The following is a 57,671-nucleotide window of genomic DNA, read 5'->3' on the forward strand; positions in this document are numbered from 1 at the left end:
AGCCTCGGGTCAACTACCGCGTAGAGAAGGTCGACGACCAGATTTATGGTGAGATACAGGCCAGCCAGAAACAGCGTCGTTCCGATAGCCGCGGGGAAGTCGTTCTCGATCAAGGAGAAAACCAGGAAGCCACCCAATCCAGGCCAGTCGAAGATGAATTCGACGACGATCGCCCCACTCAGCAGATTGCCGTAGGTCAATCCGATCACGGTCAATATGGGGATAAGCGTGGCCTTCAGCGCGTGACGATAGTAAATCGATGACCGAGGTAGCCCATAGGCAAAGGCGGTTCTTATGTATCCTTCCTTCAGCACCTCGACCATCATGTTCCTGGTAATTCTGACGACAGTCGCCAGGAGCAATATCGTCAAGGTCGCGAGCGGCAGAGCAAGATGGGCAAGCGCGCTCATAAACCCCGCCCAGTTGCCTGTCAGCAGAGCGTCGAGGAGATAGAAGCGCGTTATCGGCTCGATTGGCGCATCGATTGCTACGACAGGGTCGATCCGCCCCTGGAGGGGCAGCCATTTCAGAACGCCGAAAAACACAAGCTGAAGCACGATTGCGAGCATGAACGAGGGGATTGCCACGCCCGCGACGGCAACCGCTCTTGCAACATTGTCTATGGCGGAGTTCTGCCGCACCGCTGAAAGTACGCCCAACGGTATTCCGAGGAGCATCACGAGAAGGATCGCAAGGGTGGTCAATTCGAGAGTTGCGCCAACCCTATTGGCGATCTCTGTTATTACCGGCTGCCCCGTGCGAAGACTGTTGCCGAAATCACCGCGGGCGATCTGGGCAACGTAGTCAACGTATTGAACAAGAAGGGGCTTATTCAAGCCCAACTCTTCCTCGGCCTTGGCGAGTTGCGCCGCGGTCGGGTGTCCGCCAAGCATCAACTCGGCTGGAGAGCCGGGAAGAACCCGGCTCAAAATGAACATGATGGTCACCACACCGAGGATGATGATCGCCATCAGCATGAGGCGCTGAACCACGGTCTTCACCAGACTATACTCCACTTAAAAGTTGTGGCCTCTGATGCGCAGCTATTGCTTCAGCGACAGATCATAGACGAACAGCGTTTCGTATGCTGGATTGAGGCTGCTCTCCATTCCCTGGATGTTGGAGGAATAGGCATAGGCGCGCTCACCATCCGCGGCGAAGATCGCTGGAGCGTCTTTCATAAGAAGATCTTGAGCCTTGACGTAGTCCTGTGCCGAAGCCTTCAGATCGACTCCCTCTGCGGCCATAGCCTCGTCGACGAGAGAGTCGAACGTAGCGTTTGCGTAATAGGAGTAGTTGAAAGACACGTTCTTCTGCGTCCGGTAGCAGGAGTAGAGCCAGTCGGACGGCGTCGCATAAGCCGGCCACCACAGATTGTGGGTCATGTTGAACGAAGTTTCGAGCTTTCTAAGCTTCTCGTTGAGGGTGCCTTGCGATTGAAAGGGCACGAGCTCGACTTCCACGCCCACTTCGGCTGCAGCTTGCTGGAACAGTTCCATTGCATCTGCATATTCCTGCCGGCCAGTCTGATAGGCGGCCGTGATCTTCCAATCCTTCTTTGGAACGCCGGATTCTTCCAGAAGTCTAAGAGCTTCAGCTGGGTCGTACGTTGGCATTTCGTACGTGCCATGTCCCCACATCGTAACGGGCAACGGGCCAACGGGACGGCTCGCGCGACCGTTCCAGACGTTCTCGATGATGATATCGGAGTTCCACAGGCGCGTGAGCGCCTGGCGGAACTTCAAGTTATCGGTCGGGTATTTCTGGGTATTGAGCGGGAAGAAGAAATTGCGCCAACTGGTGCCTGCTGCGATGGCAACGTTTTCCGATTCCTCGAGCGATGTCATCTGGCTCGTCGAAACGACGGTGACGACGTTTTCCTGCGACTTCACCATCTGGACACGCGTCGACGGTTCGAAGACGGTCGTCTGGATGACGCGATCAATCTGACCGGGTTTCCAGCCGCCCCAATAATCGTCGAACTTTTCCAGCACCGCCAATTTGCCAGGGTCGAACTTCGACAGCTTGTAGGGGCCGGTACCAATCGCGTTTCCGGCTTGCATCCAATCATGGCCTTTGTCGATGGCGGCTGGCGCAATGATGTACGACCCGTACTGTGCACTCGCCACGAGGTCGAAGGCGATCGGTGCGGAGAACTGAAACACGGCCGTCAACTCGTCGGGTGTTTCAACGTCCGTGAGGTTGGACCAGAGAAAGGCTGCGCCTTTCCCGAGATCTCGGGTGTAAAGCATCGACTTCTTGACTGCGGCGGAATCGAACGAAGAGCCATCCTGGAACTTCACGCCGCTCCGCAGTTTGACGGTCCAGGTTTTCCCACCGTTCGCCTTCTCCCAGGCAACAGCGAGGCGCGGCTGTACCTTTCCGTCCTTATAGAAAGTCAACGTCTCGTAGACGTTCCCAAGCATCAACGTCTCCAGGTCATATCCGGAGGCGGGATCGATGTCTTTGTACACGTCCGCGTTGGCCCAGGTCAGCGTGTTCGCCGCCATGGCTTGTTGCGTCATCAGCATAGCCGCGCCCGCAAGCGCAGCAGTGAAAATTGGTCTCGCGTAGTTTCGCATGTCGTTCCCCTGTTCGGTCCACGTTGTAATTATCCAAAACCAGAACAATGTTTCATTAATAGAGTGTGCCGGCAGAGTCAATGGGCATCTCCAGGCGTGCGGTCGGTCCGCTGCCTTGTCCCGATCTGACCCTGAAATCTCCCGCGAGCTAGGAGGCCGGATCGACCTTAGCCGCCGGCAAGTTGAAGGCTCGGGCCATTGAGTGAGGTCAACAATCGGTGGCAGTGATGCTGCACACACCAACCCTTGATGCTGCCAGCCGATAAGCCGTGCCACTTGTGGGGCATTCGACACAGCATTCGGGGAGATAGTGATCTTTTGCGAAGCCTGAGGCATCATTACGATTGTGCCGCTCGATGCCTTTGAGCGCCGGGTTGAGTATGCTGACGATTGGCCGATCACATGCACCCGGCTCAGTCATGTTCGGCGATGGCGTCGATCGGGTCCGCAATCGCTCTTTCCGCCATTCGACCGATTTCCATCGGTGATGATGTGGAACGGCTTCTTTCTCCGGGGCATTGTCGCAGACGCCCGTGAGAAGGTTGCCGGCCGCCAACGCCCTAGCCAGAAACGTTCCTCAGGCCTGCTGCAAAAAAGGCGTAGAGGCGGCTCGAAAAGTGCGAAAAATTAAATTCAGTGATGGGGACAATTCCTCGCTTCGCTTGGCAGGCAGGGCCCCGTTGACTCGGGAGTTGTCGAGTTCGCGACACAACATTGTTTCCCGTCGTCCTGGCACACTCGCATCTATGCCATTGATTAGAAGCAGAACAGCTCTTCGGGCAGTTGATCCAAATTGGCACAAAATTTGACTCTCCTGTTGCGAGGCAGCGAACAGCCGGCAAGTTTCCACGTCGTAAAATTTCTCGCATCGACTGAGTCTGGCAGGACTGGTGCAGACGGCTTCTGTTCGGCTGCCACAGGGCCAATTTGGAGTTAACCGTTGATGGTAAGGAAAGCAGCACTCATCTTGGTTGAAGGAAATAGAACGGGGACTAGTGAGCTCTACGTCCGAGCGGCCCAGCGCCTTGGCCTTCATCCAATCACACTGTCGGCTGATCCGGCTCAGTACGGCTATCTTGCGGCAGAAGGAATTGAGGCAATCCGTGTGGACACCAACAACCTAGACGAGCTAATCGGCGAGTGTTCCAGGTTAAGCGCAACCTATGACATTGCTGGTATTACGTGCGCTAGGGAAAAATTCTATGCGACAGTTGGCAAGCTCTGCCGGTATTTCGATCTACCGGGACCGAACCCCGCATCCATTGAACAGTGCTGCGACAAATTTGCTCAACGTCAGCTCCTCGCAAACGCTCGAGTTCCAGTACCTGCTTATCGCGTGGCAGAGAATGCGGCGGACGTAGAACGCTTTGCTGCTGAAATTGGGCTGCCGGTTATTCTCAAGCCAACGGCAGGTAGCGGCAGCATCGGTGTTCGATTGTGCCGCAACGTCAACGAGTTAGCCGAACATACCAAATATCTGTTAGAGGGGAGGGACATATGGCGAACGTCGCCGCGGGTATTGGTCGAAGAATTTGCACAAGGGCCTTATTATAGCGTTGACATAATGGGAAATGAAATCGTGGGGGTTGCCGCTGCCGACTTCGGGCCTCCACCACATTTCATCTTTCATGAGTTCACCCTGCCGGCTCGACTGACCGAAAACGAGCACGCGCATATCGCCGATGTTTCGAGGAACTGCTTGCGAGCTCTGGGCCTTGGCTGGGGACCAACTAATATTGAACTCCGTTGGACGAAGATTGGCCCAGTAGTCATTGAAGTCAATCCGCGTCTTGCCGGCACGCCGGACCCCCAACTCGTTCAGGCTGCCTATGGTATCGATCTCATCACCGAGCACATCAAGCTTGTCATCGGTCAAGAATGCAATTTGCGCAGAAGACATTCCCAGACTGCAGCGGCCCGGTTCCTCGTTCCTGATCGCGATGGCACCCTCGATTGGATCGAAGGTGGCCTTCAGGCGGAGGCCGTACCGGGTGTCACAGAGGTCAAACTGTATGTTGAACCCAAGACGCCGATCGTCGCCAAAGGCGATGATCGAGATTGGATCGGACATGTCATTGCGGGTTCAGCCAATTTTGAGCGGACCGAGGCGACACTTCAGCGTGCCGTCGACTTAATCAGCTGGTCGATAACACCAAATCCGCCCGCTGGCGAAAAGAACCATTCTTCGGTTCCTCACCTCCCTGCATCTTTTGACGTAGCAGTTGGTAAGATGTGATGGTCTCCAAACATTGGTTTAATTGAGTGCGAGAGAGACACATCCCATCCGGACACGAGCCTTCACTATAGATTTGGCAGTCTGCGATGCTCGCCTTCTGAGGCGTCGAAGACGGCACCATTGGTGGCGTGTAGGGCATCTGTAGGCCGCCATTCGGGCGGTCGCACAGCAGCGCTACATGGCCAAGAGAGGATAATGCCTCCAATCACGATGGGTGACACCAGGTATGGCTCCCTTGTTGGACTAAACCTTCGCACGAACATATTTTCTGGTGATCCAAACAGCCAGGATGCTTGGTCTCGCCCGTCACGGTGTCGTCTTCGAACGGTACGAGGGAATGGCCACAGGACATCTTCTAGGGGGCATCCCGAAGTCGGTTCATCATCGCAGTCAAGATCGGTCATAGCCGTGAGCGTCTGCTCGACGGACATCCGACACCTTCTGTCCGCATTGTCGGGTCTGTAACATAAGCCCGTTTAGCCGATCTCGTACTCCACCCCTCGGTTTAAGTAGCTGAAAAGTAAGCAAAACAGGACATTTTTGGCGCGACCGGTGCATTTGGCACAAGTTTTGTCTTCATCAATCGCAAGAGCATAACGCTACCGACGTCGGGAGCCGCCGACCGACATTATGCAACAAACGAAGGAAGGCAATGTGTCACATCTACGTCCACCACCTGCCCAGCAGAAGATCACAGCAGTAGGGATCGATCGGAGAGAGGGCGGGGCCGGCGGGGTTGCCCTCGGATATAGGTCCGAATGATGAGAACGTTTTGGGCTAGAGCGATTAGCTCTTCTGAAACCGAGGACGAGAAGGCCCTTGCCAGTCCTTTCCTCAAATTTCTCACGCGGCTGATCCGTATTGAAGATATCAACAGATCATGGGAAGGCAAATCGGACGCTGAAGTGCTGGCGCACTTCATCCTCAGTAAGAAGCAGCGCAGTGCGATCTCCATTATCGGCAGTCCCGATCCGTTCGTGTTATGGAGGCTCGAAGTCTTTTACGCCGCCGTAGGACTCATGATCGAGGAGCGTTCCGGACTAACAACATCCCCGATGATGAAGATTAGCCATGAAGGCTCCGGGCGCGTGCTTCTGACGGCTGGGCGGCTGGTCCTTCTGTCGAAAATCTTATGCGAGGTCCATCGGTTCGGCTACGAGACACTTACGCAACTCGCTGAAGCCGGTACAAAACTGGTGGACGAGGCGATGGCGGCCATTGAAGCTTATCCGGACGCGGCGCGGGCCTGAAAGTTTCCCAGAAAGGAGATCATCAGTCCCGAGGAGCGGCAGAACACAGTTGTTGAGCTGTGGTCGCTCTTCGCAAGCACTTGATAGCTTTGCGCAAGCTTGCCGGCAAGCCTACGGCTGAGTGGCCATCAGGGAGCGGTTGCGGAAATGGAAACAAATGGGAGGGAAGAGCTGCACTGGGACTACGGTAACTGTGAAATTTTCTGACATGAGGGAACACGATGTTTGTGCGCAGCCTGAAAGATGTTGAAGCAACCGATCACTTCGTCGAATGGGGCAGCGGTACCAGCCATCGTCTGCTGACGGAAAGAGATGGAATGGGCTTCACCGTCTGCCACACGGTGGTGCGGGCCAACACCGTTTCGGTGCTGCAATACCGCAACCATCTCGAGGCTTGCTATTGCATCGCAGGAGAGGGCGAGGTTGAAGACATGGACGGCAACGTCTTCCCGATCCGCAAGGGCGACATCTATGTGCTCGACAAACATGACAAGCACTACCTGCGTGGCGGCCGCGAGCAGGACCTGATCCTCGTCAGCGTCTTTAACCCGCCACTCAAGGGCACCGAGCGCCACAACCTTGATGATACGTCCGGCTCTGCTTATTGAGCAAAGCGGCCATAACTTGGAATTTTCTCGTTTGCGCGGGACGCAACACCATTAAGTTTCAATCCGATGCGATGAGATAGTGACAATGGTATGCTCTTTTATGCCATGGCTCAGCCCCTGAAAGTCGTTGCCGCGCTTTCAGCGCACACCGCTCTCCCGAAAGACACCTCCGACACAAATAAGCTCGAACGCTTGGTGCATGGAATTGCTCCTGGGAAATTCGTCATGGCAAACATATCGTCGATAGACCGCACCCTCGACATTATCGAGTTGCTGGCCGACTATCCCGAAGGTCTGGCGATCAGTGATATCGCGCGGCGGCTAACAATTCCGAAAAGCATTGTTCATCGAGTCCTTTCGATACTCGTCGCTCGCGACTTCGCAACACAAGACAGCACCACTCAGCATTATCGCTTGGCGATTCGAGCGGCTGCATTGGGGCTTCGCTTTTTCGGCAACATCGGCCTCAGCGAGGTGTGTCAGCCGATTATCACTCGATTAGCTCAAGTGACAGGAGAGTTTGTTCGCGTCTGTGCGGCAGAAAACAGTGAATTGGTCTGGGTCGCAAGCGCTCAGGGGAGCTTGGATGGCCTCCGCTACGATCCCGCGACCGAGGTGGGACCGGTGCTTCACGCCACGGCCACTGGTCGTGCTTGGTTATCTACGCTCGATGATGATGCTGCCCTCGCACAGGTACGCCGACGCGGTTTCATTCTCCCGCGCCGTTACGCTCGCTCCTCCATTACTGATGAACAGCAGTTGTTCGATGAACTCAGGCGCATTCGCATGCGCGGTTACGCGATCTCGTCTGATGAAAGCGCCATCGGTATTGCTGCAATAGCAGCGCCTATTTCCGATCGGGAGAACGACGCTGCTGTGGGCTGTGTTAGTGTCGCTGGCCCCTCCGTACATATGCCGTCATCGCACATGGGCGCGATCGCGCCGGATTTGCTTGCTGCCGCCAAGGAGCTAAGCGAGATCTGGCCTATTCCGCGCCTGAAAACTTTGTCGACAGCTCCAAAGGATTAATCAGTTACCAGGAGAGGCCGCCTTCAATCTGCCTCCCCGAGACTGTTTGCCTACGCATTTCGCAAAGGTCGGAGGGGGATCGCGCTAAATGGATAGTTTGGCGGGCGTGGTCCTCGGGTGCCTGGCGTCATGGTCGATTGATGTCACCAACTTGATGCACCTTCAGCCATTCGCCTTAGGCGAGCGCCATGGTGTCCATGTCCTGAACAAAGGGCACAGGTTTGCTGAAGTCGCCGCCGCAAGCAAGCCCCGTTCAACGGCTTGCACTTCCGCGTAAACCGTCAGCATTCCGGAGATCGCATAGTCCAGCTGGTGCCCAGCATGGGAGTGCTATTGAAATACGGTCAAACCGAAATTCGCTAAGCTCCAGTCACATCACATGGCAAACGCCTCTGCCGCCCGACGCGACACGCCTCGCGCTGGATCGATCCTGCCATGCCTCCTAATGGCGGCTGTCAGAAGTTACCGAGAGCAACGTGCTCGAACGCATCAGCGCCCGTTTCGGCTATTATACGGGATCACCCCCTTTAACATTGCTGATGCCAAGTTTCCGCAGAAGCCCAATCAGTTTGCGCGCAGCCCCTTGGGTGTAAACAAGTGAACCCTTTTCATGTCGGGAGCGACCATGACCGTCTGGCCGGGTTGAAGATCGATCCGGTCGCGCAGCACGAGGTTCACATCTGCCTGGCCGATCTTCGCTAGCACATGCGTTTCGGCTCCGGTCGGCTCGACCACCACCACCACAGCGGGGACACCATGTTCGCCAATCGTCAGATGTTCCGGACGGACACCGTAGACCGCCACTGTCCCGCCTTGATAGCCATCAGGTAGTGGAAGCGCCACTCCGCCTTCGGTGACAAACTGCCCATTGACGATCGCCCCCTGGAAGAGGTTCATCGAAGGTGAGCCGATGAAGGTTGCGACGAAGGTGTTGGCCGGCTGGTCGTAAAGTTCCAGCGGTTTGCCGATCTGCTCGACATTGCCGCCACGCATGACGACGATCCGATCAGCCATCGTCATCGCCTCGATCTGGTCGTGGGTCACGTAGACCGTGGTGGTTTTCAGACGCTGATGCAGGTTCTTGATTTCGGCGCGCATGGTGACGCGGAGCTTGGCGTCGAGGTTCGACAGCGGCTCGTCGAAGAGGTAGACCTGCGGTTGGCGAACGATCGCTCGCCCCATTGCCACACGCTGCCGCTGGCCGCCGGAAAGCTGCTTCGGCAGGCGATCAAGCAACGGCCCGAGCGCCAGGATATCGGCCGCTTCGCGCACGCTCTTTTCGATCGTCGCTCTATCCCGACCCTTCAGCTTGAGCGCGAAGCCCATGTTTTCCGCGACAGTCATGTGCGGATAAAGGGCATAGCTCTGGAAGACCATGGCGATGTCGCGCTCCTTCGGCGCCACGTCGTTGACGACACGGCCGCCGATACGGATCTCGCCGCCGCTGATGTCCTCCAGCCCCGCAAGCATGCGCAAGAGGGTCGACTTGCCGCAGCCGGAAGGGCCGACGAGGGTGACGAACTCACCATCTTCGATGTTCATGGAGATGTCATGAATCACCGGAACGGCGCCGTATTGTTTGCGAACCTGATCCATCGAGACGGATGCCATGAAATTTCTCCCTTTAAGTGTCTGCTAGAGCTTGAGCTGCCAGATGCTTGCTGCGGCGACATTGCCTTTGGGCGCGCTGAGGCAAGCGGACCGAACGCCTGCGAATCCGGGCAAACGCTTGGTTCCGGTCCAGCGACCATTATCGGCAAAGACCTCGATCGATCCCACGTCCAGGAATATGCGAAGCGTCGACGGCGTTGCTCCGGCGGCGATGTAGCGTGGCAGCAATTTGCCGTCGGGAACCTCGTAGACGATGCTCAGGCCGTCCGGATCGAGCCGGACGCCGAGGTCGACGTCGGGATGGTCGAATTCGAGATTGAAGGCGGCGCCGGGGGCGGCGAGATCAATCACGATCTCTACCGCTCCGTTGGCGAGTTGGACCTTGTCTCCGCAAAGTAGTCGGCCTTCGTCTATCAAATCTTGGCGCAAGCCGTCGACGGCATCGACCGGCGGGGTTAGCAACACATTGCCATCAAGCAGGACCCGCCGGGGGAGCGTCATGGCCGTGGAAAAATCGATCCTCTTCGAAATCTCCGTCCAGTTCGCCAGCCACGCGATGCCTACGGGGCCTGAATGGTCGACGAAGGCCTGGAAGGCATAGGCGTCGGTGCCAAAATCGAGTTCCTGCTCGAATTCCTTGACGAAGGTGCTGCCGTCGAAACGGCCGACGGTTGCAAGCGTTATGTTGCGTCGCGCCGTTGCCGGATCGCGGCTGGTGAGCAGTCCGACGATCAGCGCCCAACGGGTTTGGGGGTCGTCGGCAGGACCACCGAGCGGCACCATGCAAGGGCATTCGGCCGCCGTCATGCCGAAGCGGCTCTCGCGGTGAAGAATCCCGACGAAGCCCCAGCCAACCGCGGCGTCCAGATCGGCTGTGTCGTAGAGCAGGATCACTCCCCCCGCATGATCGCGGCTGCCGACGAGCATTTTCCAGCGTCCGTCCGGACCCTTGATCACATAGGGGTCACGGAAATCGAGCATCAGGTCTAGCCCGGACGGGCGTTCCGGCAGGATGATCTCCGCCGGCCCGCAGCTGATCCGGTCGCGACTGACGGCGGTCAACTGGATCTGCTCTTCCGGCCTGCGGTCCTTCACATGTTCGGTGAAGAAGACACGGATCCCGGGCTCCTCGCCAGCAAGGGGAACTGCCGAGCCGGAAAACGCGCCGCCGCGGCCTTCGGCGCTTGCCGAGAGTCCCGCCGACGGAAACAGAAACATCGGCAGGTGCTTCCATCGGAGATAGTCATCCGAGACCGCATGGCCCCAATGCATCGTGTTCCAGCGTAAGCTGTGGGGGTAGTGCTGATAGAAGAGATGAACCTTGTCGCCGAAACGGCCGAAGCCGTTGGGGTCGTTCATCCAGCCGAAGGGCGGGCGGAAGTGATAGCTACCAGGAACGCGTGGTGTCGAATTGGCTTCGCCGCTGTAAAGAACAACGATGCCTTTCTCCAAAACGTCCGTTTCCGAAAAAGCATAGACGACAGAGAGGCTCGTGGTCGCGGGGTTGTAGCTAAACGAGGTTTCGCCGGCTGTCTCGATCAGCAGCGCCCGGAACTCGAACTCCTCGCTGTTTCGCGCCGTTATGCGACCAATTTCCTGTCCGTCCTGGCTCGCTGTCAGCTCGGCCGTCCTACCCGTATCGACTGGTTTCAGCCACGCGTGGAGCGTGGTCCCGGCGGGGAGGGCGGCCATCAGCGTCTTCAGATTGCCTCCGAGAAGGCAAGAGTGGGTTGTATGACTTGTCATTGATCAACCTTTCACGGCGGAACCAATAAACGAACTCACAAACCAGCGCTGGAATGCGAGGTAGAGGACGAGGATCGGAATCATCATCAGGACGGAAGCCGCCATGGCGCGGTCCCAATAGATGCTGTCCTGGCCGAAGAACGTGGCGATCCCGACAGTGATCGGTCGGGCATAGTCGGTCTGCGTTACCAGGATGGGCCAGAGATACTGGTTCCACGTCTCGATCCCCATGAGGATCGAGACGGTGGCAAGCGCCGGCAGGCTCAAGGGCAGGAAGATCGAACGGTAGATGCGGAAGACCGAGGCGCCGTCCATTTCGGCCGCTTCGAAGAGCTCCTTCGGAAGCTGGGCGAAGAACTGGTAGAACAGGAAGATGTAAAGCGGGCTGGCGACCCAGGGGACGATCTGCACCGCAAAAGTGTCGGTCATGCCAGCGCGCGAAACCATGATGACGAGCGGCATGATGATGCTCTCCTGCGGAATGACGTAAAGAGCAATGACCAGTGACAGGATCAGGGCGCGGCCACGAAGCGAGCCCCATGCGAGCACGAAGCCCGCCATCGAATTGACGATCAGGCCGGCGCCGACCGTTGAGGCGAGAATGAACAGCGAATTCAGAAGATAGCGGCCAAAGGCCAGCTCACCTGAGAAATTGCTCACCTCGGCGAAATTCGAGAGCGTCGGATTGGGGGCCCAAAAGGCGCGAAAACTGCCCATGTCGGCCAGAATCTGAAACCGGTCGTCCTTCAGGCTTGCGATCAGCAGCATGAACAGCGGTGAGACGATCACCAGCGCGATGGCGAGGATGCAGCCTGTCTGGACGACGCGCAGCGAGCCGATCGCGGAGCGCTCGCGCTTTGCCTCTGTCTGCAGGGTGGGGATGGCAAGATCAGACATCGAAACGCCTCAGGAGTTGGCGCTGCACGAGCGCGATGACGAGAACGATGAGGAAGAGAATGACTGAGACGGCAGAGGCGTAACCAAGCTTCTGCTCTTCGAAGCCGGCGCGCACCATGTAGTGGACGACGGTTTCGGTGCTGCTTCTCGGGCCGCCCTGAGTCAGGATCGCCACCTGAGTATAAAGCTTGAAAGCCTGAATGGTGGTGATCACCAGCACGAAGACGTGTGTCGGCCTGAGTCCCGGCATCGTGACGTGCCAGAAGCGCTGCAAGGCGTTGGCGCCGTCGATCCTGGCAGCATCGTAGAGTTCATCCGGAATGCCCTGCAGGCCGGCGAGATAGATGATCATCTGGAAGCCGTAGGCCTGCCAGGCCGACAGCAGCACGATCGAGAACATCGCCCAGTTAGGGTCGCCGAGCCAGTCGATCGGCTCGATGCGGCCACCGGAGAGGAAGCCGATCACCTGATTGAGGGGGCCGGTCGGATACTGGAAGAGCGTGCCCCAGATCACACAGACGACGACCATCGACGTGATCGCCGGCAGGAAGAACACGCCCCGGAAGAAATTGCGGAACGGAAGCTTCTGGTGGAGCAGTAGGGCTGTGGCGAAAGCCAGACCGCACTGCACCGGCAGAATCCAGAATGTGAAGCGCGAGACGTTCCAGAGTGACGTCCAGAAGAGATCATCCTTGAAGATGCGCAGGAAGTTGGTGAAGCCGATGAACCGGACGGGGGTCGGCCGCGGTACCAGTGGTTGGTTGGTCATCGCCGTCCAGAACGACAGGAGAAATGGCACGACGAGGAAGATCGTCAGCAAGGCCACGGCAGGGGCGAGCATGCCGACTTCCTGGAACAGACGGCCCCTGTCCCTCAGCCGTGCTGGGCGTGTCGCGACAGCCGTCGCTGGCAGCGCCGGTTGCTGCAAGGTCATGATCTCCTCCTCATCTGAAATGCGTCGCTTGTTCGATCGGCTGCTGCGGCCGCGCGGGTATGGGCTCCACGCGGCCGCACACGCGCGTTATTGCTGTTCGTCGAAGGGCGGATAGCCGTCGTTTTCTTCGATATCCTCGTCGATCTTCTCGGCTGCCGCGGTGAGTGCAGCCTTGACGTCACCGCCATTGAAGATCTCGTCCACCGCTCCCATGAAGGCCGAGGTGATGATCGGATAAGCCGGATGCGGAGGTCGTGCAACCGCCGTCTTGGATGCCTGCTCGAAGGCCACCGCCATCGCACCGCCGTCGGCGTAAAGCGGTGACTCTGCGGCGAAGCTCTTTAAGCCAGGATAGGCGGAATCCTTCTTCGCATAATCCCGGAATGCCTTATCCTTAAGCATGAAGCTGACGAACTTGCCGGCGACATCGGGATGTTCGGACGCGGTGGTGATGCCCCAGATCCAGGTGCCGTTGGGGCTCGCGCCCTCCGCCCCGAACTTCGGCAATGGCATGACGACGGTGTCGTCCTTCATCGAAGCCGCAGCTTCCGCATAGAACCAATGGCCCCCGAACGCCAACGCGGCCGGGTGGCCTTCGGCGAAGAACTGATTGGTGCCGGAGGATTGCGGCACGACCCAGCCGTTCTTCACCCATTTCTGCATCATCGTCAGCGCATCGACGCAAGGATCGCTGTCCAGAGTGCCGACGGATTTCCAGGTCTTACGGTCAATGAGGTCGCAGCCGGCTGATTGCAGGATGGGACCATAGGCATATGTGATCCACTCGGTCTTGATGCCGTAGCCACGGAAGGTGTCGATCGGCCATTTGACGCCCTCGACCTTGGAGAGCTTTTCGAGGTAATTTTCGAATTCCTCGCGCGTCCAGGCGTCGTCAACGCCCTTCGGGATGCGTGCGCCGATCGCTTCCAGATATTTCCTGTTGCCGTAGAGAACGACCGAGGAGTCGGTCAGCCCGACCGCGTAAAGCTCCTTGTCGACGGGGTAGGTGCCCTGCGCGATATTCGACTCGGTCATGTCTTCGATGACATCCTCATCGATCAACGGCCTGATCGGCTGCAGATAGCCCGACCAGACGTAGTTGGCGAGGAAGGGCGCGTCGAGTTCCATGACGTCCGGCAGCTGCTTGGACATCACCGCCGCGCTGAACTTCTCGTTATATGCGTCGTGCGGAGCGTAGATAAGCTCGATGTCGACGTCCGGGTTGGCGGCCTCGAACCGCTTGGCAACCTCGCCATAGGTGGAGACCCAGCCGGGGTCGCCCTGGTGCATCACGTGAATGACGGTTTTGGCTTCGGCCATGCCTCCGAGCGCGACCGATGCCATTAGGAATGAAAGTAAACGATTACCCATCACTGTTTCTCCTCCTCAACGGGTTTTACGTGGCTACTGATTTATACGGATGACCGCTCCACCATCTGGAACGGAAGCTTGTGAAGCTCGCCTGCTGCCGTGTCACCGGCAAGCAGGATCTCCGCGGCCAGGCGGCCCATCGCCCGATGCGGCAGGGCCATGGTCGTCAATGGCGGGTCGAGACGCGATGCAATATCGACCTGATTGTCGAAGCTGGCGACGGCGACATCGTCGGGGATTTGCGCTCCAACCCGGCGCAGCGCCGCATAGACCTCCATCGCCACACGGTCGTTGCCGCACAGTATGGCATCCGGCCGGTCGGGCCCACTCATCAACTCGGTAATGTGGGAAAGCACGAGGCTGTGCGCTCTATCGCTGTAAATCGCTCTGCGAACAGCCGGCAATACGCGGGCGGCCGCGCCATCAAAGCCGGCCTCGGTGATCGCCTGTCGGAACCCCGCTTCGCGCAATTCGCCGGCAAGCAGGCCGGGCAGGTTGATGAAGGCGATATTCCTGCGTCCGGCCTCGATCAGATAACTGGTGATGTCACGCGCGGCGCCAATCTCGTCGGGTACCAGTGCGGTCACCCGGTCGCTCGCTTCGCGGCAATTGATCATCACCCCGACGGCCTCGGCAAAGTCCTCGGGCAGCGCGACGACCTTGTGGTACATGGCGGCATAAGCGATCGCCCGCGGGCGGAAGCGACGCACTTCCTCAATCACCGCGCCTACATCGCGGCTCCCGTTCAAGGTCATCGCAAAAACGGCCATGTCAGAGGCTCGCGCCGCACCATCGAGCCCCCGGATGATTTCCGTTGCGAAAGGGGAGGTGATCAATTCGTCGGCAACGACGCCGATCAGCGGCATCCAGCCCTGCCGCATGCTGCGTGCGGCAAGATTGGTGACGTAGCCAAGTTCCTCGGCTATTTCCTTGATGCGCTGCCTCGTCGCTTCGGCCATGCGGGCCGAGCCGCCGTGCAGCGCGCCGGAAACCGTCTTGACGGAGACGCCCGCGCGTTCGGCAATGTCGTTGAGGGAGACGGTCACGGCTTCACCATGGGTTAACGATTACCCAACGTCTACCATTGGCGGAGGCTCAAGTCAAATCGATCGCCTCTGTTGACGTCACCGCGGTGAGCACGACGGATCGCGCAATCCGGGCGAGCCGCACCGATCAACATCAATATCGGCGAAGTGAACGGTCGCGCCGCTTGCGAGAAGGAACACTCGCCGAACACCTGCCGAAAGTTCACTCGGCGCGCGGGGAGAAGTGCGCCGTTTTCTCTGTACTACGAGAACCTTTGTTCCTCATCCATTTGAGCTAAGTATGGTTGGTTCGACCGCGTACCGCGCGCGAAGCGTTCCGCAACTGTTAGAGATTATTTCAGATCTTGCTGGATTTTTGCCTGACCAAACCTGGTTAGCAACGCCTGCCGAGACAGGGCATGATTGGCGGTACAGTGAGTGGCACCTCATCTGCTGGTTTGAACGCCACAATGCTTATCAAGATAGCAATGAGAATGCCTATGAGTGCTAGAAAGCCGATTCCAGATTTATCCATGCCCTATCATGGTGAGGCGAATGAGAGCAAAACGGGGCAGCCATCAGCGCAGACCTTCACCAATCCCTGCCATGGTTAATTAAAGCCGACTCGTGCGGTGCCTGAACGGCTCAAAAAGATCGTCGACCAGACGAATTGTCCTCGAAACCGTGAACCCGACGGGTGGGAACGGAGTTCGAGGGGGTTGGCCACTAGCGTAATCGCTCTGAGCCTCGCCTTCAGGGCGGCGACCCCTTCAATTTTCTTCTATAGGCCGTCCATGATGCCTTCGACTGCCGGTCGTTGTTGCGGAGAAGACGCCAAAGCGGCTCAACCGCTCGCAGCTGCCGCATCGAGCTCATGGGAATTTGCGCCGCGCTGGCGAGCTCGCAGCGCATTGGGTCCGGCAGGGAAAGCGTTGCGTCGCGGGGGTGCGCGCTACTATGCTCTCTGACATCAGCTCTTGGCTTACTCCAGAATCCCGACAGTATGGCGCCTGCAGAGAAAGAGGAGCTTAATCATTCAAGAAGCTTTTTGTCTCGGTCGTCGGTACATGTTGGAAAGTGTCTTTTCCTTGCTCAATTGCCGGCCCAGCGGTGCCTTCGTAAGCAAGGCTCCAGCTCGTGACGATCTCAATGTTATTTCCGTTAGCCTGTGCGTAGCCGGTCCATCCGGTTGCTGAATTGCAATTCTCCATCGAATTATTCCAGCCGACCGAGAATGCGATGAACTTCGCGTTTACTCTTCCCGTTAGCGGATCCAGTTCTGGCATTTGGCGCCTTGGTCTCTGTTTATGTATTGGCCCGAGACATTTCCGAACGAGCCGACTTGAATGATCATCGTCGAGCCGGACTGGTTCTGAGGCGCTGTGGGGCGCCTGTGTTCCCAAACGATGAGGACGCCGCTTGGCGATTCGGGCCGGGGGCAGACTGCGGCAACGGATGTTGGTTGGTGCTTCGAATCGGCTTCGATCCCGTGGTTCAGCGCCAAATACTGGTTTCTAGGTTGGCCTTCGAAGGCCGGCTAATCCTTGTAGGTGGAGATCATGGCCGCGGTGGTTTCCACCCCTTCGAAAAAGAACGCGCGGCGTTTTAATTGTCCGACCCAGGCATGGGGCAGCCAGTTCTCGGGTCCGCCACATAGGAGAATCATAATTGGTCTGGGCGCACGCGCTTCTGTAGTGCGGATAATCGTTTTAAGGCAGCGACGGTCGGTCCAGCTTGGTTCGCCGCTCTGGGCGTTCGGATGCGTGTGCCAGTCGCCTATGTAGGTGTCGATACGGCCTGACGCGTGATAATGACGGTCGATCTCCGATTGCTCCCATTCTCGGTCCGGGGAAAAACTACTGCGTGTGCGTCTCGCTTTCGATCCGCCGTCAATCATCTTCGTGATCACTGCGACATTCGTGTCCGACCAGTATCCCATAAAGGTGCCGCCTGTTTCGAGATCGTGCCAACGGCTCGCGTCTTTCAGCATCGCTTCGGCGACGGACTCCGGTATCCAGATCAGCTTCGGCATCCGCAGTCCGGGTGTCGTTCCAGTGGATCGATCCGCCAACTCGGCGGCGTTCGCCGTTTTGCGCCAAGCAGGTTCACAGTGCGGACTTCCGATACCACCCACTCATCCGGGCTGGACAGGACATCGACTGCCATCCGGACGGTCTCCAAGGACAGTTCCTTCAGGTCGAATGAAGCCCCGGTGAAGGTTAGTTCCGAGCAACCGGGTGGCTGAACGAGCGTTAATTCGTCATTCATGCCGTTCGGATAGGGGATGTGGCCCGACTTTCCTTCCGGGGTGTCGTTGGCGTGCGCCATGCACACCGGACAACCGGAATCCGGATGATGGAATACGACCGCCCCGCCGTGCAGGTTGGGTGAGGCGAAAACGGAGATGAGCGGAAGGCCACGCTCCCGGCAGATGTCGCCCAGAAGGTAGGTCACGCCTGGCGCGGCACTGGCGTCCACAACGAGATCGACGTTTTCCAATAACTCGTTCAGCCGATCTGTTTCTCCGGGGATGCCCGGATCGCAGATTGGTAGTCCAATGCGGTGGGGGACGGCCAGAACGGAGGTCCATGGGTATTCCCGTTCGATGAACTGCTTCAAGGAGTCCTGCTTCTTCGTTCCCCAACTACTGGCTCCAAGTTCCCAACGGATCGTATTGCCCGGCTCGACGACGTCGTCGTCCATCAGATGGAGCGAGGTGCAGCCGTTTCTAGCCAGTTCGACGGCAGCGGGGGATCCCAGCGCTCCAAGCCCGACAACCGCAATGCGTTTGCCCCTCAGACTCGCGACCGATGGAACTCGATAGCCGATGTCTATCTCGCCGTCCCGTAAAATAGGCACGATGGACGCGACCGTGTCTCTACGTCGCGGTCCCCTTCGACTCGGGCGTGAAATGTGCTCCCGTACCGCCATTCCGCACACCCAAGCATCTCCATGCTCGTTGTGTTGAAGTTCCGTCTTGCTGACCGTGAATGAGAGCCGGACATCTGCTCCGTCGCATGTCACATATGTATTCCCGTACGCGACTTTGCCGACCGCCTGTTCAGCAGAACCTGTTGGTAGGGAAAGTTGGTCGTCGCGCCGCCAAGGGAACCTGGCGGGAATGGCACTCGAAAAAATGGCGGGAGGAGGAGGCGCAGCACGTTCCGCCAAAAGACTACCGTCACCGGCATTGACTTTTAAGATCGCAGCCCGGATGGTCCGACCGATCTCTGTCCTGCTTGCGGTCACGAGGACATCGACAGTCCCGTCGTCATAGCCCGAGAGCTTCCATCCGGAGTCAACGAGGGCGAAGCTCCCTCGCGCCTGCCCGAGGCAGTTCCACCAATACTCAATCGGCTCTCCTTGTGGGTCCTCCAGCCCCGTGCCGTCCAGGACATGCGCGAGGTTTTCATCGAGGATTTCAGCAAGTGACATGTTGGCCTGCCAATAGCGGGTATCGCGCCCCAGCAGACAAAGCGCTCCTTCGGGTCCACAGTGCCGCTTAGGGTATTCGGATGGGTCGCAGGTCAGAAAAACATGAGGGCGCAAGCGTGGAAAGGTATCTGGATAAACTGCCCGCAGCCCAATCGTTCTCCCGTCGCTCAATGGCCATGAAAACTCGATTCGAAGGATTCCGGCAGCCGCCGCCGCCTCATCTACGCGGAGGCTCCCTCCAGCAGCAGAATGAAGCTTTTCGAGTTCCGCCAGCCTCCTGTGCCCTGCCACTGTGTCAGCCAGAGCAGCAGGCGGCTGAAAGTCGGTGTATGGCTTCATGTTCAACCAACGTGCTTCGGAGGTACTTTCGGCGGAACGCTTGGACCAGAGTGATGCGGCGGACCAGGCGGATGACCGGGACGGTTCGGATGGCCAGGATGTTCGGGATTGTCGGGCTCGTGTCCCGGATTGCCAGGTTTGCCTGCCATTTGAGGCTCCTTCTTCCTGCGGTTGGTACTAAGTGTTGCCTAATGTTCCGGCGCTAAAAGCGTTCGGAAAAGCCTTATCTGCCTATTTTTAGCATCCATGCCCATTAGGGATACCAAATATTAAGCTGAAGCAATCGTTCACTGCGTGTTTCATTCCAAGTTACGGTCACATGTGCGCCGAGTTACTGCTTTGACAGGACTACTACGTAGGGGATCCTGCAAAATTGGGCCAATTTAGCAGGATTCATCTAGCACGATTCATCGCTTTCAAAGTTGTCCGTCGTGCCCTCATCGCGTGCGAAGCGCAGGGCGGAGGAGGGGCTGCAGCCGTAGGCGCTCCTGTAGAGAACCGAGAAACGACTGGGATTTGAAAACTGAAGGCTCGTCGCCAAGTCGGTTATGCTCGCAGTTCGGCCGGTCTTGATTGCGCCGTGCGCTGCAGCCAGCCTGTAGCTGCAGAGAATGCCAATAGCCGAGTCGCCGCGATGGCTGCGAAACATCCTCTGTAGCGCCCGCGGGCTGCAGCCTGCAGCGACCGCGAGATCGTCGATCGTTATCGGGTTGGACAAGTTCTCCCGCATGAAGGCTTCGGCCTTGAGGAGTTGCCTTGGTGCATCCGACAGAGTTCCGCGCCCGAATGCCTCGGCGAGGTTGTGCGGCGTCTTCGCAAACAGCTTCGCCAGCGCCAACTGTTGGTACGCTTTTGCCAATATCGGTCTCTCTTCAGAAGAGACGGAAGAAAGATCCTCTTTTGCCTGTCTGAGCGTTTGATAAAGGCCCAGCCCATCGCCTTCACAAAAACTGCCCGGCGGCAGCACGAATTCCTGAACATATGGCCGCCCGGTCGAGTCCTCAAAGTGTCGCCGCAAGGTGGACTCGGGAATGTGGAACGCCAACCACGAACTGTGAGGTTCGATAACCAGACGTTTTCCAGAACTTTCGCAGGCGCTTGCAACGTGGTTCGCGGGGATAGACACAACCGTGCGCGCCGTGCGATCACTAATTTCCATCGCGCCGGCCAAAACGAAATAGATGCTGACGCGCGCCGTATTGCGTCTGGCGACGGCGCCGATACCGATGGAATGCTCGACGGTCACTATCGAGCCTGTGTGAAGATATTGTCGCCTGAACTTGAGTGAGCAATCCTCATCCGAAGGGGCCGTGATCGTCCACCGCCAATTCGGTTCAACGGCATCAAGATGGCGCCGGATCGCGTCATTCGAACTTGCTTCGAAGCCAATACTTCTGAGCACATTCATCCGCTACGCTCCCTTTTAGTCAAACCGCGACTCGGTCCCAATTGGTGGCGCGGGGCTGCGCTTTCGTTGTCATTATTGGAGGGTGCGCTCGGCGATCGTCGCATGAGCAGCACGTAGATCAGCGTGAACAGCCGTCGGGCGGTGTCTTGGTCGACGATCACCTTCGCCGCGAGCCGCTCTCTCAGCACTTCGGCGGCGTCGTTGTGAATGGCACGACGGCCCATGTCGATTGCTTCGAACCTCGCGGGGCTCGCACCCGGCATGGCGTCGTAGAAACTCTCGCAGGTCAGGATGTAGTCCTTAAGCAGCCGGCGGAAGGGAGCGAGCGACAGAAAATGGCTCATGACATGCGCTCCCTCCTCGGTTGAGATATGCAATGCTAGCTGCGCCCCTGCCAAGGCGAGGCTGAGACGATAGGGCCCGCCGTCATGACCGACCGGAATGAAGGTGTTCTTCTCGAGCAGGTCGTAGACGGCAATGGCGCGTTCCCGCTCGAAGTGGGGGTTGCGGCTGCTGAACGAGCCGTCAAGCGTCACATGGCCCAATCGGAAGGCGGCGGCACTCATCGACGTTGCCCCGCTCGCGAGGCTTCATTGCCGATGGCGATGCCCACTCCAGCACCGATGCGGAGCCCGCTCAGACCGGGTTGTGGCACTTCTGGAACCGCTGCCCGGTGACGTTCTGCAAAGAGCGCATAGATCAATGTGAACAGCCGCCGAGCGGTATTTTTGTCAACAGCAACCTTCGGTGCGAGCCGCTCTCGAAGCAGGTCGGAGGCGTCATCATGAATTGCCCGACGGCCCGTGTCGATTGCTCCGAGCCTTTGGGGGTTCGCGTTTATCAAGGCGGTGTCGTAGCTTTCGCAGATCCGGGAGTAGTCCTTGAACAGCCGGCGGAACGAACGGAGGGATAAGTAGTGTCTTACCACAGGCGCGCCCGTCTCCGTGGTGATATCCAGCGCCAGGCGTGCATCTGCCAATGCAAGTCTGAGCTGATAGGGGCCGCCCTCATGACCGACGGGAACAAAGGTGTTGTACTCCAGCAAGTCATCGACGGCGATTGCCAGTTCGCGCTCTAGGTGCGAGTTGCGGCCGCTCAAAGAACCATCAAGCGACACGTCGTAAAGCCGGAACATGGCAGCGGTCATCGACGTTGCATCCGGTCGTGAGGATGCAATACACACGGCAATGTCTCTTCGGCGGCTAGTGCAGAGCTTCGCCAAGCCCGATTGCCGCGCTTCATTCTCATTCGGGTAAAAGGGTTCAAGATTGAGTAGCTGTCTGCGCATGGTTTCGTAAATCTTCTGAGCACGTTGTTCCGGTATGTTTCCGAACTTGCGGTTGATCTGAGCTGGTTATGTTATAACATGTCAATCGCATAAGATAGCTTATGGAACACTTTATTCGGCGACTTGAGGTCAAGCGCCCGCGCTATCTCGCGTAAGACGATTTCAGCTTGGTAAAACTCCGCTAGGCCGATCAGTCTGACGGTGTCGCGAGATTGTCACCGCCTTGCGGATCGCGCCGATCTACAGCTCCGGTATGCCCGAAAGCCCGAGCCCGCCCGCAGCAATGTGACAAATCTAGTCGGGATGGCATTCGGCGCGCGAGCAACAAGTGTTATTCTGCGGGCCGAAAATTTATGGTCGGGGCCACTCTTCTCAGATCATTAGGGTGCCTTCGGGCGGCTTGGGCAGACCTTATACGCTGATGGCTCCAAGGAACTTCGTTGATCCGCTTCTCTTCCTCGAGGAAAGAGGTGATGATCGGAACTGTCCTTGTCGAAATAGAAGAATGCGCGCAGCGTCGACGAGGCCTGAACCAGCACGACCATGAGCTCGGAGGCCGAATTCGTGGCCATCAGCCAACTGATAGCGATTGTCTGAATGAGCAATCCGAGGCTCGAGATCTGCGTAGCCGTCCAGATCCGCGAAACGCCTGGTTCCGGAGAGGAGCCAAGGTCGTCGAAACGGCCGAATGCGGATCTTTAGGCTGCATTTCTTGTGTCTCTCAAGCTCCCAACGTATCCCTCCGGTGACGGCCGCCTTGGCGAGGTAGGCTGAAGACTGCAAGTCCTAGTGCAAACACTAGGAGTAGTCCTATGACGAGGCGTCAGATTGAGGTGATCACGTCGGTCGAGCGCCGCCGGCGGTGGTCTCGGGAGGACAAGGAACGGCTCGTAGCGGCGACGCTTGAGCCAGGCGCAAGTGTTTCCGAGATCGCTCATTCGGCCGGCATCCATGTGAGCCAGCTCTTCCGCTGGCGCAAGGAGCTCTGCCAAATCTCCGCTCGGTCCGTCCCGCAGCTCGTTCCGGTGGAGGTCGTCGAAGCGCTGCCAGCGCCGGCGATCCCGGCCGAGCCGCCGCCGGTCAACCGGGCGCGCAAGAAGGCAAGCGTCGTCACGATCGAGCTTGGCGGTGGGCGTCGCCTCCGGGTCGAGAGCGACATCGACACCGAAGCCTTGGCCCGGATTCTCCATGTGCTGGAGCGGCGATGATCCCGGTTCCGAGCGGTGTGAAGGTCTGGCTCGCCACGGGCTATACCGATATGCGGAGAGGCTTTCCCGGCCTGTCGCTGATGGTGCAGGAGACGTTGAAGCGCGACCCGATGAGCGGTCATCTCTTCGTATTCCGGGGTCGGAGCGGCGGCTTGATCAAGGTGATTTGGCACGATGGCCAGGGTGCCTGCCTCTTCACGAAGAAGCTCGAGCGCGGCCGTTTTATCTGGCCGTCGGCGGCCGACGGCACGGTGGTGATCACGCCCGCCCAGCTCGGCTATCTGCTCGAAGGCATCGACTGGCGAATGCCGCAAAAAACCTGGCGTCCGACGTCGGCAGGATGAGCAAAACCGCTGGCATGGCAGGAGCGAATATGATTCCATCCCGCCATGACCGATGCGGCCGATCAGCTTCCCGACGACCTCGCCAGTGCGCATGCGATGATCCTCGCAGAGCGCGCCGCACGTCGTGAAGCGGAAGCCGTTGCCGCCCGCGCCCAGGCGGTGAACTCGCATTCGGATGCGCTGATCGCCCGGCTCCGACTGGAGATCGAGAAGCTGAAGCGCGACATCCACGGCAGTCGCTCGGAGCGCAAGGCCCGGCTTCTCGAACAGATGGAGTTGCAGCTCGAGGAGCTGGAGGCCGACGCCAGCGAAGACGAACTGGCGGCGGAGATGGCGGCGCGCTCCTCGACGGTCAGAGCCTTCGAGCGCAAGCGCCCGTCGCGCAAGCCTTTCCTCGAGCATCTGCCGCGCCAGCGCGTCGTCATCGCCGCCCCGGCCAACTGCCCGTGCTGCGGTTCTGCCAAGCTGGCAAAGCTGGGTGAAGATATCACCGAGACGCTGGAGGTAATTCCGCGTCAGTGGAAGGTGATCCAGACGGTGCGCGAGAAGTTTACCTGCCGCGAATGCGAGAAGATCACCCAGCCGCCGGCACCCTTCCATGTGACGCCGCGCGGCTTTGCCGGGCCGAACCTCTTGGCAATGATCCTGTTCGAGAAGTTCGGTCAACATCAGCCCTTGAACCGGCAGAGCGAGCGCTATGCCCGCGAGGGCATCAACCTCAGCCTCTCGACGCTGGCCGACCAGGTCGGGGCCTGCGCCGCGGCACTGAAGCCGGTGCATGCGCTGATCGAGGCGCATGTGCTTGCCGCCGAGCGGCTGCATGGCGACGACACCACCGTGCCGATCCTCGCCCGCGGCAAGACCGACACGGGCCGCATCTGGACCTATGTCAGGGATGACCGGCCGTTCGGCGGGCAATCGCCACCGGCGGCACTCTATTATGCCTCGCGCGATCGGCGGCAGGAGCATCCCGAGCGGCATTTGAAGAGCTTCACCGGCATTCTGCAGGCCGACGCCTATGGTGGCTACAACCCAGTGTTCAAGGTGGATCGCGATCCCGTTCCACTGACGCAGGCGCTGTGCTGGGCGCATGCGCGGCGCAAGTTCTTCGTGCTTGCCGACATCGCCAGCAACGCCAAACGCGGAAAGAATGCTGCCGCGATCTCGCCGGTTGCGCTGGAGGCGGTCAAGCGCATCGACGCGCTGTTCGACATCGAACGCGAGATCAATAGGCTTTCCGCCGCTGAACGCCTGGAGCGGCGTCGCCGCGACAGCCAGCCACTCGTCACCGAGCTCCAAGAATGGATGCGGGCCGAGCGGGCAAAGTTGTCGCGCAGCTCTCCGGTGGCCGAACCAATCGATTACATGCTGAAGCGCTGGGACGGGTTTACGGCCTTCCTGAGTGATGGCCGGGTCTGCCTGACGAACAACGCTGCCGAACGGGCGCTGCGTGGCTTTGCTCTCGGCAGAAAGTCGTGGCTCTTTGCCGGCTCTGATCGTGGTGCCGATCGCGCCGCCTTCATGGCGACGCTGATCATGAGCGCCAAGCTTAACGATGTCGATCCGCAGGCATGGCTTGCCGATGTTCTCGCCCGTCTTGCCGACATGCCGGTCGCACGGCTCGAAGAGTTGTTGCCGTGGAACTGGTCTTCTTCGAAAGTGACTGCCGGCTGCCCAATCAGCTCGCGTTAAAGCAGGTTATATGACCGATATATTGAATGAGGTTTGGGGTGAGCTTTATTGGAACACCGGCGATTGGCTCCCCTGGTTGGCGATGCAGGCGTTGTTTGCTGCTGTGTTTGCGGCCGTCATCCAATGGTGGTTTAACATCCGCTGGCCGATTGTGTTCACGGTGACGCTGGCCTTCATGCTGTCGGTGAACATTTCTCGCCTTCCTCCGAGCCCGATCTCGCCAACCGAAATTGCAAAGATGAACGACTCCCTTCCGCGTCAATTCGACGGAATCACTATCGAGTCAGTATCGTTTGCCCATCGCGTTTTCACGTTCCAGGCCTCATCTCCAGAGCCGCTCGAAGCGGCGGACTTGAAAAAAAGCCTCGGTGCTGATTCCGGCCTAGTTGCTGAGCAATGCAAAACGTTCGGGAAGTGGCTGGCCACCCGGCAGATAAAGCAAATACAGTACGTATGGTCTTGGCCCGGTGGTACCTACAGCCACGCTATCGAAGCACGAGATTGCCAGAAGGACTAACAGCAACGGCATTGCAGCGTTGCAGCGGTGCTAAGCGGAATTCAGGATTCGAACTAGCTGGTGCGTGATTCCGTTCTGCCCTGCACCGCTGCTGTACGAGAGGTCTGCAGCAGCCACTGAAACCCCGATCAAGCTATGTGGAGGGGCTGTCCGCGGTGTTCACCGGACGGATACCTCCCAACGCGTTGCTGCGACGCAGCAGAATATTTGTTACCGAAGGACGGATATCGGCTTCATACGGTCAGCCCGTGCAGGGAACCGGGTTTAACCTATCAACTATCGACGGAATCCGTTGCTGTTGTTTTTTGCGCATTGCCGTGAGCGCCGATCTTGGGCTCGCCCGCGCGCCGGCGGCTTTGAGATGTCGGTGAATTCTCAGCCAAGGCTCAAGAAGTTTGATCTTCGTGTTCGCAATCGTAACGAGGCGACGGTGACACCATGCTCTGGCAGCGCTTGTGGCTCGGAGACTTTGACCGCGAAGCTATCGCGATAGCGCGGGGCGGCAGCTTCGAGATCAGGCATCGGCAGGGCGATGTGATTGACCCAGGTCAGGATATCATGCATTGCGCGGTCTTCCCTCTGTCAGATCGAGCACGGCGCGGGCCGCATCGACGACATTCGTGCCTGGCCCGAACACCGCGGCTACACCGCGCTCATACAAGAACTCGTAGTCCTTGCGGGGGATGACGCCGCCGCAAACAACGATGACATGGTCGGCACCCTTCGTCTTCAAGCGAGCAATAAGTTGAGGTATCAGTGTCTTGTGGCCAGCGGCAAGCGATGAGACACCGATTACATCGACCTTGTTCTCGATCGCGAGGTCGGCCGCCTCATCGGGAGTCTGGAAAAGCGGCCCCGCCACGACATCAAAACCGATGTCCCCGAAAGCCGAGGCAATCACCTTGGCTCCCCTGTCGTGGCCGTCCTGTCCGAGCTTGGCGACGAGAATTTTCGGTCTACGCCCCAATTTGCGGATATGTTCGGAAAGCCGGCCCTTCAGGGTCTGATACTCCGGATCGTTCTCGCTCGCCGGGCCATAGACGTCACCGACGACTTCAGGCGCCGCCGAGTGTTCGCCAAAGGCCTCGCGCATGGCGTCCGAGATCTCCCCTACGCTCGCGCGCGCCCTCGCTGCCTCGACTGCGGCGGCCAGGAGATTCCCCTGGCGGGTACGCGCAACTTCCTTCAAGGCGTCAATCGCTTGGGTCCATTGGTGCGGACTGCGGGTCTGGCGGATCAACTCAAGTCGCCGGATTTGCGCGTCGCGCACCGCATTGTTGTCGATGTCGAGAGTCTCGATCGCGTCCTCTTCCGGCAGCCGGTATTTGTTGAGGCCAACGATGACGTCCTCACCGCGGTCGATCGCCGCCTGCCTACGGGTGGCGGCCTCCTGGATCAGGCGTTTGGGCAGGCCGCTCTCGATGGCCTTGGTCATGCCGCCGAGGCTTTCGACCTCCTCGATCAGCGCCCAGGCTTTTTGCGCCAGCTCCGCCGTCAGGCTCTCGACATAGTAGGAGCCAGCAAGCGGGTCGACCACCCTGGTGATGCCGGTCTCGTGCTGGAGGATGAGCTGGGTGTTGCGTGCGATGCGCGCGGAGAACTCGGTCGGCAACGCGATCGCCTCGTCGAAGGAATTGGTGTGCAGCGACTGGGTGCCGCCGAGCGCGGCCGACAGCGCCTCATAGGCCGTGCGGATGATGTTGTTATAAGGGTCCTGCTCCTGCAGCGACACGCCCGAGGTCTGGCAGTGAGTGCGCAGCATCGACGACGAAGCCATTTTCGGCTGGAACTCCTCCATGATCCGAGACCAGAGGAGCCGCGCGGCGCGCAGCTTGGCCGCCTCCATGAAGAAATTCATGCCGATCGCGAAAAAAAAGGAGAGCCGCCCGGCGAAATCGTCAACATCGAGGCCCTTCCTGATCGCGGCCCGTACATATTCGCGGCCATCGGCGAGTGTGAATGCAAGCTCTTGCACCAGTGTCGCGCCGGCCTCCTGCATGTGGTAGCCGGAGATAGAAATCGAGTTGAACTTCGGCATCTCCTTCGAGGTGAATTCGATGATGTCGGCAACGATCCGCATCGAGGCTTCGGGCGGATAGATATAGGTGTTGCGGACCATGAACTCCTTGAGAATGTCGTTCTGAATGGTCCCGGAGAGCTCCCGGCGCGGCACGCCCTGCTCCTCACCGGCGACGATGAAGGAAGCGAGAATCGGGATCACCGCGCCGTTCATGGTCATCGACACGGACATCTCTGCAAGCGGAATCCTGTCGAACAGGATCTTCATGTCCTCGATCGAGTCGATCGCCACACCGGCCTTGCCGACATCGCCAGTGACGCGGGGGTGGTCGCTGTCGTAGCCGCGATGCGTGGCGAGGTCGAAGGCGACGGAGAGGCCCTTCTGGCCTGCGGCGAGCGCCTTGCGGTAAAAGGCATTGGATTCCTCGGCGGTCGAGAAGCCGGCATATTGTCGAATGGTCCATGGCCGGCCGGCATACATGGTGGCGCGCGGGCCGCGGGTAAACGGCGCGATTCCCGGCAGCGAGCCGAGATGCACGAGATTGGCCGTGTCCTCCTCCGTATAGAGCGGCTTGACGGCGATACCCTCCGGCGTGTGCCAGGCCAGCAAGTCATGCGAGGTCTTGAGTTCGCGTTCGGCGAGTTTTTGCCAATCAGTGAGGCTCTTCCGATCGCTCATTTCAAACTCCATGATGATTTCGTCGACGGCCAGCGACTGGCCAACCATTGCTCTCACGGACTTGACACCGCCGTCTTGTCGCTCTTGAGCGCGTTTCCATCTGCATTGCTTCCACCGTCGCAAGTGACTGCCCCGCTTTGACCTGGTCACCTTTCTTGACAAGGATTTGAGTAACATGGGGCAAAGCAGCTGCTTATGAACGAGGGCCGACGAGGGCAATGTCAGACGCAGGAGCCCGCACGATCTTGGGGGGCCGGTAAATGGTCCCTTTCTCGCTGATTTCGCATACCAGGGGTACGTTTGTTTTTCAAGAATGCAGCGGTCGCGCGAGGAGTGCTAGCTCGTCGTTGACGTCGACAGGCACTCCGGATTTGACACCGCAGACGATGGATGTGGTACGCGCACGAATATCAATGGGCATAGAAGAACACGGATCCAACGGATGCAGGATGCCTATAAGATCTCCCTGCTTCACTTCGTCGAACACCGAGCAGCGAGGTTCGAAGATGCCACGCTCAGGCGATTTCAGCTGGTCGGAGGAGAACGTTTTGAGTGTTCGGCTAGACTTCTGTTGACGGAACGTCGGATATTCCGCTTTTCCCCTGACGATGCCGAGCGCGATCAGTGCATTTCGAATCCCAGTTTCGGCGACCGCAAGGTTGTCGGTGCCGACCGCGCCGCCGCCGAGTTCAAGGCACACGAATATCTTGCCCTGACTATGTGCCAATGTGTCGAACATTCCACGCGTATCTGGCCCCTCCCAGACCAAAGTCACCGGCAATTTGAACGCTTCCGACATTCGGAGCGTCTTGCTCATGAGATCGGCATCGGCGATAGGATGGGTCGTGCTTGCCGGGGCAAACTCCCACCTCGGTCCAAAGCTGTGCAGATCAAACACTGTGTCGACCATTGGCAATAATACGCGAGAAACCGCATCCGCGATGCGTTCGGATATAGAACCGTCCCCGCGGCCGGGAAACACCCGATTAAGGTTCAGCCCGTCCCCCGGCGAGTTGCGACTCCATGCTTTCAGAGCTGGTGGATTGAGCACGGGTACGAGTATGACTCTTCCGCATTCTTGTAATCGAGGTAACCAATCGAGAATCCGTCGTGCGACAATTGGCCCCTCCAATTCGTTACCGTGACATCCGGCGGTGATGAGCAGGCGTGGCCCTTCTCCTTTATTGAAGCTTAAGACTGGGAGCGGAAGAGGTTCGCTGTCGGCGCCTTTGGGGACCACAAGATGTCCTTTGCTCATGCCGGCCTGATCGGGATCGAATGTAAGGTGTGGTGTTTCGCTCATTGTTCAGCCTGCATTAGTTAATAGAATTTGTAAGTGTGATCGTCGTCACACGTCCTTTCGCGTCGTCGATAAGGGTCTGCCCTGGACATCACAGTCGCTTCCGACTTCCAATCCGCCGTTTTGAGATCAATCAAGCACATACGAGACGATTGGATTTGTTTCGATACGATTGATCTCAAACCAGCCTCGTTCCTTCCTTGTGAAGCGAGCGGCTCGTGAACTGAGACTTCCAAGTGCCGGCCTAGAACTCGCCTCTGTTGCCAAGTTAAGAGGCTGGCGTTGCCAAAAGAGGTTTTCGAAATGCTGTGGAGTCGGAATACCTTGCCCCGTCCGAAGGCCAAGCATACCGATTTCGGTCGGTGACGTCGCCGTTGCCTGGAATTTTGCGAACGGCTATAAGAGTTCTGAGCGCTTAAGAGAGGCCGACTAACCGTCGACCCCTCCGCTAGCAGCAAGCTATAACGTCACGACAGGGATACTTGCTAAGTAAACCTTGAGCGCGACTGCCGCCCGCAAGTGGCTTAGAGCTCGAACAGCTGTCTCGGCGACTTGGTTAGGACTTCGCAGCCGGAGTCCGTGACACGGATAGTTTCGCTTATTATATAGCCGAAATCTTCATCAACCCAGTTCCCAAGCATCAGGTGAAAGGTCATGTTTGGCTTCAGCACCGTCATGTCACCGTCCTGCAGGCTTGCACAGCAGGGTTCGCTCCAATCGATGCCGATGTCATATCCACATCGCGAGTCCTTCTGGAAACCGGACTTTTCGATCGTGCGATAAAATGCGTTCGCGACATCGCTACACGTTGCACCGGGCCGAGCACTAGCAACCGCTGCTTCCAACCCCAACACCTCTGCATCGTGAAGGCGCCGAAGACGATCGGACGGGGCACCAACTGAGAAAGTGCGCATTATGGCTGAAACATAGCCGTGACGGATGCCTGCTATCTCAAGGTTGATCTGAGATCCATCACGGATCACATCTTCGCTCCACCGAATGTGGCAGGTGCCGGTACGAGGGGAAGAGCAGAGATACAACGGCGCGAGATCAGTTCCAGCTTTTCCATTTGCCCCGCGAGCGAGTTGAGCTACGATTTCGGCGATAACGTCGGCTTCACGAACACCTGGTCGAATAACTTCAGACGCCTTGAGGATTCCTGCGTCCGCGATCGCGGCGGCATCACGCATCATCGCGATCTCGAGATCGGACTTGATCATACGGATCCAGGCAATAGAATAGGTGCAGTCGACTATTCGAGCGTTTGGCAGGCGAGACTTGAACTTCTCAGCGGATTGTATTGAGAGATAACCAAGTTGCAGCCCAATACCGCGTCTCGGGGCGTCGTCCAGTTCGTTTACGAAATCTATAACGGCATCGAACCCATCCTTGTCTGGGTTCCCAATGAGCGTTTCCGGATATGCGATTACTTTGCTGCGATCCATAAAAGTTAGGTGTACGGCTGCAGGCGCATCCTGGCGCCGCAACACGAATGTTGGCTCTTCTTCTTTCAAAGAGACGACAAGGGCCTGCGGCACGTAAGCCGACTTAGCCGTGTACCCCGTCAGGTAGTTGATATCTGTTTGATTTCCCACAATGAGTGTATCAATTTCGAGCCGCTCCATCTCTGACTTGACCGCGGCGAGTCGACTTAGAAACTCGGCGCGGGGAAAAACCTGGGGCCCCTTTACAATCGGCATATCTGGCTCCTTTAGAGTGATTGGATTTTGACGACGTACGCACCTTGGCTACTCTACAAGAGCGTTCGGGGCGCCGACGTTGACTAGGTGCTTGTTCTGTTCTGGGCGAGGCGTATCGCGCCCATCAGGATGATGGAGATTGCAACGATGATTGTGGAGACCACTGCAATGACGGGTGTGAGGTTGAAGTCGATGTCTTCGAACAGCTTCCTCGTTATCGTCTTGCCCTCGATGCCGGAGATGAAGAAGGCGACGGTCGCCTCATCGAACGAGGAGACGAAGGCAAAGACGGCGCCGGTAACGACACCGGGAGTAATATGTGGCAGGACGATCTCGAAGAAAGCGCGGCCGCGGTTAGCCCCGCAGTTCAGCGCGGCCATTTCGAGAACGGGATCGAAGCGCTGCAGCGATGCCGAAACGGCAATGACCACATAGGGAATGGTCAGCATGGTGTGTGCCAACAGAAAGCCGAAGAAATTCCCCGTCAGCCGAAGCGGCGCAAAGAACAGATAGAGCGCAATCGCCATGATGATATGGGGAACGATCAGGGGGCTGAGCGCCAATCCGAGCACTAGCGATTTCCCCGGAAGGTCGCCCCGGACCAGGGCGATCGCGGCCAAGGTTCCGATGATCGTTGCCGAAATGGTGGTGAAGAAAGCGATGCGCAGACTGAAAAGCATCGCCGCCATCCAGTCGGGATCGCTAAAGAATTCGCTGTACCATTTCAGCGTCAGCCCCGAAGGCGGGAACTCGATGTAGGGGGCACTGTTAAACGAGATCGGTATGACGATCAGCGTGGGCAGAATCAGGAAGAATAGGATGAGCCCAATCACAGCGCCCGCGGCGAGTTTGCCCAGCACGTGAGGACGAGACGGTCGCGTCTGGCTCAAGGCGATGGTCTCAGACATTTGCGAATCCTCTAGAGGTGGCCAAAACTCTGCGGAACATGAACGTGAGCACCAGAGTGACCACAAGAAGGACCGTCGCCAGTGCGCCCGCGAACGGCCAGTCGAGCATGATCGTTGTCTGCTGTCCGATAAGGGTCGCCATCATCAGGGTCTGTGGACCTCCTAAGAGGGCCGGCGTGACGTAGAAACCGAGTGCAAGAATGAAGGTCATGAGGGCGCCGGCGAAGACGCCGGGAAGGCTGAGCGGCAAGATAATCCTGGCAAAGGTGGTGAAGGTGCCGGCGCCCAGGTTTGCAGCAGCCTGGGGCAGTTCCTTTGGTATGGTCCGCAGGGCGGCATAGATGGGCAGAACCATGAACGGCAGCATCACATGTGTCATGGCGACGATAACTGCGCCTTCGGTATAGATCAGCTTGAGCGGCTGCTCGACGATGCCGGTTCCAACGAGAATGTCGTTGAGAACGCCTTTGCGCTGCAACAGAACGATCCAGGCATAGGAACGCACAAGAACCGATGTCCATAACGGGATCAGGACGCAAGCTGCAATCAAAAGCGTTAGCCTACTGCCCGCACGCGCCATAGCGAAGGCAACCGGATATCCGAGAACGAAAGCGCCTACCGTCGTAGCAAATGCGATCCAGAGTGTACGCAGCAGCACCTTCAAATAAAGTGGCTCGTTGAACATGCGAAGATAGTTGTCGAGGGTGAAGCCGGGGTCGAACAGGCTGCCGACCAGCATGCGACCCACCGGGTACAGAAAGCTAAAGAACAAGAGTAGAAGGAGGGGCAGCAGCAGCACAGCCGTTAAGAGCGGAGGATATCTGCCGCTGGTTCCGGTGACCACGAATAGCCGCGCAAAACGTGGCGCGGGGGCAGGATTTACGGAAGACACGTCCAAACTGCTCATTTGCCGTCGCCCTTGCCGGAAAACAAGTGAATGGCATCGGCCTGGAACAGAATGTCGACCTCATCACCGCGCGCAAATGCCGCCAGGTCTCGGCTTGCCGATGCCTGGATATGCAGCGGGGGGCCGCTACGTCCATCAACGTTGACCAGTAGAGTCTGGTGGGTGCCGAGATAGATCGAGGTGTTCACGGTGCCAGCAACTGCGTCGGGGCCGCCAGAGCCGCGTGGGGCGAGAGAGATGTTCTCCGGCCGGATCGCAGCCTGCAGCGACAGTCCGGGAGAAAGCTCAAAGGAGCGTCCGCTAAGTGAGCGCGTCACGCTGAGCGTCGAGGCGTCGGTGACCCTGATCCGGTGGCTGGCCTTCTCGGATCCAATATATTCGACCGGCAAGAAGTTCATCTTGCCGATAAAATCTGCGACGAATGGAGAAGCGGGCTCGCCATAAAGGCTGGCGGGGCTGCCGATCTGCGCGACTTGGCCGTCGTTCATGACCGCGATGCGATCCGACATGGTCAACGCCTCCTCCTGATCGTGGGTCACATAGATCACGGTCACACCGAGTCGCTGCTGGAGGGACTTGATCTCGATCTGCAACTGCTCGCGGAGTTTCTTGTCGAGCGCGCCGAGGGGCTCGTCCATCAGGAGCACCGGGGGCTCGAACACCAGCGCCCGCGCGAGCGCAACACGCTGCTGTTGGCCGCCCGACAATTGAGCGGGCGCCCTTCTGCCGTAGGCGTCTAGCTGGACCATCGCGAGCGCTTCGCCGACCCGTCGGGTGATCTCGGCCTTGTCGATCTTCCGCATGCGCAGCGGAAAAGCCACGTTATCGTTCACCGACATGTGCGGAAAGAGCGCATACTTCTGAAACACCATACCCACATTGCGCCGGTTGGGCGCGACGTAGGTCACGTCTCTCGCACCGATCTCAATGAGACCCGCGGTCGGCAGCTCAAAGCCCGCTATCATCATCAGAAGGGTCGTTTTGCCGGACCCCGAAGGCCCCAGCAGCGAGAGAAACTCTCCCGCCTTCACATCGATGGAAATACCCTCGACCGCAGTGACAGCCCCGTAGCGCTTCACGATCTCACGGACCGTGACCCTTGCACCTTTCATCACATATTCCCACTCTGGTAGCTTGCCTCAACTCACGTCAGGCTGACCTTCACCAGGGGTGGAAGTCGACCCAATCAGGATAGTCTCGGCTATTTTGTTTCTGTCACGCTAAGCACAGCGAGACGCCGGCACAAGCGGGCGCAGTTATGATTTCTCCCCATTGATTATGCGCTCTTGAGCGTCGCTTTAGCCGTACTCAACCTGCGGCCGCCATAGACGAATTTTACGTTTCGAGATCGCCCCCCTACTCTAGAGCAGCTTCTGCGATCGATCAATCAATTGTGGAGTAACCGCGCCAGACGAACCTGTTTCAACATCCACAGCGAAGAGGTGGATGATGTGCGGTTCGTAACGCGGTCCGTCCCTGAGGACGGCGAAGATCCTTGCCATGCGCGCGCCAAAGCGATGGCGATTTCCGTCTTCTTCCGGATCAACATGCTTTATAGCGCTCGCTGAACGCCTTGGCCAAGCAGAGGACCCCACTCCAGAGCCGTCCGACAGGGGGCGGCATCATCTCGCAGTCCGGGCGGGCGACCACTGTTCGGAATGAAGGGGCGGAATGATTTCGCCTGGCGGGCACGTTCTGCGCGGTTGAATGTCGTCGGTGCTGCATCGCACGTTGAGATCGGCTCCATCCGCAAGGGCGGCACAACAGTCTCGTGTACGGAGGGGTTCCTCGCGTGAGCGCGTCTCATCCACTTCCAATTCTCGAAGACTCTGACACGATTTCCATACGAAAGCTGAAGAGGAAGAGACAATGGGTATGGCGGGCTGAGTGTGCGCCTGGTTGCGCATGCGCTCTGCAGACAGTCCGACGCGATGATTACATAAAATCTCTAGGTATCTTCTTGGTTCTTGACCGGGAAAAGAACTTTTGGCCGTTATGATGCGCTTCGACGGCCTGCGATATGATCCACTCTGTTTTCGTGCAGGATAGAGTGGCGACGCCCTGGGTGACCGTCTCCCATCCGGGCCTCGAAACAGTCATGGTGGAACGGCATTCTCCTGTCATCGATAGGGGATCGTGCGCCGTTATCGACCATATCTCCTCACGAAGCTCGCGTTCGGCCAAACCGTTGCAAGGATGGCGCATGAGACCGCCATCTTCGATCGTGCGATAGTGGGTAATGCCATTCTCTACATCGCGCTCGAAGCATCGCTTAGTTTCTCCAGCAACTAAAGTTTCGTATGCAGGGAGCGGGTTGAGATTGGCCGGTTCGGCAATCTCAATCAGCTCATGCTCGCCAAGAAGTGGCAACGAGAGGACGATGCTGGCGAGATCAATATCGAAGGCCGCGTCGTAAGGCGACGGGAGGATGATGGGCCAATAAGCCGTCGAAATGGACAAGCGAACGCGGTGACCCGGTGCGATGCGATAGCCACAAGGATCCAGGGTGACTATCACAGTCTCTTCCTTGCCTGGCACGAGCGGCTTCGGCTCGGAATCGTTGACCCGGTGAGCCAGATTCAGCACTCCGTAGGAAATGCGGAACCCTGCGCCGTCAGGGTGAACGTCAGTGAGGCGGACCGCAATATTTGCGAAAGGACTGTCGCTCGAAAGGGTGAGCTTTAGAGAAGGCCTTCCCAACAGAACGCATTCTTCTTTCAGCACCTCGCTTTGGAAGACCAGCGAACCCGCGTCGTCTATCCGCTGATCGTCCGTCGTGCCCGTGTACAACTCTCCGGCCGCCATACCGTTATCCAGCGGCGAGCGTAGGAGCGCACGCTTCCTCTTCTGCTGGGGAGGACGGTCTACGAGCGTCCCGGAAGCGTTCAACGTGAGCTTGAGGGCCTCGGGAGTGGTCCATTTTGTCATTGAGACCCAATAGCCTGGATCTCGCTCCCGGCGGGATACAGGACGCGGCCCATCCAGAATGAACGCTCGCATTTGCGGGATTTTATCGGCGCCATTTGGCTCATCGCGTAGCCAATGGTTCCACCAGGCGATGGCTTCGGTCAAAAAGTCCGTGCCCGGCCCCGGTTTAGCAAGATGCGGATATTGGTGCCCCCAGGGTCCAATCAGCACCTTCGCCTTGCTCGGTATGCCCTCGACAAGCTGGAAAGGCGAATTTCGATAGGAGTCGCTCCATCCGCAGGCGAACAGTACGGGGACGGGAAACTGCTCGAAAACTTCGTTGATAGACAGATGGCGCCAATAAGCGTCGCGACGTTGGTGCGATAACCAATCTTCCAGGTAGAAGGGCTGGTTCTCCAAGCGCTGCCGCCACATTTCGAGCCAGCATTCTCCGACGATCTCCGGGTCCGGTGGGCGACACATATAGCCGGTCAATTGCGCTTGCCATGACAAGTTGAGCGAACTGTGGGCGCCGCCCTTGTAGCGGAGCATGTCTCTATATCGGTCGACCGAAGCGCTACACGCTATAACGGCCTTGAGCGCTGTAGGCATCTGGATACCAGCTACTCGCAAGGTATTGCCGCCGCCCCATGAAATCCCCCACATGCCTACGCTACCGTTGGACCACGGTTGAGCCGAGATCCAGGCGATGATTTCCGCCGCGTCGAGAAGTTGTTGTGGGGTCATCTCGCCTTCGAGCACGCCCTCTGAATCACCGCTTCCACGCAGGTCAACTCTAACTCCGGCAATTCCCGCCGCAGCGAACACCGGATAGTTTGCCTCGTCGCGCTGAGCCGTCCCATTTCGTTTGCGGTAAGGCAGAAACTCGAGAACAGCGGGAACAGGCGCTTCGTTCGCGCCCTCCGGCATCCAGATTCGAGCGGCAAGGTGCGTTCCGTCGGTGAGCGGGAGCCAGTGGTTCTCAATAACGGTGAAGCCGCGTTTGGGAACTTCCTGCACGTTCTCTTGCATGGGCTGGGTGATCAACTTACCTCATCTCCTGTGATCTGGGCTCGAACTTGCAGGTTTGAGCGAGCCGCATGCCCCGGCTACGCTCAAGGATGGCAGCGGCAATCCAGCCATTGATTTCCCTTAGACATCACGATTCCAGCCTGCCCTGAAACGCAAGCATCCGCTGTTTAAAATCGAAGCCGGGTCCGGGCGACCGGTGTCGCTACTGATTCGCCGCCGCTCGCGGAGGGTGTCGGGATGTGCCGGCTTCATGTTCGTCGACGATGCCTATTACGTCACGCACACTGCGGTTTTCGAGATCCAGGATTCCCTCGCAGAGCTGCTCTGCCTTGAAACGCCCAATGAACGGCGTGCTGAGGCCGAAGAACTTCTCGACAACCTCCTTTCGGGCGAACTGAGGGCCATTGGGATGGCCTCTCGGGTATTCGGCGTATTCCGAAAGTACGCGACCGTCGGTTGCAAAAAAAGTCACGCGCACCGGAAGCATGCTGAATTTGAAGAACTTTTCTTCAGCACCGGGCAGAGCCGACATTGATATTTTTCCGACGGTTTTCGCTAGCTCTTGCCGCGTGAGGTCCGCTTCTGAGAGTCCGAGGGCCGACGATTTGCCGTGCAGTTCAAGAGCCAAAAGATACGGAATGTTGAACAGGGCGTCGAGCACCGTTTCGGGCCAAACGTCGCTGTTCAAATCCCGAACGAACTCATCGGCGGTTTCAATGGTGATCCTGTCGAGATGTGCAAAATCAACCGCGTGTTCTGCCATTATTTTGCGGACGCAATCGATAGATGTGTGGGACCAACGGCACCCGCTATACGGCTTGAAGCCGATCTCCTCGACGATGGACCTGTCGGCAAAGGGAGTAACCAAGATCTCGGGATCGAACTGGTCGGAGCCTGCAATAATCCAGTACCCCGTTTCGCCGTCGAAAATTGTACGATTACCTTCGTACCCCGCGATAGCGAGATCCACGGACGTTATTCCGGCCTTGTTGGCCCACCCGTAGTTGTTCTTGAGCCAATTTAGGGGGCGACTGTGATATTTTCTCAGGAACGGCGGCGGTGCATGCAACGCCGTTAGTCCGTAGGCGCTGGCAATCTTGTCGGCGGACAGCCGATGGAGCTTTGCGGCAGCGGTTGTCGCGCCAAAGACCTGCCAGGATGCATAACCCTTCACCTTCTGGTCGCGTTCAGCAGTTGCGGCGATCGATAGTCCTAGACGCATCGACATCTCGTACCCGCACAGGGCCGCCTCGATCAGGTCTCTGCCTCCCGCATCCAACGCCTCGCCCACCGCAAGGACTGTGGGGAGGAAGGCATTTCCTGGATGGCCATAACGGATATAGGAATCATCCAAGCTCAGCATTGTGACGGACTGCGCGTTCGCATGAGCGGCATTTGGCGGCGTCATTCGCTTTGAGGCCCCGAACACGTAGGCTTCCCCGCCAGCGTCGAGGCCCTCCAAGTAATTCCTGAGCCGTTGGGATTCCCGATCCACGGATCCCGCTATCATGCATCCGAGCTGATCAAGAAGAAGTAGTTTAAGTTTCTCGGCTGAATGGGCCGGAATGTCGTCATAGGACACGTCGGCTACCATCTTTGCGATCTGCATCGTAAGAGTCATCGAAAGTGCTCCAATAAGAGATCTCTTTGTCCCGTGAGGAGGCGTAGCTTACGGCGGGCGCGCCCGTGGCCTCCGATCACGGCCGTAATTGGCGGCCAAGAGATTTTCCCCACCGCCCGTCAGCTCACGCGCTAATCCACTTGGTCCAGCGTTCAATCAGCGCTTCACGTTTGCCGTTCAACCAGTTCGGATCAACCTTCGCGACCTTGGACCAATTCTCGGGAGCCGTGACCAGGGTTTTGGCGAACTCCGAATCCATGAACTTGTCAGCGTTCTTATTCGGAAGGGCGTAGTACATCTTCTCGGCGAATTTGGCATGGGCCTCCGGCCTAGAATACATGAAATTGAGCAGGGCTTTGGCCGCCAAAAGGTGTGGCGCTCCTTTTAGGATGCTAAACGCCGCAGCTTCGAAAAGAGCACCATCCCAGCCAAACTGCACAGGTACGCCATCGGCCTTCAACCGGGCGGCACGGCCGTTATAGAGCACGGCAGCAACGACTTCCTGCGAGCGCAGAATTTGCTGGCTTTGATCACTGTTCGCCCACCAGACGCCGATATGAGACTTGAGTTCGTCCAACTTCGCAAACGCCCGGTCAACATCGAGTGGATAGAGCTTGTCGTGCGGCACCCCATCTGCAAGCAGTGCGATCATCAAGTTGTACCAAGGCCAATCCCCCCCCGGCAGAGACCGCGGTCCGGGAAATTTCTTGACGTCCCAGAACTCAGCCCAAGTCTTGGGACCGCCGTCTGGGAATGCCCGCTCGTCATAGACGAGCACCCGACCGCCAGAATCCCACAGGACGCCGGTACCCAAACAAGAGCCTTCCACTCCTTCGGTCACAACATTGGGTAAATCGCCACACGTTCCCAACGATTCAAAAAGTGGCTCGTAGTCGCTCGATCGCGCATCATCGTAGGTTAAGCCTAATATGTCCCATTCCACTGCACCGAGGTCTTGCATCGCCTTGACGCGCGCAGCACCATCGCTGTTGTCGACGGTTATCACCTCAATGCCGGTCTCCTGGCTGAAGGGCTGGAAAAACAACTCAGTGTTGACTTTATTGTAAGCGCCACCAGCCATCGAGATTATTACACGATTCTGCCCCGCAGCTGTCGCTGCCTCTACGAGCGAACTGGTTGACTGCGCGAGAGCTAGGCGCGGAACGAACGAACTCGTCACAGCTGCGGCACCCAACTGAAGTATTTGGCGCCTGTTTATCATTATCGTATCTCCCGGTAGGTTGGACCTCTAGTCCAACTTGAGCGTATGGGCTCGGCCCTCTGGCACGCAATGCCCGATCGTTATGCGGTGTACCAGCATAGTTATTCGATAAACGTCGGTGGAAAGCCGATTTCACGGGCGCCGGCATGCTGGTCTGGTAAACCAGCGGGCTGTCGGGCCTGCCCCGGCGCCAGATCGCCATGGTAATGGCGCCGATGACGAGTTTCGCTGTCACTCGGCCTTCCCCGTCCTGCCGACGACATGCCGGAAGAGCAGGTTGACGATCACGACAACTTAGAGCCAAACTTCGCGGTACAAATGTAGGTGAACTCGGCGATCCACTCCTGGCGTAGGGCCGACCGATTCGAAAGCGCGATCAAGGAGGTTGCGGCTCGCTCGCCGGTATCTATCGGCAGCCCACCGCGCCGAGACCAGGCACGCAGTCCATTCTCCCTCCATAAGATGTTCGATACGATGCAGACCGCAGGACAACCCGTCGGCCAGAAGATTGTGCCAGGCACGGCGGGCACCATAGGTTCGGTGCCGTTCTTGACGCTGGAGCTCCGTAGCAGCATCTCGTCGTGCCGCGACTGCGGTTGAGCCAAGCAGGGAGCCCGAGCGGGAGACATCCAGCGGGCGTCGCACAGCAGGCCACCGGCCAGACGTTCCGCTGCTTCGCGATGAAGGCGAATCTCATAGCGCTTCCCTCGCAAATAAGACCGCGGCTGAAAGGCCTCACGGATCGATTTGCGCAGCACATTGGCGGGCTTCCCGGACTTGGCATGTCCAGTCCGGGACCCGTGCAGCAGCACAGTCCGCCATGACGCGCCATTCTACCTGTGTCAGGTCACCCCCCGATCCATGCAGTCCAGCGTTTGATCACTTCATCACGGTGCGATGCGAGCCAGTCCGGATCGAATTTGATTACCTTAGAGAAATTCTCCGGTGCCGTGACGAGCGTCGAAGCAAAGGCAGGGTCGAGATGTTCTTGAGCACGCTTGTTCGGCGTCGCATAGAACATCTCCTTGATGAAGGCTGCATGCGCCTCGGGACGGGTATACATGAAGTCCAGTAGCGCCTTAGCGGCCAACGGGTGTGGCGCCCCTTTTATGAGACTGTAGACGTCTGCGGTAAACGGCGCTCCGTCCCATGTAAACTGGATTGGCACACCTTCGTTCTTCAGGCGTGCGGCGCGACCACTCCATAGGATTGAAGCGACAACTTCCTGAGACCGCAGCAATTGCTGGCTCTGATCTCCACTTGTCCACCAAACCCCTATGTGGGGACGCAACTGGTCCAGCTTAGCGAAGGCACGATCGAGATCCAACGGGAAGACTTTTTCACGCGGTACACCGTCGGCAAGGACCGCCGGAACCAAGACCTCCCACGGAGCGCTGTGGTTCGGCAGAGACCGCGGCCCCGGAAATCTTTCGACATCCCAAAATTCAGCCCAATTGGCTGGCCCGCCTTCAGGGAAGGCGCGCTCGTCGTAAGTTAGAACGGCACCGCCAGAATCCCAAAGAACGCCAACCCCGAAACAAGACCCATCAATTCCTTCAGCACGAACATTGGGCAACGCGTCACAGTTGTTTCCAAGCTCGTCCAAATATGTCTTGACGTCAGAGGACAAGGCTAGTTCGTTGCCCATGCCTATAATGTCCCACTCGATTATGTTCATCTGGGTCATCGCCTTGAGGCGCGAAATAGATTCGCTGGAATCTACCCGCACGACTTCTATCCCCGTCTCCTTTGTGAACGGATCAAAGAACAGATCCGTCATCTGTTTCCCAAATGCGCCGCCCCCCATGACAATCACCACCCGGTTCTGGCCAGCAGTTTTGGCAGCCTGCACTAGCGAAGAAGTGGATTGTGAGTGTGCCAAGTTGGGAACGAGCGCACTCGATGCCGCGGCGGCACCCATCTGCAATAAACTGCGTCTGCTGATCATGAATTCCTCCCTTGACGTGGTTTTCCCAAGGTCGAGCTTCAGCCAATCGGAGCCTGTTGGCAAATCCCGGTTAGTTATGGCCAGTGTTCAATTGTTATGATTGGGCCACTTTGAAGCAGAATCGACTGTTTGGTGCGAAGCGCTGATCGCACTTCACCGACCGCGCGCCGTTTTCGAGGGGCTTCAACCGAGCCTCCTTCGCAGCCTGTTCGCGCAGCGCTTTCAGTGCATTAACGTCGTCCGGCAGGTCGCCAAGGGGCAAATCGATGAGGTCAAACAGAGCACAAGAACAGCCGCTTTCCCAATCATTACAGCACCCATGATTCATCTTGCCGCAGTTCTGTTCCGCCCGTCAGCAGCGACCGCTGACCTCGGAACTTCTTTCAGTCCAGACCCGCCAGAAGCGTTTCCGAATGGTCGAGGCGTATCCTGGCGTTCGATATGACCGGCCAGCAGAAACTCTGCTCCTCAAGCGTTTTCAAATAGAGAGGCAGACGCCGCTGCCATCCCACAGGCGATGCGAAGTCGGTCCGCCCGCTTCGATCGGATCACATAAAGCACTCCGTTGGATGGGTCGAGACCGCCATCTCTGACCAGAGCCATCAAGGATGCCGCATCCTTGCGGAAGTCGACCGGCTCGCACGACACGTAAACGTATCTTCGCCACGTAATCCGACTCGATATCACAGGCGACGCGCACAACGACATCACCGATGACGGTTTCGACCGTAGAGCTTGCCGCCGGCTCAACGCGTGGGAACTTGACCTCCGTCGGCGGTTTCCGTCAGGGGCGCAACCAACCCTGATGACAGTGCTTTGCGACGCCATCCCTAGAGCTTTGAGAGTTCCAAACTCTCAGCGCGTGCGATCGGAGAGACATTGGCTCGTGGCAACGACGTCTCGGCCACCAGGCGCTCCTTCTCCTGGTTCGGCCAGTCTCGCGGTTTGCGCCGGCGCCACCGTCAAAACCTCGAATGTTTGCGGCTGATTCACACTGTCACTCATAGGATTCTCCGCATGATTCATGCAGAAAATCCCTGATCAGCGGGTCAGTTCAATCCGGCTTCAATGAGGTCGCGCACGGCGTCAGTTCGCAAGCGCATCCCCGCGAGATCGGTTTTGTGATTCAAGATGCTGGCTGGTTAGGAGGCCAGCATCTGATGGTACGACCTCTTTCTTGTGATCTGCGGGAGCGCGCTGTTGCGGCGGTTGTTGCGGGCGAGAGCTGCCGATCAGTGGCAGCCCGGTTCGGCGTTGCGGTTTCTTCTGTGGTGAAGTGGTCTCAGCGCTATCGCGCAACGGGCTCCGTGACGCCGAGTAAGATGGACGGCTATCGCAAGCGCGTTTTGGAGCCGCACGGTGCCTTCATCGTCGAGCGGCTTCACCAGACGCCGCATCTCAGCCTTCATGGGTTGAAGGATGAATTGGCGGCGCGCGGGGTCGCGGTCTCCCACAACACGGTGTGGCAGTTCCTCCGGCGCCTCGCCCGTCTGCAGTGGTCTGAAAGTGCCCGATCAATCTGCACCAAGGTATCCGGTCTCAAGGCACGCCTTGGCCAAGATGGAGCTCCGCACGCCCTGATCCTCATAAACGCTCCGGCGAGGTCCGCCATCTTTTTGATCAGGTTTTCAAGGCGTCGTGTAACTGTCAGGCCATCTTCCTCATTCCACCCGCAGATGCTCGCGAGGCAGCAACGCCTTGATAGAAGGCAGCGGCTGCGTGTTCGAACGCCACACGTTTCTGCAAGACCCATCCCTTTCTCGATTGATCCTGCGCGGTTGTGCAGGAGGCTGCCGCCCTATTCCCCCGATCTCAATCCGATCGAGCAGGCCTTTGCCAAAATCAAGCACTGGATGCGTCACGCCCAGAAGCGCAGCACCGAGGACACCTGGCGTTTCATCGGCTCGCTCGTCGGAACAATCCAGCCCCAGGAGTGCCGAAACTACTTCGAAAACGCCGGCTATGCTTCCAACAAAACGTGAAACGCTCTAAATGATATGTGCGGGTCCGTACGCGCTTACGATAGGACCAGCCCCGAAGTAAAGGCGGTCTGCCACAGATGGTCCGGGCGGTCGTCTTCTCCTGGAAACTCGTCGGCTTGATGTCGATAAAAGCCGGATTGGTGATGAGATCGTTGCCTGAGCGGGCGGTAAACGTCACCGCAAGTTCGCGCGCAACAGCTCTTTGGCCTGTTGAGGGCCAATTCGATCACCCGCTCCGGTTCGGGACTGCGGTGCCAGACCCGTCCCGGCCGGAAACCTGCGATGCTTGACCATGCGATCGGCCAGTTGTTGCATCTGCCTTCCATGGCGTCGGAGAAAACATTCGGATTATTCCATGCCGCGAAAGCACATCTTCGAGATTGAGGACAACCGCTTGCCTTCTACAGCGACAAGAACGGCATCCTCTAGACGACCCGCGTGGTCAAAGCTGGATCGCACCAGCGGTCTCACCCAATTGACTGGTGCTTGTTCTGTTCTGGGCGAGGCGTATCGCGCCCATCAGGATGATGGAGATTGCAACGATGATTGTGGAGACCACTGCAATGACGGGTGTGAGGTTGAAGTCGATGTCTTCGAACAGCTTCCTCGTTATCGTCTTGCCCTCGATGCCGGAGATGAAGAAGGCGACGGTCGCCTCATCGAACGAGGAGACGAAGGCAAAGACGGCGCCGGTAACGACACCGGGAGTAATATGTGGCAGGACGATCTCGAAGAAAGCGCGGCCGCGGTTAGCCCCGCAGTTCAGCGCGGCCATTTCGAGAACGGGATCGAAGCGCTGCAGCGATGCCGAAACGGCAATGACCACATAGGGAATGGTCAGCATGGTGTGTGCCAACAGAAAGCCGAAGAAATTCCCCGTCAGCCGAAGCGGCGCAAAGAACAGATAGAGCGCAATCGCCATGATGATATGGGGAACGATCAGGGGGCTGAGCGCCAATCCGAGCACTAGCGATTTCCCCGGAAGGTCGCCCCGGACCAGGGCGATCGCGGCCAAGGTTCCGATGATCGTTGCCGAAATGGTGGTGAAGAAAGCGATGCGCAGACTGAAAAGCATCGCCGCCATCCAGTCGGGATCGCTAAAGAATTCGCTGTACCATTTCAGCGTCAGCCCCGAAGGCGGGAACTCGATGTAGGGGGCACTGTTAAACGAGATCGGTATGACGATCAGCGTGGGCAGAATCAGGAAGAATAGGATGAGCCCAATCACAGCGCCCGCGGCGAGTTTGCCCAGCACGTGAGGACGAGACGGTCGCGTCTGGCTCAAGGCGATGGTCTCAGACATTTGCGAATCCTCTAGAGGTGGCCAAAACTCTGCGGAACATGAACGTGAGCACCAGAGTGACCACAAGAAGGACCGTCGCCAGTGCGCCCGCGAACGGCCAGTCGAGCATGATCGTTGTCTGCTGTCCGATAAGGGTCGCCATCATCAGGGTCTGTGGACCTCCTAAGAGGGCCGGCGTGACGTAGAAACCGAGTGCAAGAATGAAGGTCATGAGGGCGCCGGCGAAGACGCCGGGAAGGCTGAGCGGCAAGATAATCCTGGCAAAGGTGGTGAAGGTGCCGGCGCCCAGGTTTGCAGCAGCCTGGGGCAGTTCCTTTGGTATGGTCCGCAGGGCGGCATAGATGGGCAGAACCATGAACGGCAGCATCACATGTGTCATGGCGACGATAACTGCGCCTTCGGTATAGATCAGCTTGAGCGGCTGCTCGACGATGCCGGTTCCAACGAGAATGTCGTTGAGAACGCCTTTGCGCTGCAACAGAACGATCCAGGCATAGGAACGCACAAGAACCGATGTCCATAACGGGATCAGGACGCAAGCTGCAATCAAAAGCGTTAGCCTACTGCCCGCACGCGCCATAGCGAAGGCAACCGGATATCCGAGAACGAAAGCGCCTACCGTCGTAGCAAATGCGATCCAGAGTGTACGCAGCAGCACCTTCAAATAAAGTGGCTCGTTGAACATGCGAAGATAGTTGTCGAGGGTGAAGCCGGGGTCGAACAGGCTGCCGACCAGCATGCGACCCACCGGGTACAGAAAGCTAAAGAACAAGAGTAGAAGGAGGGGCAGCAGCAGCACAGCCGTTAAGAGCGGAGGATATCTGCCGCTGGTTCCGGTGACCACGAATAGCCGCGCAAAACGTGGCGCGGGGGCAGGATTTACGGAAGACACGTCCAAACTGCTCATTTGCCGTCGCCCTTGCCGGAAAACAAGTGAATGGCATCGGCCTGGAACAGAATGTCGACCTCATCACCGCGCGCAAATGCCGCCAGGTCTCGGCTTGCCGATGCCTGGATATGCAGCGGGGGGCCGCTACGTCCATCAACGTTGACCAGTAGAGTCTGGTGGGTGCCGAGATAGATCGAGGTGTTCACGGTGCCAGCAACTGCGTCGGGGCCGCCAGAGCCGCGTGGGGCGAGAGAGATGTTCTCCGGCCGGATCGCAGCCTGCAGCGACAGTCCGGGAGAAAGCTCAAAGGAGCGTCCGCTAAGTGAGCGCGTCACGCTGAGCGTCGAGGCGTCGGTGACCCTGATCCGGTGGCTGGCCTTCTCGGATCCAATATATTCGACCGGCAAGAAGTTCATCTTGCCGATAAAATCTGCGACGAATGGAGAAGCGGGCTCGCCATAAAGGCTGGCGGGGCTGCCGATCTGCGCGACTTGGCCGTCGTTCATGACCGCGATGCGATCCGACATGGTCAACGCCTCCTCCTGATCGTGGGTCACATAGATCACGGTCACACCGAGTCGCTGCTGGAGGGACTTGATCTCGATCTGCAACTGCTCGCGGAGTTTCTTGTCGAGCGCGCCGAGGGGCTCGTCCATCAGGAGCACCGGGGGCTCGAACACCAGCGCCCGCGCGAGCGCAACACGCTGCTGTTGGCCGCCCGACAATTGAGCGGGCGCCCTTCTGCCGTAGGCGTCTAGCTGGACCATCGCGAGCGCTTCGCCGACCCGTCGGGTGATCTCGGCCTTGTCGATCTTCCGCATGCGCAGCGGAAAAGCCACGTTATCGTTCACCGACATGTGCGGAAAGAGCGCATACTTCTGAAACACCATACCCACATTGCGCCGGTTGGGCGCGACGTAGGTCACGTCTCTCGCACCGATCTCAATGAGACCCGCGGTCGGCAGCTCAAAGCCCGCTATCATCATCAGAAGGGTCGTTTTGCCGGACCCCGAAGGCCCCAGCAGCGAGAGAAACTCTCCCGCCTTCACATCGATGGAAATACCCTCGACCGCAGTGACAGCCCCGTAGCGCTTCACGATCTCACGGACCGTGACCCTTGCACCTTTCATCACATATTCCCACTCTGGTAGCTTGCCTCAACTCACGTCAGGCTGACCTTCACCAGGGGTGGAAGTCGACCCAATCAGGATAGTCTCGGCTATTTTGTTTCTGTCACGCTAAGCACAGCGAGACGCCGGCACAAGCGGGCGCAGTTATGATCTGCACCTAGCCATTATGCCGTATTGTGGCCTGCTGCCGGTATTCAGACACCTGTTAAGCTAGCCGAAAAAATTCATAGGGGATTGAACTAACCCGCTGACGCGGGGGGTGGTATTTGGAGGCGCGACGAGGTCGCGCGCTTTCCCGAAGCGGTGCCGTCACTGAAGGCCCGCACGGCGCTGACGACCGCCTATGCCGCGGGACTGCGCGCCTCAGAGACGGTGAGCCTGAAGGTCGCCGACATCGACAACCAGCGGCACGCTGACCCGCTTGGTCAATCCCGCCGCCTTGGTCGCCGAACGGCAGGCGGCATAAAGTACAGCTTTGCCACCCATCTGCTCGAGAGATGCGTCGATATCCGCATCATCCAGGTGCTGCTCGGCCACACCCACCTGCCGACGACGGCACGCTACACGCAAGTGGCGACAACCACGATCGCCCGGACTGAGAGCCGCTCGATCGGCTGCGCCTCGAGGTCGTGCCGCCGGCCTGAGATCGCGCCATGCGACCGGCGCTGGAAGTGGCGGGACATCTTCCGCCGCCATGGTCCCGCCTATCGTCGTACCCATGACAGTCATCTCGGCCGGGGGGAGCGCCGCGTCATGGCGGCGATCGAGCTGTGCCAAAAGGCGGCGCTCGGCGGCCATGTCGAGACCTGCGAAGACTGCGCCTTGAGCCGCGTCGCCTATAATCCCCGCAACCGCCACTGCCCAAAATGCCAGGGCGCGGCGCGCGAGCGCTCCCTCGCCGACCGTGAGGCCGATCTGTTGCCGGTGCCGTATTTCCATGTCGTGTTCACCGTGCCGGCCGAGATCGCCGCGATCGCCTATCAGAACAAGCGGCAGCTCTATACGATCCTGTTCGAGGCGGCCGCCGAGACTCTCAAGGCCATTGCCGCCGATCCCCGGCATCTCGGCGGTGAACGCGGCTTCCTCGCCATCCTTCACACCTGGAGTCAGACGCTGACCCATCACCCGCATCTCCACTGCCTCGTCCCCGGCGGCGCCCTGGCCACCGATGGCGGACGCTGGATCGCCTGTCGCCCCCGCCGTTTCTTCCTGCCGGTCCGGGTGCTCTCCCGGCTGTTCCGCCGCCTGTTCCTCGAGCGCTTGCAGGGGGTACAGGCGGCCGGAGGGCTGCGTTTCTTCGGCGCCCTCAAGCCGCTTGGCGACGGCCATTCCTTGGCTCGGGCGCTGCGTCCGCTGCGCAAGAAGCGTTGGGTCGTCTATGCCAAGCCGCCATTCGGATCGCCCGAACGGGTGCTCGAATAACTCGGCCGCTACACCCATCGCGTCGCCATCGCCAACAGCCGCCTCGTCAGCGCCGACGACACCGGCGTGGCCTTCCGCTGGCGCGATTATCGCCATGGCAATGCGGCACGCTCCATGACGCTGGCGCCGCACGAGTTCATCCGCCGTTTCCTGCTCCACTGCCTGCCCGACGGTTTCCACCGCATCCGCCATTACGGCTTCCTCGCCAACGGCATCCGCCGCGCCAGACTCGCCGTCATCAGGCGATTGCTGGCCGATGCCCCGCCGGAACGCCGCCGGGCGGAAAGTTGTCAGCGCGCGCCCTTCGATCCGACCGTCTGTCCCTGCTGCGGCGGCACCCTGCGCATCACCGCCAGGCTGCCGCGGGCGCGACCATGGCCCGATACGTCATGAGTGCACGCCGCCGCGCCCATTGGTCCCGACAGCCTTGCCCACCGTCGCACGTCGCTGCGACAGGGGCTTGTATCCCTGCGTGATCCGGCTCCGGTTCTGGCTCGGCCAAAGCCGCGCCCAAGACCCCGGTATTCCCCACAACACCAGCGCTGGGCGCCGCAGCGACGCGCGCCATCAATACGGGCGCGGGCGCCAAGAGCAAACGCCGCAGCACTAAATCCATAACGCCGTGCCAGCGTCAGCGGGCCAGTTCAATCCGCCTTCAATGAGGTCGCGCACGGCGTCAGTTCGCAAGCGCATCCCCGCGCGACCTCACAGAACCCTCCGGATTCATATTACACGAAGTGGTTCATGTCGCCAAAGAAGGTTCCTTCGAATTCCTTGCCGCCCCCACACTCTCGCTTTGACGTTGTCGCGCCATGGGCCTTTTGAGCAATTGCCGGCTTGAGACGCCGGTGGTTCGTCTTGGCTTTTCTACGCGCACGGTGAACCTGAGCCATATTGCCGGTGACTTTCGCGTTCCAACTCAGCTGACATCGAATTATCGTCGTCAGCCCTCCTTCAGTTCGTTCGGCTCGACCAAGACTGGCGCTCGCAAATCTCATCCACCACGACTTGCGCGACCGTGTCGCGGAGCTGGAAGCCAGCACGCTGGCGCGCTTTGAAACGTCATCGAAGACGGGCAAGTCTGGTGTTCAAGGAATTCTTTGACGGGGCCGGCAGCTGGAGCCGCGCCGAGCCCATCATCACCCATGTCGAAGTGGGCGCCCAAAGCACCGATAAGTGATTTCATCATCACCAACCGTGAGGTGGCAACCTCAGACTCCCCTTTCTGACTACACAGTTTGCCAGCATTTTTGCCGACTCTCCGCTCAGCTGCTCGATCGTCGGAGCTGGTCGAGCGCCCAAGCCATACGAAATGCTGCCTCCTCAGCTACGCCAAGTCCATGTGAAGCGCCGCTGTGGCCGCCCACCATACGCACGCGGAATACAAGCTCGGCGTCGTGATCGGCCGCGCAGGCTCGACGCTGCGCCACATAGCGAGCGGGCTGGTAATAGAGCACCTGGCCATCATGGAGCGCGGTGTCGATGTAAGTCGGCGGGAGCGGGCGATCGGCGCTGAGGTTATAATACGGATCGTAGCTACGCAGGTACCGATACTCGTCGGCGATGCGGGGATCTCCGTACTCCGCCGTTTCCGTTAGCGCGTACGGCATCGTGAAATCTAGCTCGGTATCTAGGATGTCGGCGAGTGGAACCTCGGCGAGCACGGCGCGGAACAAATCGGGCCGCGAGAAGGCCGTAGCAAGGACTGTACCCCCGCCGGCGCTTTTTCCTTCGATAATAATGCTGTCTCGGCTGGCGACACCCTGCTCAACGAGCCCCTCGGCAGCGGCGATCAGATCTGTGTGGGAAATGCGCTTACGAGCGCGAGCAGCCGCCTCGTACCATGGGCGTCCAAGCTCGCCACCCCCTCGTACGTGCACGATTCCGAAAGCAACTCCGCGATCGAGCAGGCTCAAACGCGCGGTCATAGATGAGGGCCAAGCGAAGAACGAGGGCCATGTCGGTGTTCCGTAACAGCCGTACACATTCAATAACACCGGCCCAGGGCTCGATCGATCGCGCCGCGCCACCAACGAGATCGGGACCTGCATTCCGTCTTCCGCCTCCGCCACGACGACCGTCGCCGCGTATTGAGCCGCGTCATACCCCGGAATGCGGGCCTGGTAAAGGACTGCCGATCGGCCGTCGGCGAGATCATGCTCGACGACGGTGTCCGGTGTCACAAACGAGCTAATCGAGTAGGTTAACTTCGAGCTTCGGAACGGATGCCGGGGGACCGAAAAGCAACCTCCTGCCGAGTGGCCGACCCTTACAGTGCAGCTCGGCTCGTCGGGAACAATCGTGGCCTCAACCCTGCCGGTGCGGTCACGCGAAACTAGGCGAGGACGAAGGCCTTCTCGTTCCAGGACAACTAGGTGCTGTTCGAGCACGTGAACCTCCTCGATCGTCACGCCCGCACGATGCGGAACGACCTCCTCCCAGCACGACGGCGACGGCTCATCTATCGGCGCACATACGAGCCGCCAGTACGGTCCAGCGTCGTCTACCCGGAACAGGAACCTGTCGCCCCAATGCTCGGCATAGATCTCGTGCCCGAGTTCACGCCTCACGATCCGGCGCCACTTGCCCCTCGGCTCATCGGCAGGAATGCACCACACCTCTGCAGCGCCTTTCTGAACATATACGGAAAAATCATAGGTCTTAAGAACGTCGAGAAACAACCATGCGCCGCTGTTAGAACGCCGAACCCGCGCCTGCAGTCGCTCGTTGTTTTCCTCGAACACCACCTCGGAGGCGCCCGCCTCGACGTCCAAGCGCACAATCTGATCGCGCAGCCGTGGGCCAGTCCGCTCACGTTCGAAAAAGAGCGTATGGCCGTCAGCCGCCCAGACAACCCGTATGACACGCCTCGAGCCGCGCCAGACGTCGCGACCGTTCTCCATATCCCGCACTCTCAACTCATAGCTTTCGTCACCAATGAGATCGAAGCTGAATGCCACATAGCGCCCGTCGTCGCTCGGCTCCAACACACCGAGGTGGTAAAAGGTTTCGCTCCCTGGAATCGCGTTGGGGTCGAGAACAAGTTCGTCCATGCCACCGGTTATCGGCCGGCGCCACCAGACAGGGTGAGGGAGGCCGCTCTCCGACCGTTGGAAGTACTCGAAAGGTCCGACTAGGAACCGAGGTGCATTCTCCTCACAGGGCCGACGCCCATCGATCTCGGCGATGAACTCCGCCTTGAGCTCTGAAAGGTGAGCTGTCGCTTGGTCCGCGTAGCTGTTCTCGGCTTCCAGATACTTGCGTACTTCGGGGTTCTCCTGGTCGCGAAGCCAACGAAAGCAATCCACTGTGACGTCGTCATGGAGGACCCTGATCCGTCGCTCGGCGCGGGGAAGCGGTGGCTGCAGGTGCTTGGTTCTCACTACACCGCCCTCACCTGAAAACGGGACCAAGATTTGTTGCGGCAGCCCACGAAGTTACCGACGACATATTTCGGTTCTCGACCCTGCGCAAGGAGAAAGGAAAACGGCCTGAAATATGCTCCGTTCGTATCGTATCCAGTTAGATACTCAACGTGGCCGTGGGCGGTGACTAGGAGCGCGTCGAGATCAGCGCCCTGGGCTACATCTATCACTTTGCGCTGCCTGCGCTCGTGCTTTGATCGCGGGAAAGGGACGCTAGTCAGAGGAATCGCTAAATATGTCCGCATCATAAATTGCCTCAATGAATTGCCATGTTGACGATTTGGTTCCGCAAACAGTAAGCACCGACCGAAGTTCGAAGCTGCCGTTGTTCCTCGTCAGGTCCGGTCACACGATTAGCCGCCCTCTAACAGTTGCTCCCGTGAAGCCTATGGGAGACGGGAATCATCGGCGACCCTGCGGTTATTAGGGCCACGCTCAACGGTTGGCCATGGCACGCGCGTTATGCAGCAACGACTATGTTTATGCATGCATGGATCCACACTAGGGAGGTGCTGCCGGGATAAGAGATCCACACTGGACGCTGAACTTTGGATCACTGCGCCGTTCCCTCGGCAGAGCTGGTCTCGACTGCCGTGGGGCGAGCGGAGGTCTTCGCCACGAAGCAACACTCCTCGTGGCATTTGACAGTTGAACAGTTAAACGGCAATCACCCGAATGATCATCCCCCATCCAACGCTTTGAAATACCCTTCCTGCTCGGCGGGAGGCACCGGCAGGGGCGCTGCACAAGTCGCAGCCTATGACTTTGAGTAACGAATTCCTTGCATCGAGTTCGGATGAGTACGGGTCATCGTCAAGCGCCGCTGCCGATCCGGCGCCGGCTATGATCGCTTGGCGCATCTGCGGTTTGAGGCAGCTGCAGTACGAGGCGCGCGGCACCGATACAGAAAGTTTGACTCTCGCTTAGCGGGCCGAGTGAAGGCGGGTCATACCTTCGTCTGCGCCGTCGTAACGTTCCGAAGCTCGGAACTCAAAGCCTTCGGCCTCCTATGCGACAGCGATCTGTCGAATGCACTGCTGTATCTACAACCCGCGTGCATCCTTTGGGGTGATTCCAAAATGGCGCTTGAACGCGGTGCAGAAGTTGGAGGTGTGACCGTAGCCGACCTCGTAGGCGACTTGTTTGAGGGGGGTGCCGCCGTTTTCAAGCAACAGCATTGCCCGATTCATTCTACGCTCGGTGATGTACTGGGTGTAACTAACGCCCATTTGCTTGTACATCTCGTCCGATAAAGCTTGGGCAGACACGCCGAGCGAGGTCGCAAGCTCCGATAAGGAAGGAGGGTTCGTCAGGTTCGCGTCTACCATAGTCTTAACGTGTTCGACGCGGTTCAACGCTAGATCGCGACGAGACAGAAACTCGCCGTCAGAAAGCAGCGTGCTGAGGCTGAGGCAGAGCAGTTCCTGGGCTTTGATCGAGATATAGCGCTTGAAGAGAAGGGGATGAATATTCGGGTTGAGCAACTTCTCGGCCGCTGCCATCAGCGCATAGGGGAGCGGGCGGGAATACCAGAATGCTTCGGAACTCTCGACCTCAGCCCCCGAAAAGTTCGGAAAGCAGTTTGGATGGAACCCGAACAGCGAAGTCAACCTTTCTGGCCAGATGCCGACGGAAAGCGACGTTTCGTGGGCACCGCTGCGCCAAATACTTCGCTTGTCCATCCCACGCGGCTGGTACAAAACGGCGAGTGTCGGCTTGGTCAATTCATGCTGATGGGCGCTGCCAAGCTCGATCCGCCGCCATCCAGACAGGTGTAGCACGAACGCCAAACGCCCGAGGCCGGGTTCATCGTCGTAAAATTCGTGCTTGGCCTTCAGCTTGCGGATTGTCAGGCAGGGGTTTTGATAATCGAAATAGCCATCTACATGACCGGAGGCGCTCTGGGCGGGAGGTAGGAAGCGGTAGGAGCCGATCGCGTCATTTCCCTCGGCTCTTTGAACCTGCCATCGCCTGCCCTGATTCAGGCGGCGAACAAATTCGTCGGTATCGATCACTTGGCGCCCTCGCAGCGAGACCAAGGGCCGCAGGTTGCGGCCGCCGGCTGGTATTGGGAGGTCAATTCAATCAACAACTGCTCACTCTCCGAAGGATTATCGAATAGCAGCCTTCGCGTCTCCCAACGCGTAGTGTCGTTGCATTCCGAGCCGGACGTCTAGTACGTCGGGTTGGCTCTTCCCGGACAACCGTCAATCCGGATAGCACTCCTCCAACACCATTTATTGATGGATGTCATGTGAATGTCATACATATCCACATAAAAATATTTGTCAAAGGAAATAAAATATGTAGGTTGATGTTTCTGGTTTACGGCGCTTCTGATCATTTCTAGGGCGCTTCCTCATGAGATTTGATATGTCGACCAAGCGGCCGTACCGAACTGAACAGATCGCGAATTGGATCCGCGATGAAATCATGTCCGGCGCGTTGTTGCCCGGCTCGCGATTGGAAGAGCGTCCAATATCGGAGCGCTTCGGCGTATCGAAGACGCCTGTGCGCGAGGCCCTCATTCAGCTTTCGACCACCGGACTGGTTGAACTCCGTCAGCGTCGCGGAGCGATCGTGACGGTCTTGAGCGTCGAGCAGGTCGTCTCGATGTTCGAGGTAATGACCGAGTTGGAGAGCATGGCGGCGAACTTCGCCGCCTTGCGTATGTCACCCGCCGATCGAGAAGAATTGGCAAAGATCCATCGCCGCGGCGAAGAGTGCATTCCACACGAAGACTTCGAGAAATACGACGTGATCAACAAGGAATTCCACGAACAGATTTATCGCGGGTCGTGTAACGAGTATCTTGAAGCTAACATTAAGGACGTTCGCCGCCGTTTGGGTGTTTACCGCAGGTATCCCTTTCAGAAGCCGGGACGCATTCTTCAGTCCTTCTCCGACCATGGCCAGGTTATTGCCGCCATATCGAAAGGTGACGGCGAGGCCGCCGGCAAGATCATGCGAGACCACATCAGCAGCGGTGGACGCGTGTTCGCCGATCTGGTCGTCGAGATGAGACGCCAATCCTAGGACCGATCGACATTCAGGATTTCCAAATCAGTTGATGCCTGATTCATGGGTCACCGTGTTCAGTACGGGGACCCTACGATGGCGGTGAAGCGATACGAACTGAATGAGGTGCAATGGTCGAGGATCGCGCCCTTGCTACTAGGGAAGGCCGGCGATCCGGGCCGGACGGGTAGCGACAATCGATCGTTCGTGAACGGGTGTTTGTGGGTTCTGCGTTCAGGTGCGCACTGGCGCGACCTTCCCGAGCGTTACGGCAAGTGGAAGACGGTGCACCGCCGGTTCAGCCGCTGGTGCCATGCCGGCGTGTGGGAGCGGGTCTTCGATGCGCTGACATCCGACCGAGACAATCAGTACCTGATGATCGACAGCACTATCGTCCGCACCCATCAACAGGCGGCGAGTGGAAAAGATCCCATGATGAGTAGTGGACAGCGGCCTGTGAGAGATCAGAGTCGGTTTGCTACCAACCACTCTGAAGGGACTTGCCATGACAGCAGAACCATCCTCGCCACGTGCCGCCATCCTCGACGGCCAGCAAGGTCAGGCTGTGATCGCCGACAACGCCTATGACAGCAATGCTTTGCGTGCGACGATCGCAAGCATGGGGGCCGAAGCCGTCATCCCCTCAAACCGTTCCCGCAAGATCATCATTCCGCACGATCCGGTCGTCTATCGGCACCGCAACAAAATCGGACGGTGTTTCCATCGCCTCAAGCACTTTCGACGCGTCGCAACGCGTTGGCTACGATGAATGTCGATCGGTCCTAGCAGGCGTCTCTGATTGGGGCCTGGCTTCCCGGCTGTGAACTCAAAGTCGACACACTGGTAATAGGTTGAATCACGGCCGTCACAGCATCCCACCTTACACCCAGCGGATTATTGGTCCGTCTAAATGAAGCGAGATCGGCGGCCGTGGTTAAAACATTAAACCCAAAGCCGCCAAGTCGTTCGGCGGGCAGCGCGGAAATAACGGCCATGGCAGACCATGGCGCCAGCAGAAGCCCATAACTGAATTCACCCCGATCATAAGTCAAATCGGTCTTCCAAACCTCGGCAATCCGGTAGGTTAAAGCCTCGTTTTGCTGCGCAAGACGGTGAGCGCCGGAGGTAAATGGTAATGAAAAAACGAATTGCGGTTGGACGGCTATTTCACGAGTCCCACGGCTATGCGCGACCCACGATGCCGGAAAGCATTGCGGTCGTCCGAGGAGACAAGTTGATCGAAGACGCACGGGGAAACGGCACAACGCTGGGCGGGATTGTGGACGCTTTAACGGCGCGGCACGACGTGGAACTATTGCCCATTTCGGATTCGATGATCGCGCCAAGCGGCCCGATCGATCACGGTTTTTATGTTGAGCAGCGCTGTTTCTGGGAAGACCAGCTTAGACGTTTAGAGCCAGACGCAGTTATCATCGATCTCCACGGGTCGATGGGAACAACAGAATTTGAGGATGCCGAAGGCGATTTCCTCGCCCACATTCGAGCCATCGCGGGCGAAAACGTCGTGATTGGCGTTGGGCTGGACCTCCACGCGAATATCACCCCGGCTATGTTGACTGCCGCGGATATTTGCATCGCCTGTAAACAAAATCCGCACGACGATTACTACGATACTGGCAAACGTGTCGTCGGATTGGTTTTTGAAGTGTTGGCTGGCCGGCTGCATCCGGTCTACACGCTCGCCAAAGCGCGTATGATCACGCCGGGCAAACTCGAAACGCATTTGGGTCCATTGAAAGAAATGCATGGGCGCGCTCGTGCGTTCGAGCGGTCATCGTCGACTATCGTAGACATAAGCATTTATAACGCCTATCGTTTTGGTGATTACACAGATATGGGACAAGCTGCGGTATTGCTAAGTAACGGCCTGTACCCGCAAGCCGAGGAGATTGTTCTCCAATTTGCTCGTGAGTTTTGGGAGCGGCGCGAGGAGTTCAGGGATGAGCTTCTGACGATCGGCGAGGCCCTTGATGCAGTCGCCGAAAAAACGGATCGACTACCGAGAGCGCTTGCCGACTTGGGTGACCGGACGCTTGCTGGCGCTCCAGGCGACAGCACCTTAATCCTCCAGGCCGCCATAAACTACGCCCGCCCGCTCAAGGGCGCGATGACTGTCCACGATCCCGAAACCGTCGCACAGGCGCATTCCGTAGGCGTCGGAGCCACCGTCGCAATGCGGCTCGGCGGCAAAATGACTCCGCAGTATCAACCGTTCGACGTCGAAGGTGTAGTCAGACTCATTAATCGAGCGGACGTAAAACTTTTCGGTCCCAATTTTGCAGGAGAATCTGCAGGTATCGGCGATACGGCTCTTGTTGAGATCGACAGTCGCTTTCAGGTAATCGTCACGTCGAAAGCCGGCTTCATCGTTGATCCGAATGTATTCGAATTTCACGGCGTTCCCGTGAGCGAACAGGACTTCGTGGTGATGAAGTCCCAGTTTCACTTCAACCGCAATTTTAACGGCTTAGCGACCTCTTTGTACATCGCCACCCCCGGCCTCGCGTACTATCTACCGGGTGTTTTCGCGAAAAGACGGGCGCGCGTATGGCCGGACACTGACGTACGCGATGATCCGATCATTGCGCCACAAGTCCTTCATCGATAGGAGTCCGCTTGGTTGGCATGTTCTTTCTGGCCATCCGTCATTGCTCTCAACTACCTCGAGCCTCGGCGTGGCACTCAGGCGCAAGTTAATCACAATAGGTCAATTTTTTA

General features: G+C 58.4%; 44 protein-coding genes and 4 pseudogenes (1 of these 48 only partly in view). 15 read left to right on the forward strand and 33 right to left on the reverse strand.

Annotated elements, in window-relative coordinates; translation table 11 throughout:
- Nucleotides 1-1,016, reverse strand: partial view of an ABC transporter permease gene (locus tag QN222_RS27590; RefSeq protein WP_284005688.1) — the 5' portion only. The gene continues 13 nt to the left of window position 1, outside the view; the window shows 1,016 of its 1,029 coding nt (coding positions 1-1,016); its start codon is at nucleotides 1,014-1,016; its stop codon lies beyond the left edge, outside the window.
- A gap of 27 nt (nucleotides 1,017-1,043) precedes the next feature.
- Entirely contained in the window at nucleotides 1,044-2,663 is a 1,620-nt protein-coding gene (locus QN222_RS27595) for an ABC transporter substrate-binding protein (RefSeq protein WP_283963468.1), read from the reverse strand.
- 862 nt (nucleotides 2,664-3,525) lie between these two features.
- Here QN222_RS27595 and QN222_RS27600 point away from each other — a divergent pair.
- The 4 genes from QN222_RS27600 to QN222_RS27615 all read left to right on the forward strand — a co-directional run bounded on the left by QN222_RS27600 (nucleotide 3,526) and on the right by QN222_RS27615 (nucleotide 7,705).
- Complete coding sequence (locus QN222_RS27600) at nucleotides 3,526-4,818, forward strand: acetyl-CoA carboxylase biotin carboxylase subunit family protein (protein ID WP_283963467.1); 1,293 nt, start codon at nucleotides 3,526-3,528, stop codon at nucleotides 4,816-4,818.
- Nucleotides 4,819-5,579: 761 nt separating this feature from the next.
- Nucleotides 5,580-6,068 carry a NifX-associated nitrogen fixation protein gene (locus QN222_RS27605; protein WP_283963490.1) on the forward strand — a complete coding sequence of 163 codons (489 nt, stop codon included), beginning with the start codon at nucleotides 5,580-5,582 and terminating at the stop codon, nucleotides 6,066-6,068.
- A 221-nt stretch (nucleotides 6,069-6,289) separates the two neighbouring features.
- On the forward strand, nucleotides 6,290-6,676 hold the full coding sequence (locus QN222_RS27610) for an ectoine synthase (protein ID WP_283963466.1): 387 nt from the start codon (nucleotides 6,290-6,292) through the stop codon (nucleotides 6,674-6,676).
- Nucleotides 6,677-6,766: 90 nt separating this feature from the next.
- Nucleotides 6,767-7,705 carry an IclR family transcriptional regulator gene (locus QN222_RS27615; protein ID WP_283963465.1) on the forward strand — a complete coding sequence of 313 codons (939 nt, stop codon included), beginning with the start codon at nucleotides 6,767-6,769 and terminating at the stop codon, nucleotides 7,703-7,705.
- A gap of 564 nt (nucleotides 7,706-8,269) precedes the next feature.
- On the opposite strand, the gene QN222_RS27620 is transcribed toward QN222_RS27615, so the two are convergent.
- From QN222_RS27620 to QN222_RS27680, 13 genes and pseudogenes are all read right to left on the reverse strand, one after another.
- The gene (locus tag QN222_RS27620) at nucleotides 8,270-9,316 is read right to left on the reverse strand and encodes a sn-glycerol-3-phosphate ABC transporter ATP-binding protein UgpC (protein WP_283963464.1); all 1,047 of its coding nucleotides are present in this window, start codon (nucleotides 9,314-9,316) and stop codon (nucleotides 8,270-8,272) included.
- Between the two features lie 24 nt (nucleotides 9,317-9,340).
- Complete coding sequence (locus QN222_RS27625) at nucleotides 9,341-11,062, reverse strand: glycoside hydrolase family 32 protein (RefSeq protein WP_284005690.1); 1,722 nt, start codon at nucleotides 11,060-11,062, stop codon at nucleotides 9,341-9,343.
- Nucleotides 11,063-11,065: 3 nt separating this feature from the next.
- Complete coding sequence (locus QN222_RS27630) at nucleotides 11,066-11,959, reverse strand: carbohydrate ABC transporter permease (protein WP_283965406.1); 894 nt, start codon at nucleotides 11,957-11,959, stop codon at nucleotides 11,066-11,068.
- Nucleotides 11,952-12,893 (reverse strand): sugar ABC transporter permease, encoded by a 942-nt coding sequence (locus QN222_RS27635; RefSeq protein ID WP_283965407.1) that lies wholly within the window; start codon nucleotides 12,891-12,893, stop codon nucleotides 11,952-11,954. Before QN222_RS27635 ends, QN222_RS27630 begins: the two co-directional genes overlap by 8 nt.
- 87 nt (nucleotides 12,894-12,980) lie before the next feature.
- Nucleotides 12,981-14,264: a sugar ABC transporter substrate-binding protein gene (locus tag QN222_RS27640; protein WP_283965408.1), complete on the reverse strand. Its 1,284-nt coding sequence runs from the start codon at nucleotides 14,262-14,264 to the stop codon at nucleotides 12,981-12,983.
- A 41-nt stretch (nucleotides 14,265-14,305) separates the two neighbouring features.
- The gene (locus QN222_RS27645) at nucleotides 14,306-15,310 is read right to left on the reverse strand and encodes a LacI family DNA-binding transcriptional regulator (protein WP_283965409.1); all 1,005 of its coding nucleotides are present in this window, start codon (nucleotides 15,308-15,310) and stop codon (nucleotides 14,306-14,308) included.
- A 1,007-nt stretch (nucleotides 15,311-16,317) separates the two neighbouring features.
- Entirely contained in the window at nucleotides 16,318-16,575 is a 258-nt protein-coding gene (locus QN222_RS27650) for an avidin/streptavidin family protein (RefSeq protein ID WP_283965410.1), read from the reverse strand.
- A gap of 251 nt (nucleotides 16,576-16,826) precedes the next feature.
- Nucleotides 16,827-17,321: a Mov34/MPN/PAD-1 family protein gene (locus tag QN222_RS27655; RefSeq protein WP_283965411.1), complete on the reverse strand. Its 495-nt coding sequence runs from the start codon at nucleotides 17,319-17,321 to the stop codon at nucleotides 16,827-16,829.
- Entirely contained in the window at nucleotides 17,309-18,724 is a 1,416-nt protein-coding gene (locus QN222_RS27660; RefSeq protein ID WP_283965412.1) for a ThiF family adenylyltransferase, read from the reverse strand. Before QN222_RS27660 ends, QN222_RS27655 begins: the two co-directional genes overlap by 13 nt.
- Before the next feature lie 736 nt (nucleotides 18,725-19,460).
- Entirely contained in the window at nucleotides 19,461-20,471 is a 1,011-nt protein-coding gene (locus QN222_RS27665; protein ID WP_283965413.1) for a helix-turn-helix transcriptional regulator, read from the reverse strand.
- Nucleotides 20,468-21,037 carry a UPF0262 family protein gene (locus QN222_RS27670; protein ID WP_283965414.1) on the reverse strand — a complete coding sequence of 190 codons (570 nt, stop codon included), beginning with the start codon at nucleotides 21,035-21,037 and terminating at the stop codon, nucleotides 20,468-20,470. Before QN222_RS27670 ends, QN222_RS27665 begins: the two co-directional genes overlap by 4 nt.
- Nucleotides 21,034-21,618 (reverse strand): UPF0262 family protein, encoded by a 585-nt coding sequence (locus tag QN222_RS27675; protein ID WP_283965415.1) that lies wholly within the window; start codon nucleotides 21,616-21,618, stop codon nucleotides 21,034-21,036. The genes QN222_RS27670 and QN222_RS27675 overlap by 4 nt, the downstream gene beginning before the upstream one ends.
- A gap of 641 nt (nucleotides 21,619-22,259) precedes the next feature.
- Nucleotides 22,260-22,468: pseudogene (locus QN222_RS27680) on the reverse strand (MFS transporter); the annotation flags it as partial.
- 103 nt (nucleotides 22,469-22,571) lie between these two features.
- Here QN222_RS27680 and QN222_RS27685 point away from each other — a divergent pair.
- The 4 genes from QN222_RS27685 (at nucleotide 22,572) to QN222_RS27700 (ending at nucleotide 25,520) form a co-directional block, all read left to right on the forward strand.
- Nucleotides 22,572-22,967: a transposase gene (locus QN222_RS27685; protein ID WP_284005691.1), complete on the forward strand. Its 396-nt coding sequence runs from the start codon at nucleotides 22,572-22,574 to the stop codon at nucleotides 22,965-22,967.
- Nucleotides 22,964-23,311: an IS66 family insertion sequence element accessory protein TnpB gene (tnpB, locus tag QN222_RS27690; protein ID WP_027997154.1), complete on the forward strand. Its 348-nt coding sequence runs from the start codon at nucleotides 22,964-22,966 to the stop codon at nucleotides 23,309-23,311. Before QN222_RS27685 ends, tnpB (QN222_RS27690) begins: the two co-directional genes overlap by 4 nt.
- A gap of 96 nt (nucleotides 23,312-23,407) precedes the next feature.
- Nucleotides 23,408-25,003 (forward strand): IS66 family transposase, encoded by a 1,596-nt coding sequence (locus tag QN222_RS27695; protein WP_283965348.1) that lies wholly within the window; start codon nucleotides 23,408-23,410, stop codon nucleotides 25,001-25,003.
- 10 nt (nucleotides 25,004-25,013) lie between these two features.
- Nucleotides 25,014-25,520, forward strand: a complete 507-nt coding sequence (locus QN222_RS27700; protein ID WP_283965346.1) for a hypothetical protein — start codon at nucleotides 25,014-25,016, stop codon at nucleotides 25,518-25,520.
- A gap of 375 nt (nucleotides 25,521-25,895) precedes the next feature.
- Here QN222_RS27700 and QN222_RS27705 read toward each other — a convergent pair whose 3' ends face one another.
- The 13 genes from QN222_RS27705 to tnpB (QN222_RS30435) all read right to left on the reverse strand — a co-directional run bounded on the left by QN222_RS27705 (nucleotide 25,896) and on the right by tnpB (QN222_RS30435) (nucleotide 42,591).
- Nucleotides 25,896-26,084, reverse strand: a complete 189-nt coding sequence (locus QN222_RS27705; protein WP_283965345.1) for a hypothetical protein — start codon at nucleotides 26,082-26,084, stop codon at nucleotides 25,896-25,898.
- Nucleotides 26,077-28,218 carry a methylmalonyl-CoA mutase gene (gene scpA, locus QN222_RS27710; RefSeq protein ID WP_283965344.1) on the reverse strand — a complete coding sequence of 714 codons (2,142 nt, stop codon included), beginning with the start codon at nucleotides 28,216-28,218 and terminating at the stop codon, nucleotides 26,077-26,079. Before scpA ends, QN222_RS27705 begins: the two co-directional genes overlap by 8 nt.
- A gap of 1 nt (nucleotide 28,219) precedes the next feature.
- Nucleotides 28,220-28,402 (reverse strand): acetyl-CoA carboxylase biotin carboxyl carrier protein subunit, encoded by a 183-nt coding sequence (locus QN222_RS27715; RefSeq protein ID WP_283965343.1) that lies wholly within the window; start codon nucleotides 28,400-28,402, stop codon nucleotides 28,220-28,222.
- Between the two features lie 123 nt (nucleotides 28,403-28,525).
- Nucleotides 28,526-29,521, reverse strand: a complete 996-nt coding sequence (locus tag QN222_RS27720; protein ID WP_283965342.1) for a succinylglutamate desuccinylase/aspartoacylase family protein — start codon at nucleotides 29,519-29,521, stop codon at nucleotides 28,526-28,528.
- A 521-nt stretch (nucleotides 29,522-30,042) separates the two neighbouring features.
- Nucleotides 30,043-31,218: a Xaa-Pro peptidase family protein gene (locus QN222_RS27725; protein WP_283965341.1), complete on the reverse strand. Its 1,176-nt coding sequence runs from the start codon at nucleotides 31,216-31,218 to the stop codon at nucleotides 30,043-30,045.
- 83 nt (nucleotides 31,219-31,301) lie between these two features.
- Nucleotides 31,302-32,126, reverse strand: coding sequence for an ABC transporter permease (locus QN222_RS27730; protein ID WP_283965340.1), 825 nt, complete (start codon nucleotides 32,124-32,126; stop codon nucleotides 31,302-31,304).
- On the reverse strand, nucleotides 32,119-33,033 hold the full coding sequence (locus QN222_RS27735; protein ID WP_283965339.1) for an ABC transporter permease: 915 nt from the start codon (nucleotides 33,031-33,033) through the stop codon (nucleotides 32,119-32,121). The genes QN222_RS27730 and QN222_RS27735 overlap by 8 nt, the downstream gene beginning before the upstream one ends.
- Nucleotides 33,030-34,145, reverse strand: coding sequence for an ABC transporter ATP-binding protein (locus tag QN222_RS27740; protein ID WP_283965338.1), 1,116 nt, complete (start codon nucleotides 34,143-34,145; stop codon nucleotides 33,030-33,032). Before QN222_RS27740 ends, QN222_RS27735 begins: the two co-directional genes overlap by 4 nt.
- Nucleotides 34,146-34,968: 823 nt before the next feature.
- Nucleotides 34,969-36,972: a CocE/NonD family hydrolase gene (locus QN222_RS27745; RefSeq protein WP_283965347.1), complete on the reverse strand. Its 2,004-nt coding sequence runs from the start codon at nucleotides 36,970-36,972 to the stop codon at nucleotides 34,969-34,971.
- Nucleotides 36,973-37,174: 202 nt separating this feature from the next.
- A complete protein-coding gene (locus QN222_RS27750) occupies nucleotides 37,175-38,593 on the reverse strand; it encodes an MmgE/PrpD family protein (RefSeq protein ID WP_284005693.1) in 1,419 nt (472 codons plus the stop codon).
- Between the two features lie 124 nt (nucleotides 38,594-38,717).
- Nucleotides 38,718-39,674, reverse strand: a complete 957-nt coding sequence (locus QN222_RS27755; protein WP_283966009.1) for an ABC transporter substrate-binding protein — start codon at nucleotides 39,672-39,674, stop codon at nucleotides 38,718-38,720.
- Between the two features lie 988 nt (nucleotides 39,675-40,662).
- Nucleotides 40,663-41,763: an extracellular solute-binding protein gene (locus QN222_RS27760; protein WP_283965944.1), complete on the reverse strand. Its 1,101-nt coding sequence runs from the start codon at nucleotides 41,761-41,763 to the stop codon at nucleotides 40,663-40,665.
- A gap of 468 nt (nucleotides 41,764-42,231) precedes the next feature.
- Nucleotides 42,232-42,591, reverse strand: a complete 360-nt coding sequence (gene tnpB, locus QN222_RS30435) for an IS66 family insertion sequence element accessory protein TnpB (RefSeq protein ID WP_369292085.1) — start codon at nucleotides 42,589-42,591, stop codon at nucleotides 42,232-42,234.
- Nucleotides 42,592-42,887: 296 nt separating this feature from the next.
- On the opposite strand from tnpB (QN222_RS30435), the gene QN222_RS27765 reads away from it, so the two are divergent.
- Nucleotides 42,888-43,745 (forward strand): transposase, encoded by an 858-nt coding sequence (locus QN222_RS27765; RefSeq protein WP_283965945.1) that lies wholly within the window; start codon nucleotides 42,888-42,890, stop codon nucleotides 43,743-43,745.
- Nucleotides 43,746-44,187: 442 nt separating this feature from the next.
- Here QN222_RS27765 and QN222_RS27770 read toward each other — a convergent pair whose 3' ends face one another.
- The 3 genes from QN222_RS27770 to QN222_RS27780 are packed head-to-tail and all read right to left on the reverse strand — an operon-like array spanning nucleotide 44,188 to nucleotide 47,067.
- Entirely contained in the window at nucleotides 44,188-45,048 is an 861-nt protein-coding gene (locus QN222_RS27770) for an ABC transporter permease (RefSeq protein WP_284005695.1), read from the reverse strand.
- Nucleotides 45,041-45,955 (reverse strand): ABC transporter permease, encoded by a 915-nt coding sequence (locus tag QN222_RS27775; protein WP_283965339.1) that lies wholly within the window; start codon nucleotides 45,953-45,955, stop codon nucleotides 45,041-45,043. The genes QN222_RS27770 and QN222_RS27775 overlap by 8 nt, the downstream gene beginning before the upstream one ends.
- Complete coding sequence (locus tag QN222_RS27780) at nucleotides 45,952-47,067, reverse strand: ABC transporter ATP-binding protein (RefSeq protein ID WP_283965338.1); 1,116 nt, start codon at nucleotides 47,065-47,067, stop codon at nucleotides 45,952-45,954. The genes QN222_RS27775 and QN222_RS27780 overlap by 4 nt, the downstream gene beginning before the upstream one ends.
- A gap of 276 nt (nucleotides 47,068-47,343) precedes the next feature.
- On the opposite strand from QN222_RS27780, the pseudogene QN222_RS27785 reads away from it, so the two are divergent.
- Together QN222_RS27785 and QN222_RS27790 are read left to right on the forward strand one after the other, a co-directional pair.
- A pseudogene (locus QN222_RS27785) lies at nucleotides 47,344-47,711 on the forward strand (tyrosine-type recombinase/integrase); the annotation flags it as partial.
- A 9-nt stretch (nucleotides 47,712-47,720) separates the two neighbouring features.
- Nucleotides 47,721-48,882: pseudogene (locus QN222_RS27790) on the forward strand (IS91 family transposase).
- An 872-nt stretch (nucleotides 48,883-49,754) separates the two neighbouring features.
- Here the strand turns inward: QN222_RS27790 and QN222_RS27795 are convergent.
- Both QN222_RS27795 and QN222_RS27800 read right to left on the reverse strand, forming a co-directional pair.
- Nucleotides 49,755-51,872 (reverse strand): S9 family peptidase, encoded by a 2,118-nt coding sequence (locus QN222_RS27795; protein ID WP_283965240.1) that lies wholly within the window; start codon nucleotides 51,870-51,872, stop codon nucleotides 49,755-49,757.
- Nucleotides 51,873-52,957: 1,085 nt separating this feature from the next.
- Nucleotides 52,958-53,929 carry an AraC family transcriptional regulator gene (locus QN222_RS27800; protein WP_283965239.1) on the reverse strand — a complete coding sequence of 324 codons (972 nt, stop codon included), beginning with the start codon at nucleotides 53,927-53,929 and terminating at the stop codon, nucleotides 52,958-52,960.
- A 358-nt stretch (nucleotides 53,930-54,287) separates the two neighbouring features.
- Between QN222_RS27800 and QN222_RS27805 the strand changes: the two genes are divergently transcribed.
- The 4 genes and pseudogenes from QN222_RS27805 to QN222_RS27820 all read left to right on the forward strand — a co-directional run bounded on the left by QN222_RS27805 (nucleotide 54,288) and on the right by QN222_RS27820 (nucleotide 57,561).
- Nucleotides 54,288-54,950, forward strand: a complete 663-nt coding sequence (locus tag QN222_RS27805) for a GntR family transcriptional regulator (protein WP_283965238.1) — start codon at nucleotides 54,288-54,290, stop codon at nucleotides 54,948-54,950.
- Between the two features lie 84 nt (nucleotides 54,951-55,034).
- Nucleotides 55,035-55,358, forward strand: a pseudogene (locus QN222_RS27810) (IS5 family transposase); the annotation flags it as partial.
- 79 nt (nucleotides 55,359-55,437) lie between these two features.
- Entirely contained in the window at nucleotides 55,438-55,701 is a 264-nt protein-coding gene (locus QN222_RS27815) for a hypothetical protein (protein WP_283965241.1), read from the forward strand.
- 366 nt (nucleotides 55,702-56,067) lie between these two features.
- Nucleotides 56,068-57,561: a M81 family metallopeptidase gene (locus tag QN222_RS27820; RefSeq protein WP_283965237.1), complete on the forward strand. Its 1,494-nt coding sequence runs from the start codon at nucleotides 56,068-56,070 to the stop codon at nucleotides 57,559-57,561.
- Nucleotides 57,562-57,671 lie beyond the last annotated feature (110 nt).

The organism is Sinorhizobium sp. 6-70 (assembly GCF_030124375.1).
In the GTDB taxonomy this organism is placed as follows: Bacteria; Pseudomonadota; Alphaproteobacteria; order Rhizobiales; family Rhizobiaceae; genus Sinorhizobium.

Bases quoted from the DNA above. Each gene is read 5' to 3' on its own strand.
- QN222_RS27600 (WP_283963467.1), top strand. From the start codon at position 3,526: ATGGTAAGGAAAGCAGCACTCATCTTGGTTGAAGGAAATAGAACGGGG.
- QN222_RS27605 (WP_283963490.1), top strand. From the start codon at position 5,580: ATGAGAACGTTTTGGGCTAGAGCGATTAGCTCTTCTGAAACCGAGGAC.
- QN222_RS27610 (WP_283963466.1), top strand. From the start codon at position 6,290: ATGTTTGTGCGCAGCCTGAAAGATGTTGAAGCAACCGATCACTTCGTC.
- QN222_RS27615 (WP_283963465.1), top strand. From the start codon at position 6,767: ATGCTCTTTTATGCCATGGCTCAGCCCCTGAAAGTCGTTGCCGCGCTT.
- QN222_RS27620 (WP_283963464.1), bottom strand. From the start codon at position 9,316: ATGGCATCCGTCTCGATGGATCAGGTTCGCAAACAATACGGCGCCGTT.
- QN222_RS27625 (WP_284005690.1), bottom strand. From the start codon at position 11,062: ATGACAAGTCATACAACCCACTCTTGCCTTCTCGGAGGCAATCTGAAG.
- QN222_RS27630 (WP_283965406.1), bottom strand. From the start codon at position 11,959: ATGTCTGATCTTGCCATCCCCACCCTGCAGACAGAGGCAAAGCGCGAG.
- QN222_RS27635 (WP_283965407.1), bottom strand. From the start codon at position 12,893: ATGACCTTGCAGCAACCGGCGCTGCCAGCGACGGCTGTCGCGACACGC.
- QN222_RS27640 (WP_283965408.1), bottom strand. From the start codon at position 14,264: ATGGGTAATCGTTTACTTTCATTCCTAATGGCATCGGTCGCGCTCGGA.
- QN222_RS27650 (WP_283965410.1), bottom strand. From the start codon at position 16,575: ATGCCAGAACTGGATCCGCTAACGGGAAGAGTAAACGCGAAGTTCATC.
- QN222_RS27655 (WP_283965411.1), bottom strand. From the start codon at position 17,321: ATGCCGAAGCTGATCTGGATACCGGAGTCCGTCGCCGAAGCGATGCTG.
- QN222_RS27660 (WP_283965412.1), bottom strand. From the start codon at position 18,724: ATGTCACTTGCTGAAATCCTCGATGAAAACCTCGCGCATGTCCTGGAC.
- QN222_RS27665 (WP_283965413.1), bottom strand. From the start codon at position 20,471: ATGAATGTGCTCAGAAGTATTGGCTTCGAAGCAAGTTCGAATGACGCG.
- QN222_RS27670 (WP_283965414.1), bottom strand. From the start codon at position 21,037: ATGAGTGCCGCCGCCTTCCGATTGGGCCATGTGACGCTTGACGGCTCG.
- QN222_RS27675 (WP_283965415.1), bottom strand. From the start codon at position 21,618: ATGACCGCTGCCATGTTCCGGCTTTACGACGTGTCGCTTGATGGTTCT.
- QN222_RS27685 (WP_284005691.1), top strand. From the start codon at position 22,572: ATGACGAGGCGTCAGATTGAGGTGATCACGTCGGTCGAGCGCCGCCGG.
- tnpB (WP_027997154.1), top strand. From the start codon at position 22,964: ATGATCCCGGTTCCGAGCGGTGTGAAGGTCTGGCTCGCCACGGGCTAT.
- QN222_RS27695 (WP_283965348.1), top strand. From the start codon at position 23,408: ATGATCCTCGCAGAGCGCGCCGCACGTCGTGAAGCGGAAGCCGTTGCC.
- QN222_RS27700 (WP_283965346.1), top strand. From the start codon at position 25,014: ATGACCGATATATTGAATGAGGTTTGGGGTGAGCTTTATTGGAACACC.
- QN222_RS27705 (WP_283965345.1), bottom strand. From the start codon at position 26,084: ATGCATGATATCCTGACCTGGGTCAATCACATCGCCCTGCCGATGCCT.
- scpA (WP_283965344.1), bottom strand. From the start codon at position 28,218: ATGAGCGATCGGAAGAGCCTCACTGATTGGCAAAAACTCGCCGAACGC.
- QN222_RS27720 (WP_283965342.1), bottom strand. From the start codon at position 29,521: ATGAGCGAAACACCACACCTTACATTCGATCCCGATCAGGCCGGCATG.
- QN222_RS27725 (WP_283965341.1), bottom strand. From the start codon at position 31,218: ATGCCGATTGTAAAGGGGCCCCAGGTTTTTCCCCGCGCCGAGTTTCTA.
- QN222_RS27730 (WP_283965340.1), bottom strand. From the start codon at position 32,126: ATGTCTGAGACCATCGCCTTGAGCCAGACGCGACCGTCTCGTCCTCAC.
- QN222_RS27735 (WP_283965339.1), bottom strand. From the start codon at position 33,033: ATGAGCAGTTTGGACGTGTCTTCCGTAAATCCTGCCCCCGCGCCACGT.
- QN222_RS27740 (WP_283965338.1), bottom strand. From the start codon at position 34,145: ATGAAAGGTGCAAGGGTCACGGTCCGTGAGATCGTGAAGCGCTACGGG.
- QN222_RS27745 (WP_283965347.1), bottom strand. From the start codon at position 36,972: ATGCAAGAGAACGTGCAGGAAGTTCCCAAACGCGGCTTCACCGTTATT.
- QN222_RS27750 (WP_284005693.1), bottom strand. From the start codon at position 38,593: ATGACTCTTACGATGCAGATCGCAAAGATGGTAGCCGACGTGTCCTAT.
- QN222_RS27755 (WP_283966009.1), bottom strand. From the start codon at position 39,674: ATGGCTGGTGGCGCTTACAATAAAGTCAACACTGAGTTGTTTTTCCAG.
- QN222_RS27760 (WP_283965944.1), bottom strand. From the start codon at position 41,763: ATGATCAGCAGACGCAGTTTATTGCAGATGGGTGCCGCCGCGGCATCG.
- tnpB (WP_369292085.1), bottom strand. From the start codon at position 42,591: ATGGCGTCGCAAAGCACTGTCATCAGGGTTGGTTGCGCCCCTGACGGA.
- QN222_RS27770 (WP_284005695.1), bottom strand. From the start codon at position 45,048: ATGTCTGAGACCATCGCCTTGAGCCAGACGCGACCGTCTCGTCCTCAC.
- QN222_RS27775 (WP_283965339.1), bottom strand. From the start codon at position 45,955: ATGAGCAGTTTGGACGTGTCTTCCGTAAATCCTGCCCCCGCGCCACGT.
- QN222_RS27780 (WP_283965338.1), bottom strand. From the start codon at position 47,067: ATGAAAGGTGCAAGGGTCACGGTCCGTGAGATCGTGAAGCGCTACGGG.
- QN222_RS27805 (WP_283965238.1), top strand. From the start codon at position 54,288: ATGTCGACCAAGCGGCCGTACCGAACTGAACAGATCGCGAATTGGATC.
- QN222_RS27815 (WP_283965241.1), top strand. From the start codon at position 55,438: ATGACAGCAGAACCATCCTCGCCACGTGCCGCCATCCTCGACGGCCAG.
- QN222_RS27820 (WP_283965237.1), top strand. From the start codon at position 56,068: ATGAAAAAACGAATTGCGGTTGGACGGCTATTTCACGAGTCCCACGGC.